Source organism: Pseudoduganella sp. jia 12 (assembly GCF_055502675.1).
In genome coordinates this window covers 111730-169400 of record NZ_JBUXKP010000006.1, presented here as the reverse complement: position 1 = coordinate 169400, position 57671 = coordinate 111730, and the positions used below count along the sequence as shown (strand labels likewise).

47 protein-coding genes (2 of these 47 only partly in view) are annotated in these 57671 nt (G+C 66.3%); 17 read left to right on the top strand and 30 right to left on the bottom strand.

The window, feature by feature from the left end; genetic code table 11:
* Positions 1 to 1781 carry the 3' portion of an NHL repeat-containing protein gene (locus tag ACY65G_RS15070; protein ID WP_464998137.1) on the top strand. The gene continues 307 nt to the left of window position 1, outside the view, so only the last 1781 of its 2088 coding nucleotides appear in the window; the start codon falls outside the window, past its left edge; it ends in the stop codon at positions 1779 to 1781.
* Positions 1782 to 1815: 34 nt separating this feature from the next.
* Here ACY65G_RS15070 and ACY65G_RS15065 read toward each other — a convergent pair whose 3' ends face one another.
* On the bottom strand, positions 1816 to 2835 hold the full coding sequence (locus ACY65G_RS15065; RefSeq protein WP_464998136.1) for a M48 family metallopeptidase: 1020 nt from the start codon (positions 2833 to 2835) through the stop codon (positions 1816 to 1818).
* 3 nt (positions 2836 to 2838) lie between these two features.
* Complete coding sequence (locus ACY65G_RS15060) at positions 2839 to 3159, bottom strand: DUF898 family protein (protein ID WP_464998135.1); 321 nt, start codon at positions 3157 to 3159, stop codon at positions 2839 to 2841.
* A 217-nt stretch (positions 3160 to 3376) separates the two neighbouring features.
* On the opposite strand from ACY65G_RS15060, the gene ffh reads away from it, so the two are divergent.
* Both ffh and ACY65G_RS15050 read left to right on the top strand, forming a co-directional pair.
* Positions 3377 to 4744, top strand: coding sequence for a signal recognition particle protein (gene ffh / locus ACY65G_RS15055; protein WP_464998134.1), 1368 nt, complete (start codon positions 3377 to 3379; stop codon positions 4742 to 4744).
* Positions 4745 to 4966: 222 nt separating this feature from the next.
* On the top strand, positions 4967 to 5350 hold the full coding sequence (locus tag ACY65G_RS15050; protein WP_464998133.1) for an SWIB/MDM2 domain-containing protein: 384 nt from the start codon (positions 4967 to 4969) through the stop codon (positions 5348 to 5350).
* A 246-nt stretch (positions 5351 to 5596) separates the two neighbouring features.
* Here the strand turns inward: ACY65G_RS15050 and ACY65G_RS15045 are convergent, their stop codons facing one another.
* Together ACY65G_RS15045 and ACY65G_RS15040 are read right to left on the bottom strand one after the other, a co-directional pair.
* The gene (locus tag ACY65G_RS15045) at positions 5597 to 6232 is read right to left on the bottom strand and encodes a lytic transglycosylase domain-containing protein (RefSeq protein WP_464998132.1); all 636 of its coding nucleotides are present in this window, start codon (positions 6230 to 6232) and stop codon (positions 5597 to 5599) included.
* 2 nt (positions 6233 to 6234) lie between these two features.
* The gene (locus ACY65G_RS15040; protein ID WP_464998131.1) at positions 6235 to 7971 is read right to left on the bottom strand and encodes a proline--tRNA ligase; all 1737 of its coding nucleotides are present in this window, start codon (positions 7969 to 7971) and stop codon (positions 6235 to 6237) included.
* A gap of 267 nt (positions 7972 to 8238) precedes the next feature.
* Between ACY65G_RS15040 and ACY65G_RS15035 the strand changes: the two genes are divergently transcribed.
* Together ACY65G_RS15035 and ACY65G_RS15030 are read left to right on the top strand one after the other, a co-directional pair.
* A complete protein-coding gene (locus ACY65G_RS15035; protein ID WP_464998130.1) occupies positions 8239 to 8868 on the top strand; it encodes an RNA pyrophosphohydrolase in 630 nt (209 codons plus the stop codon).
* 159 nt (positions 8869 to 9027) lie between these two features.
* Complete coding sequence (locus ACY65G_RS15030) at positions 9028 to 9459, top strand: DUF1841 family protein (protein ID WP_464998129.1); 432 nt, start codon at positions 9028 to 9030, stop codon at positions 9457 to 9459.
* An 85-nt stretch (positions 9460 to 9544) separates the two neighbouring features.
* Here the strand turns inward: ACY65G_RS15030 and ACY65G_RS15025 are convergent, their stop codons facing one another.
* Together ACY65G_RS15025 and ACY65G_RS15020 are read right to left on the bottom strand one after the other, a co-directional pair.
* Entirely contained in the window at positions 9545 to 9889 is a 345-nt protein-coding gene (locus tag ACY65G_RS15025) for a c-type cytochrome (protein WP_464998128.1), read from the bottom strand.
* Between the two features lie 11 nt (positions 9890 to 9900).
* Positions 9901 to 10233, bottom strand: a complete 333-nt coding sequence (locus ACY65G_RS15020) for a c-type cytochrome (protein WP_464998127.1) — start codon at positions 10231 to 10233, stop codon at positions 9901 to 9903.
* Positions 10234 to 10451: 218 nt separating this feature from the next.
* On the opposite strand from ACY65G_RS15020, the gene ACY65G_RS15015 reads away from it, so the two are divergent.
* Genes ACY65G_RS15015 through ACY65G_RS15005 form a run of 3 tightly spaced genes read left to right on the top strand, consistent with a single transcriptional unit; the run spans position 10452 to position 13080 of the window.
* Positions 10452 to 11315 (top strand): AAA family ATPase, encoded by an 864-nt coding sequence (locus ACY65G_RS15015; RefSeq protein ID WP_130187551.1) that lies wholly within the window; start codon positions 10452 to 10454, stop codon positions 11313 to 11315.
* Positions 11312 to 11905, top strand: a complete 594-nt coding sequence (locus ACY65G_RS15010; protein ID WP_464998126.1) for a GNAT family N-acetyltransferase — start codon at positions 11312 to 11314, stop codon at positions 11903 to 11905. The genes ACY65G_RS15015 and ACY65G_RS15010 overlap by 4 nt, the downstream gene beginning before the upstream one ends.
* Positions 11899 to 13080, top strand: a complete 1182-nt coding sequence (locus tag ACY65G_RS15005; RefSeq protein WP_464998125.1) for a vWA domain-containing protein — start codon at positions 11899 to 11901, stop codon at positions 13078 to 13080. Before ACY65G_RS15010 ends, ACY65G_RS15005 begins: the two co-directional genes overlap by 7 nt.
* Positions 13081 to 13312: 232 nt before the next feature.
* On the opposite strand, the gene ACY65G_RS15000 is transcribed toward ACY65G_RS15005, so the two are convergent.
* From ACY65G_RS15000 to ACY65G_RS14970, 7 genes are all read right to left on the bottom strand, one after another.
* Entirely contained in the window at positions 13313 to 14014 is a 702-nt protein-coding gene (locus ACY65G_RS15000; protein ID WP_464998124.1) for a TorF family putative porin, read from the bottom strand.
* A 91-nt stretch (positions 14015 to 14105) separates the two neighbouring features.
* Positions 14106 to 14810 carry a two-component system response regulator KdpE gene (kdpE, locus tag ACY65G_RS14995; RefSeq protein WP_464998123.1) on the bottom strand — a complete coding sequence of 235 codons (705 nt, stop codon included), beginning with the start codon at positions 14808 to 14810 and terminating at the stop codon, positions 14106 to 14108.
* Entirely contained in the window at positions 14807 to 17560 is a 2754-nt protein-coding gene (locus ACY65G_RS14990; RefSeq protein ID WP_464998122.1) for a DUF4118 domain-containing protein, read from the bottom strand. Before ACY65G_RS14990 ends, kdpE begins: the two co-directional genes overlap by 4 nt.
* Positions 17561 to 17601: 41 nt before the next feature.
* Positions 17602 to 18177, bottom strand: coding sequence for a potassium-transporting ATPase subunit KdpC (kdpC, locus tag ACY65G_RS14985; protein WP_464998121.1), 576 nt, complete (start codon positions 18175 to 18177; stop codon positions 17602 to 17604).
* 10 nt (positions 18178 to 18187) lie between these two features.
* Positions 18188 to 20344 carry a potassium-transporting ATPase subunit KdpB gene (kdpB, locus tag ACY65G_RS14980; RefSeq protein WP_464998120.1) on the bottom strand — a complete coding sequence of 719 codons (2157 nt, stop codon included), beginning with the start codon at positions 20342 to 20344 and terminating at the stop codon, positions 18188 to 18190.
* An 8-nt stretch (positions 20345 to 20352) separates the two neighbouring features.
* Positions 20353 to 22071: a potassium-transporting ATPase subunit KdpA gene (gene kdpA, locus ACY65G_RS14975; RefSeq protein WP_464998119.1), complete on the bottom strand. Its 1719-nt coding sequence runs from the start codon at positions 22069 to 22071 to the stop codon at positions 20353 to 20355.
* Complete coding sequence (locus ACY65G_RS14970; RefSeq protein WP_464998118.1) at positions 22068 to 22181, bottom strand: potassium-transporting ATPase subunit F; 114 nt, start codon at positions 22179 to 22181, stop codon at positions 22068 to 22070. The genes kdpA and ACY65G_RS14970 overlap by 4 nt, the downstream gene beginning before the upstream one ends.
* Before the next feature lie 394 nt (positions 22182 to 22575).
* Here ACY65G_RS14970 and ACY65G_RS14965 point away from each other — a divergent pair, with 394 nt between their 5' ends.
* Together ACY65G_RS14965 and parC are read left to right on the top strand one after the other, a co-directional pair.
* The gene (locus tag ACY65G_RS14965) at positions 22576 to 24573 is read left to right on the top strand and encodes a DNA topoisomerase IV subunit B (protein WP_464998117.1); all 1998 of its coding nucleotides are present in this window, start codon (positions 22576 to 22578) and stop codon (positions 24571 to 24573) included.
* A gap of 15 nt (positions 24574 to 24588) precedes the next feature.
* Positions 24589 to 26934, top strand: a complete 2346-nt coding sequence (gene parC / locus ACY65G_RS14960; RefSeq protein WP_464998116.1) for a DNA topoisomerase IV subunit A — start codon at positions 24589 to 24591, stop codon at positions 26932 to 26934.
* Between the two features lie 385 nt (positions 26935 to 27319).
* On the opposite strand, the gene ACY65G_RS14955 is transcribed toward parC, so the two are convergent.
* Together ACY65G_RS14955 and ACY65G_RS14950 are read right to left on the bottom strand one after the other, a co-directional pair.
* Positions 27320 to 27838 (bottom strand): hypothetical protein, encoded by a 519-nt coding sequence (locus tag ACY65G_RS14955; RefSeq protein ID WP_464998115.1) that lies wholly within the window; start codon positions 27836 to 27838, stop codon positions 27320 to 27322.
* A gap of 79 nt (positions 27839 to 27917) precedes the next feature.
* Positions 27918 to 29375: an IgA Peptidase M64 gene (locus tag ACY65G_RS14950; protein WP_464998114.1), complete on the bottom strand. Its 1458-nt coding sequence runs from the start codon at positions 29373 to 29375 to the stop codon at positions 27918 to 27920.
* A 125-nt stretch (positions 29376 to 29500) separates the two neighbouring features.
* Between ACY65G_RS14950 and ACY65G_RS14945 the strand changes: the two genes are divergently transcribed.
* Both ACY65G_RS14945 and ACY65G_RS14940 read left to right on the top strand, forming a co-directional pair.
* On the top strand, positions 29501 to 30094 hold the full coding sequence (locus tag ACY65G_RS14945) for a sigma-70 family RNA polymerase sigma factor (RefSeq protein ID WP_464998113.1): 594 nt from the start codon (positions 29501 to 29503) through the stop codon (positions 30092 to 30094).
* Positions 30091 to 30780, top strand: a complete 690-nt coding sequence (locus ACY65G_RS14940) for an anti-sigma factor (protein ID WP_464998112.1) — start codon at positions 30091 to 30093, stop codon at positions 30778 to 30780. The genes ACY65G_RS14945 and ACY65G_RS14940 overlap by 4 nt, the downstream gene beginning before the upstream one ends.
* 52 nt (positions 30781 to 30832) lie before the next feature.
* On the opposite strand, the gene ACY65G_RS14935 is transcribed toward ACY65G_RS14940, so the two are convergent.
* The 7 genes from ACY65G_RS14935 to ACY65G_RS14905 all read right to left on the bottom strand — a co-directional run bounded on the left by ACY65G_RS14935 (position 30833) and on the right by ACY65G_RS14905 (position 41550).
* Positions 30833 to 32812, bottom strand: coding sequence for a TonB-dependent receptor (locus ACY65G_RS14935; RefSeq protein WP_464998111.1), 1980 nt, complete (start codon positions 32810 to 32812; stop codon positions 30833 to 30835).
* 2 nt (positions 32813 to 32814) lie between these two features.
* Complete coding sequence (locus tag ACY65G_RS14930; protein ID WP_464998110.1) at positions 32815 to 33969, bottom strand: HupE/UreJ family protein; 1155 nt, start codon at positions 33967 to 33969, stop codon at positions 32815 to 32817.
* Positions 33966 to 35126 carry a tetratricopeptide repeat protein gene (locus ACY65G_RS14925; RefSeq protein ID WP_464998109.1) on the bottom strand — a complete coding sequence of 387 codons (1161 nt, stop codon included), beginning with the start codon at positions 35124 to 35126 and terminating at the stop codon, positions 33966 to 33968. Before ACY65G_RS14925 ends, ACY65G_RS14930 begins: the two co-directional genes overlap by 4 nt.
* A gap of 15 nt (positions 35127 to 35141) precedes the next feature.
* Positions 35142 to 36581 carry a DUF4331 domain-containing protein gene (locus ACY65G_RS14920; RefSeq protein WP_464998373.1) on the bottom strand — a complete coding sequence of 480 codons (1440 nt, stop codon included), beginning with the start codon at positions 36579 to 36581 and terminating at the stop codon, positions 35142 to 35144.
* A gap of 227 nt (positions 36582 to 36808) precedes the next feature.
* Positions 36809 to 38086, bottom strand: a complete 1278-nt coding sequence (locus tag ACY65G_RS14915; protein WP_464998108.1) for a cyanophycinase — start codon at positions 38084 to 38086, stop codon at positions 36809 to 36811.
* Positions 38087 to 38094: 8 nt separating this feature from the next.
* The gene (locus ACY65G_RS14910; RefSeq protein ID WP_464998107.1) at positions 38095 to 40857 is read right to left on the bottom strand and encodes a TonB-dependent receptor; all 2763 of its coding nucleotides are present in this window, start codon (positions 40855 to 40857) and stop codon (positions 38095 to 38097) included.
* A 165-nt stretch (positions 40858 to 41022) separates the two neighbouring features.
* Complete coding sequence (locus ACY65G_RS14905) at positions 41023 to 41550, bottom strand: hypothetical protein (protein ID WP_464998106.1); 528 nt, start codon at positions 41548 to 41550, stop codon at positions 41023 to 41025.
* 125 nt (positions 41551 to 41675) lie between these two features.
* Between ACY65G_RS14905 and argH the strand changes: the two genes are divergently transcribed.
* The 3 genes from argH (at position 41676) to ACY65G_RS14890 (ending at position 45613) form a co-directional block, all read left to right on the top strand.
* Positions 41676 to 43076, top strand: a complete 1401-nt coding sequence (argH, locus tag ACY65G_RS14900) for an argininosuccinate lyase (protein ID WP_464998105.1) — start codon at positions 41676 to 41678, stop codon at positions 43074 to 43076.
* Positions 43077 to 43368: 292 nt separating this feature from the next.
* Positions 43369 to 43941 (top strand): TRAP transporter small permease subunit, encoded by a 573-nt coding sequence (locus ACY65G_RS14895; protein ID WP_464998372.1) that lies wholly within the window; start codon positions 43369 to 43371, stop codon positions 43939 to 43941.
* 13 nt (positions 43942 to 43954) lie between these two features.
* Complete coding sequence (locus tag ACY65G_RS14890; protein ID WP_464998104.1) at positions 43955 to 45613, top strand: TRAP transporter large permease; 1659 nt, start codon at positions 43955 to 43957, stop codon at positions 45611 to 45613.
* 11 nt (positions 45614 to 45624) lie between these two features.
* Here ACY65G_RS14890 and ACY65G_RS14885 read toward each other — a convergent pair whose 3' ends face one another.
* Positions 45625 to 46254 carry a hypothetical protein gene (locus ACY65G_RS14885; protein ID WP_464998103.1) on the bottom strand — a complete coding sequence of 210 codons (630 nt, stop codon included), beginning with the start codon at positions 46252 to 46254 and terminating at the stop codon, positions 45625 to 45627.
* A 550-nt stretch (positions 46255 to 46804) separates the two neighbouring features.
* Between ACY65G_RS14885 and ACY65G_RS14880 the strand changes: the two genes are divergently transcribed.
* On the top strand, positions 46805 to 49354 hold the full coding sequence (locus ACY65G_RS14880; RefSeq protein ID WP_464998102.1) for a M4 family metallopeptidase: 2550 nt from the start codon (positions 46805 to 46807) through the stop codon (positions 49352 to 49354).
* 266 nt (positions 49355 to 49620) lie between these two features.
* A complete protein-coding gene (locus ACY65G_RS14875; protein WP_464998101.1) occupies positions 49621 to 50859 on the top strand; it encodes a M24 family metallopeptidase in 1239 nt (412 codons plus the stop codon).
* On the opposite strand, the gene ACY65G_RS14870 is transcribed toward ACY65G_RS14875, so the two are convergent.
* The 7 genes in view from ACY65G_RS14870 to paaH are tightly spaced (at most 51 nt apart) and all read right to left on the bottom strand, a layout consistent with a single transcriptional unit that may run on beyond the window.
* Complete coding sequence (locus ACY65G_RS14870) at positions 50848 to 51324, bottom strand: hypothetical protein (protein ID WP_464998100.1); 477 nt, start codon at positions 51322 to 51324, stop codon at positions 50848 to 50850. The genes ACY65G_RS14875 and ACY65G_RS14870 overlap by 12 nt on opposite strands.
* A 51-nt stretch (positions 51325 to 51375) precedes the next feature.
* Positions 51376 to 53412: a phenylacetic acid degradation bifunctional protein PaaZ gene (paaZ, locus tag ACY65G_RS14865; protein ID WP_464998099.1), complete on the bottom strand. Its 2037-nt coding sequence runs from the start codon at positions 53410 to 53412 to the stop codon at positions 51376 to 51378.
* Between the two features lie 12 nt (positions 53413 to 53424).
* Complete coding sequence (locus ACY65G_RS14860; RefSeq protein WP_464998371.1) at positions 53425 to 54033, bottom strand: phenylacetic acid degradation protein PaaY; 609 nt, start codon at positions 54031 to 54033, stop codon at positions 53425 to 53427.
* Between the two features lie 5 nt (positions 54034 to 54038).
* Positions 54039 to 55244, bottom strand: a complete 1206-nt coding sequence (gene pcaF, locus ACY65G_RS14855) for a 3-oxoadipyl-CoA thiolase (RefSeq protein ID WP_464998098.1) — start codon at positions 55242 to 55244, stop codon at positions 54039 to 54041.
* Between the two features lie 12 nt (positions 55245 to 55256).
* Positions 55257 to 56567 carry a phenylacetate--CoA ligase PaaK gene (gene paaK / locus ACY65G_RS14850; RefSeq protein ID WP_464998097.1) on the bottom strand — a complete coding sequence of 437 codons (1311 nt, stop codon included), beginning with the start codon at positions 56565 to 56567 and terminating at the stop codon, positions 55257 to 55259.
* Positions 56554 to 57066 carry a hydroxyphenylacetyl-CoA thioesterase PaaI gene (gene paaI, locus ACY65G_RS14845; protein ID WP_464998096.1) on the bottom strand — a complete coding sequence of 171 codons (513 nt, stop codon included), beginning with the start codon at positions 57064 to 57066 and terminating at the stop codon, positions 56554 to 56556. Before paaI ends, paaK begins: the two co-directional genes overlap by 14 nt.
* 7 nt (positions 57067 to 57073) lie before the next feature.
* A protein-coding gene (gene paaH / locus ACY65G_RS14840) for a 3-hydroxyacyl-CoA dehydrogenase PaaH (RefSeq protein ID WP_464998370.1) crosses the window boundary here: on the bottom strand, positions 57074 to 57671 show its final stretch. 959 nt of this gene lie beyond the right edge of the window; the window shows 598 of its 1557 coding nt (coding positions 960–1557); the start codon falls outside the window, past its right edge; the stop codon is at positions 57074 to 57076.

The window sequence follows — 57671 nt, the reverse complement described above, 5'->3', positions numbered from 1 at the left end:
CAGCCACGCTGGTCACGATCAATGCCACGGCGGGCGGCGTCACGAAGGCCGTCAACCTCACGCTTTATCCGGATCCGGGCGCGGCGCGCCTGGAAATCATTGCCGGCGACGATGGCAGCAGCGGTGTGATGGATGGCCAGGGCACGCTCGCACGCTTTGAAAGCATTCGCGAACTGGCGATCGATGCGCAAGGCGGCCTGCTGGTGGCCGAGGATTCGGCGCTGCGTCGTGTCACGGCCAAAGGCACGGTCACCACATTGGCACAGACCGGACTGGCGCAAACCGTGGCGCCGTCGGCATCCGGCACGTTCACGTTCGCCGAGGTCGACCATGCCGCGGGCACCGTCGCGATCCGCCGGCTGAACAGCGACAAGCAGTCCACCACCTTCGCCACGCTGACGCTGGCGCCGGCCGACGACTTCCACCTGCATGGCACGGTGGGCGGCAAGCTCCATGGCATCCAGAACGAACGCATCGTCACGATCGGCGAGAACGGCAGTGTGGTTGCACTGGCCGGCACCATTACCGGCGCCGCCCAGCCCGTGCCGGTGGACGGCCCGGCCGCCACGGCGCGCTTCCGCGCGCTCAAGGCAGCCGCCAGTGACCAGCAAGGCAACCTGTATGTCATCGACGATACGCTGATCCGCAAGATCACGCCGGCCGGCGTGGTCACGACGCTGGCCGGCAGCCTGGGTGCTGCCCTGCCAGCGGACGGTACCGGTAGCCAGGCGCGCTTCCTCGCCCCGTTCAGCCTGGCCGTCGACAGCCAGGACAATGTGCTGGTGCTCGACCCGTTGAGCGGCAATGCCGGCATCTCGCTGCGCAAGGTGACCCAGGCAGGCGTGGTGACCAGTATCAGGCAACTGAACGGCGCACGCCAGATCGTTGGCAACGGCGGTGCGCGCGTGCTGGTCTCGTACACCGCGCAAGTCGACGCGCTGAACGCAGACGGCACCACGACACCGTTTGCCGGCGATGCGCCGGATGGCGGTGACCGGGTCGATGGCACGGGTACCGCCGCACGCTTCAGCGTTGCCACCTACCTGATGACGGGTGACAACCAGGGCAACCTGTTCGTCGTCCACAGGGAAGTGGTCGGCAACCACAGCAATGACATACCGGGCCTGGTGCTGCGCAAGGTGACGCCTTCCGGCGTGGTGACCCCGTTCCTCGATTCCCCGATCGTGAACGTGCCGACCGGGATCGTCACGGATGCGAGCGGCAATATGTACGTGTCGGACCGCCAGGTATCCGGCTGGAGCATGCCACAGACGGGCGGCGGCGCGATCTACAAGGTCACGCCGCAGGGCGCGGTCACCCTGCTGGCCGGGTCCCACGACAAGACCGACACGAAGGTGGACGGCACCGGCGCCGCGGCACGCTTCATCGTGCCGACGCTGGCCGGCATCGATGCGGAAGGCAACCTGTATGCCACCGACCGCGTATCGGTCAACGGTACCGGCGTCGGCGTGCCTGTGCCGGTGCGCAAGATCACGCCGGCCGGTGTGGTGACGACCGTCGCGGAACTGCCTGCGGGTCTCGGCGCCGTCAAGGATGCGAACGGCAACGTCTACACAGCCGACTACGGACAGTCCGTCATCTACCGCACCACGCCGGGCGGCGAAAAGTCGGTGGTTGCGGGCGTCGCCGGCCAGACGTTCAATTACGTGGGTACCCTGCCGGGCTCCCTCGACGGTCCTTCCTCGCTGGTGGCTACCGGGCCGTTCAGCTTCGCGGTGCTGTCGAAGGGCACGGTACTGCGGCTGGTCGTGCAGCACTGATGTTCCGGGGGCCTGAAGGCCCCCGGCCCCGGTCTTACTCGGCGCTCCGCCGCAGCCGCACCACCTTGTCCAGCCGTTCCGCCGTGGCGGGGTGGCTGGACAGGTAGGCCGGCACATGGGGGCCGTCCTGCTCCAGGCGCTGGAACGCCTGGAACACCCGTTCCAGGTACACCAGCGGCAAGCCGTTCCGCTCCAGCAGCGCGACGGCGTAATCGTCGGCCTCGCGTTCCGCGTCGCGCGAATGGTGCAGGTCCAGCGCCAGCGCCGGCAGCCCGGCCACCAGCGAGCTGGCGTCGCCGGAGATCAGCAGGCCGGCCGCCGCGACGACGGAGCCCTGGACCAGCCGCCGCGTCAGGTGGCGGCCGTGCAGGTGGCCCAGCTCGTGCGCCAGCGTGGCCATCACGGCGCCGTCGTCATTAAGCAGTTCCACCATCTCGTCGGTCAGCACGATGTGGCCGGATGGCAGCGCAAACGCATTCGGGCCGATGCGGCTCTTGCGGAACACCAAGTGCCATTCGGGAGCCGGCCCGTCGACCGTTTCGGGCGGCACCAGCCGTGCAAAGCGTGCCGCCAGTTCGCCGCGCCGCGCCTCGGGCAGGCGGCTGGGGGAGAATACATGCCGGTCCAGCAGGGCCAGCGTGCCCTGCCCGATCTGGCGCTCGACCGACACGGGCAGGTTCTGCGCCACCAGGTCGGCGCCGGCCGGCAGCACGAACAGGTAGCCCACCGCCACCAGGCCGACCGTCACGCCGATCGCGGCCAGCGCGCTGCGCCAGCTTTGCTGGGCCCGCACGACGATGCTGTCGCGGTGGCCGGTGGCGTGCAGCAGCGCGTCGAGCGCCGCCTGGTCGTCCGCCTCGAACGTGGCTTCGTCGGGAAATGTGAGCTTGCGCGGCGCGCGGGCGATGCGCTCGGCCACGCGCATCTGCGCCAGCGGCGTGCTGCGTTCCACGTCACCCGCCAGGTGCACCTCACCATCGCGCACCGCCAGCGTGACGCGGTGCGCGCGCGATGTGACACCGTCGAAGTAGCTGCCGGTCAGGCCTGTCTCCATGGCTTACAGCGCCAGGTCGAAGTCGGCCAGGTCGGCAGCGCTGTCGCCGAGGGCGCTGACGTGGCTCCGCTCGCCGGCCACGATGTCGTCCAGGCTGCCGTCGACCACCAGCGACGCAGAGTCCAGCCGATATTTCATCAGGCGCACGGTGGCGAACGGAATGAACAGGCCCAGCGTGCAGACGATGGCGAGCGTGTTGGTGATGTAGATGCCGGCAATGTCCCGGAAATACTCGCCGCCCGTCGCGGTGAATGCAAAGCCTTCTTCCCGGCGTTCCGGTTCCACCTGGTGTACCGCTGCACCGCCGCTATGATTGCTGCTCATGCCGCTCCCCATGATCGTGATGTTGAAAGTGAACGAGCACGATGCAGGCGGCTTGAAACGTTGTCAATCAGTAATGACATTCATCGCCATGAAGTGTGCACGGCTGTGGCAATTGGAGAGCATCGGCGCCCGGCGCGATGGAACCGTCCCCCGCCGCACTCATGTAAAATGGCACGGTTCCGGGCACGTGCCCGCCCTCTTCCATTCTGAACCCGACATGCTAGACAATCTGACTCAACGCCTTGCCAAGGTCGTCAAGACCATGCGCGGCGAGGCCCGCCTGACCGAAGCCAATACCGCCGAGATGCTGCGCGAAGTGCGCCTTGCCCTGCTCGAGGCCGACGTGGCGCTGCCCGCGGTGCGCGAATTCATCGGCAAGGTCAAGGAAAAGGCGCTCGGCGAAGAAGTCGTCGGCTCGCTGTCGCCGGGCCAGGCGCTGGTGGGCGTGGTGCAGCGCGAGCTGGGCGCGCTGATGGGCGCCGACCTCGGCCCCGAAGCCACGCAACTGAGCTTTGCGCAGCAGCCGCCGGCGATCATCCTGATGGCCGGCCTGCAGGGTGTCGGTAAAACCACCACGGTCGGCAAGCTGGCCAAGTACCTGCGCGAGCAGAAGAAGAAAAAAGTGCTGACCGTGTCGGCCGACGTGTACCGCCCCGCCGCAATCGCGCAGCTGCAGTCCGTGACGGGCCAGGCCGGCGCCGACTTCTTCCCGTCCACCGCGCAGGACAAGCCGGTGGACATCGCGCTGTCCGCGCTGGACTGGGCGAAGAAGCATTACCACGACGTGCTGATCATCGACACGGCCGGCCGCCTGGGCATCGACGAAGAAATGATGAAGGAAATCGCCGCCGTGCACGGCGCGGTCAAGCCCATCGAAACGCTGTTCGTCGTCGACGCGATGCTGGGCCAGGATGCGATCAACACCGCGAAGGCCTTCAACGACGCGCTGCCGCTGACCGGCATCGTGCTGACCAAGCTCGATGGCGATTCGCGCGGCGGTGCGGCGCTGTCCGTGCGCCACATTACCGGCAAGCCGATCAAGTTCGCCGGCGTGTCGGAAAAGCTCGATGGCCTGGAAGCATTCGACCCGGCCCGCATGGCCAACCGCGTGCTCGGCATGGGCGACATCTTCGCGCTCGTCGAGGAAGCGCGCAAGGGCGTCGATGCGAAGGCGGCGGCGGACCTGGCCGCGAAGGTCAAGGCCGGCGGCAAGTTCGACATGAACGACTTCAAGGCGCAACTGGGCCAGATGAAGAAGATGGGCGGCATGGCCGGCCTGGTCGACAAGCTGCCGGCGCAATTCCAGCAGGCGGCCGGCAACGCGAACATGGACCAGGCGGAAAAACAGGTGCGCCGCATGGTCGGCATCATCGATTCGATGACCCCGGCCGAACGTGCGAAACCCGACCTGATCAAGGCTGCCCGCAAGCGCCGCATCGCGACCGGCGCCGGCGTGCAGGTGCAGGAAGTCAACCGCATGCTGAACCAGTTCGAACAGATGCAGACCATGATGAAAAAACTGCAGGGCGGCGGCCTGATGAAGATGATGCGCTCGATGAAAGGCATGATGCCGGGCATGCGCTGACCTTCGAAGAAAGCCAGCATTGGCGCGGCTTTCCGCCCGCTGCGCCTTTGAAACCGCCCTGCGTGCAAGCGCAGCGGCGGTTTTTTGATTATTAACCTTTCTTTACGTGCCGTTTCCCACAAAAAAGGCGAAAAACGCTTGCATCCTTGTAAAAAGCCCACCAATATTAGCCGTGCGATTGTAATGCGCAATTTTCCATGTGTTCGTTAAGGAGGCTCGAATATGGCAACAGCCAAGAAATCCACGGCAGCACCTGCCAAGAAAGCCGCAACCAAAGCGGCTCCGGCAACAAAGGCCGCCGCTCCAGCGAAAGCTGCAGCCAAGCCGGCAGCGAAAAAGGCAGAACCCGCAGCACGCAAGCCCAATGCAGCATTCATGAAAGAGATGACTCCGTCGGCCCAGTTGTCCCCGGTAGTAGGCGCCTCCCCGCTGCCACGCACGGAAGTCACGAAGAAAGTCTGGGAATACATCAAGAAGCACAACCTGCAGGATGCCGCCAACCGCCGCATGATCAACGCGGACGACAAGCTGAAAGCTGTCTTCGGCGGCAAGGCCCAGGTTTCCATGTTTGAAATGACGAAGCTGATTTCCGACCACCTGAGCTGACCATGTACCGGCCTGCCCGGTACAAAAAAAATCCCCGGCCTGCACTGCACCCGGGGATTTTTTATTGCCAGAAAACCGGTGACAGACACCAGTTTTTCAGTTGGCCGACGAGCACCGGTGTCTGACACCTTTTCTGGGAGATTCATCCAGAAAAGGTGTCAGAAAGGAGCGATGGTTTGCAAACCATCTCCGCTACGCCGGCAAGGAGCAGTGCTCCTCGAAACCCCGGCTTCGCCACCGGTTTTGCTATTTCCAGTTATTCCAGGCCTTCAGCACGGCGTTCGGATAGGCCGGCTTGCCGCGGCTGCCGTTGTAGCGCCCGAGTGCGAGGAACAGGTCGCCGCGCTCCATGTCGATGTACATGCGCAGGATGGCGCAGCCGTAGCGCAAATTGGTCTGCATGTTGAACAGCTTGCGGCGGTCCCGGTCGCCGATCACGTTGGTCCAGAACGGCATCACCTGCATGTAGCCGCGCGCGCCGACGATCGACACGGCGTACTTGCGGTACGCCGACTCCACCTGGATCAGCCCCAGCACGAGCGACGGCTCGAGGCCGGCGCGGCGTGCCTCGTACCACACGGTTTCCAGGAATTCGCGGCGGTGCTGTTCATCCGGCAGCTTGCGCGCGAGGCGCCCGGACATATCGGCCAACCACGCGTCGTAGCGCGCCTGGTCGGCCGGGTTGGTGAACACGGGTTTCGGCGGCCGGGCATCGAGGATCGCGTTGGACAGCGCCACCCGCACGGAGTCGGCCAGCGATTCCTCTTTCTGGTTGCCGGCAAAGCCGAACGGTGCGCACAGCACGCCGGTGGCGAAGGCCACCGTGTGCCACCAGCGCAAGGGGCGCGCCCACCAGCGGCGCCGTTCCCGTCCGTCCGCCATGGTTACGGCTGCACTTTGGCCTTGATGAAGGCCACGATGTCGGCGACCGGCACGTTGGTCGCTTCGGTGTCGCGGCGGCCCTGGTATTCCAGGTTGCCGTCCTTCAGGCCACGGTCGCCGATGACGACGCGGTGCGGCACGCCGATCAGTTCCCAGTCCGCGAACATCGCACCCGGACGCAGGCCGCGGTCGTCGACGATCACGTCGATGCCGGCCGCCAGCGCCGCCGCGTACAGCTTGTCGGTCTCCTCCTTCACCAGCTCGCTGCGGTCGTAGCCCATCGGGCACAGCACCAGTTCGAACGGCGCGATCGACGTCGGCCAGATGATGCCCTTGTCGTCGAAGTTCTGCTCGATCGCCGCGCCCAGGATGCGCGTGACACCGATACCGTAGCACCCCATCTGCAGCGGTGCCGGCTTGCCGTTTTCATCCAGGTAGGTGGCGTTCATCGCCGCCGAGTATGCGGTTCCCAGCTGGAACACGTGGCCCACCTCGATGCCGCGCTCGATCGCCAGCACGCCCTTGCCGTCCGGCGAAGGATCGCCTTCGACCACGTTACGCAGGTCGGCCGTCACGTGCGGCTCGGCCACGTCGCGGCCCCAGTTCGCGCCCGTGAAGTGGAAGTCTTCCTCGTTCGCGCCGGTCACGAAGTCGGCCATGTTGGCCACGGTGCGGTCGGCCACGACGGTGACCGGCGCCTTCGTGCCGATCGGGCCCAGGTAGCCCGGCTTGCAGCCGTAGACTTCCTCGATCTCCGCTTCGGTGGAGAAGCGGTACGTGCCCTGCAGGCCCGGCACCTTCGATGCCTTGATTTCGTTCAGTTCATGGTCGCCGCGCAGCAGCAGCATGAAATACTGTTTATCCAGTTTGCCGTCCGTTTCCGTTTCGGCGGTCAGCGCGATCGTCTTCACCGTCTTCGACAGGTCGATGCCCAGCAGCTTCGCCACGTCCTCGCACTTGGCGGCTTTCGGCGTGGCCGTTTTCACCAGTTCGGCGGACGGGGCCGCGCGGGTGCCGGTCGGCACCGCTTCGGCCGCTTCCATATTGGCCGCGTAGTCGGACGTGGGGCAGTACACCAGCGCATCCTCGCCGGTGCTGGCGATCACGTGGAATTCATGCGAACCGGTGCCGCCGATGGCGCCGTTGTCCGCCGCCACGGCGCGGAACTTCAGGCCGAAGCGCGTGAAGATCTTGGTGTAGGCATCGAACATCACCTGGTAGGACTTCTGCATGCCTTCCAGGTCGCGGTCGAACGAGTACGCATCCTTCATCGTGAATTCGCGGCCGCGCATCAGGCCGAAACGCGGGCGGCGCTCGTCGCGGAATTTCGTCTGGATGTGGTAAAAATTCAACGGCAGCTGGCGGTAGGACTTGATCTCGCTGCGCACCACGTCGGTGATGACTTCCTCGGACGTGGGCTGGATGGCGAATTCGCGGCCATGCCGGTCCTTTACGCGCATCAGTTCCGGCCCCATCTTGTCCCAGCGGCCCGTTTCCTGCCACAGCTCGGCCGGCTGGACCAGCGGCATCAGCAGTTCGATGGCGCCAGCGCGGTTCATCTCCTCGCGCACGATCGCCTCGACCTTGCGGATCACCTTCAGGCCCATCGGCATGTACGTGTAGATGCCCGAGCCCAGCCGCTTGATCATGCCGGCCCGCATCATCAGTTTGTGGCTGACGATTTCGGCGTCGGAAGGCGCCTCTTTAAGTGTGGAAATAAAAAACCGTGACGCACGCATATCTGTGAATTCTTTTCAAAAAGAGAGGGTTATAATCAACCTAATTTTAAAGGATTAGCTGGCTGATGCATCCATCATTTATAAATTCGTACAAGTGCAGCATGCAACTGCAGCGTTCACCGCGGCGTCCAGCCGCGGCGATCACTGCGGGCTTGCCGCCACCCTCCGTACCTCGGAGGCGGTGCCGGCAAACGGACTTGTAGGCAAAAATGTAAGAAGATAGATGCTTGAGGGCTGCATCGGCACGCAGAAAGTTTGAGGTGCACTATGCTCGATCGGGAAGGGTTCCGCCCCAACGTCGGCATCATCCTGCTCAACTCGCATAACGAGGTTTGGTGGGGCAAGCGGGTGCGCGAGCACTCATGGCAATTTCCGCAAGGAGGAATCAAGTACGGCGAAACACCCGAGCAGGCCATGTACCGGGAGTTGCAGGAGGAAATCGGCCTGCGTCCGGAACACGTGAAAATCGTGGGTCGCACACGCGACTGGCTGCGTTACGAGGTGCCGGACCATTTCATCAAGCGCGAGATCCGCGGCCACTACCGCGGCCAGAAGCAGATCTGGTTCCTGCTGCGCATGTGCGCGCGCGACAATGAAGTCAACCTGCGCCTGACGGACCACCCCGAGTTCGACGCCTGGCGCTGGCATGAATACTGGGTGCCGCTGGACGTGGTGATCGAGTTCAAGCGCGAGGTCTACCAGCGCGCGCTGCAGGAACTGTCGCGGTTCCTCTCGTGGCCTGCGCACGGCGAACGCCGGCATTCGTCGCGCTATTTGCGCCAGCCGCATGGCCGCGGCCAGCAAGGGCAGCGCCCGCAGCAGGCGGTGGCGGCGCCACCGCAGGAACTGGTCGGCTGCGATGGCGCGGCACTGGTGGCCAGCTCCGGCAAGCGCTAGCGTTTCGCCAACGCTCGATGCATCGGTGTCGGACATCCTGCCCAGAGGCAGGGTGTCGGACCGCTGCGGCGGACCGACCGGTTTTCTCTCGCGCAATCTGCGCCGGCGGGCATTTCTTTGTACAATGTCCGGCTCATTCCCCGCAGCCGCCGCCAGCCCATGTTCACCCCCTCTTCCCACGACGTACGCCGCTTCTTCTGCGAAGTGTTCCGCAAGGACCGCGCCCATGAAATCCTCACGCCGCTCGAAGCCATGGCGCTCGACTGGGTGCGCCTGCACCCCGAGTACAACGAGGCGCTGACCGACGCGGAAGCGGCCCTGGCGCGCGACTATTCCGTCGAAGGCGGCCAGGCCAATCCCTTCCTGCACCTGGCGATGCACCTTTCGATTTCCGAGCAGGTCTCGATCGACTCGCCGCGCGGCATCCGCGCCGCCTACGAAGCACTGTCGAAAAAGCTCGACTCCACGCACGATGCGCAGCATGAAATCATGGAATGCCTGGGGGAGATGATCTGGAAGTCGCAGCGCAGCGGGCTGCCGCCGGACGGCGAAGCGTACATCGACGCCGTGAAGCGCCGCGTGCAGCAATAGCCCTGGAGAAAAACAGGGGACGTACCCCTGTTTAGAAGAAATTTCCTCTAAACAGGGGTACGTCCCCTGTTTTGCTGTCTGGCGATTACCGCTTGACGACCATGTTGCCCGGCAGGCTGTGGAAGTAGGCCGCCAGGTCGGCGATGTCCTTGTTCGACAGCGGCTTCACGAGCCCGCCCATGATCGGGTTGTTGCGGCCGTTCGGGCCGTCGCCGCGCTTGTAGGCGACCAGCGCGTGGGCCAGGTAATCCTTGTGCTGGCCGGCGAGCTTCGGATAGCTCGGGTCGATCGGCGAGTTGTAGTCCTTGCCATGGCAGGTGGCGCAGGCATATTTTTCGGCCAGCGCCTTGCCGTTGTTGATGTTGCCGCCGACGGCGGATGCGGCGGCGGATGCGATCAGGCAGGCCACGGCGAACAGGGTTTTCTTCATCGTGGTCTTCCTCATTTCTGCTTGGCGTAATAGGCGGCGAGGTCGGCGATTTCCTGGTCGGAAAGGCTGACCGCGATGCCTTTCATCGACGGGTGCTTGCGATCGCCCTTCTGGTAGGCCTTCAGCGCCGCTTCGATGTACTTGGCGTTCTGGCCGCCGATCTTCGGCACCTGGAACACTTCGGGGAAGGTTGCCTTGTAGCCGGGAATGGCGTGGCAGCCGATGCACATTTCAAGCTTGTTCGCGGATACGTTGGCGGGGTTGCCGACGATGTCCGCGGCGAAGGCGGCCGGGGCGGCTTGCATGGCGCCGGCAAGCAGGAACACTGCTGTGAGTCTGGTCATGGGTGGCTAGTCGAGTCCAAAAGAGTAATTGGAGGGGACTCATTCTTCATCGCGGTCTCCGTGTCCCCCTTGCTGCTTGCATAAATACTTGTTTTTCGTGCTACCAGCGGCCGATTCTAGCGCAGGTATTTCCGGTCGTCCACCACGTTTCCAGTACGTACTAACCTGCGTAGAACTACCGTATACTGGCTTTTTTTCCCGCCACCGGAAGTTCGTCCATGACCGTTGACCACAAGAATAAACGTTTTGAAGGCTCCGCCCAATACGTTGCCACCAATGACCTGAAACTGGCCGTCAACGCGGCGCTCACCTTGCAGCGGCCGCTGCTCGTGAAGGGCGAACCGGGCACCGGCAAGACAATGCTGGCCGAGGAAGTGGCCGCCGCGCTGGACCGCCCGCTGTTGCAATGGCACATCAAATCCACCACCAAGGCGCAGCAGGGCCTGTATGAATACGACGCCGTCTCGCGCCTGCGCGACTCCCAGCTGGGCGACGAGCGCGTGCGCGACATCCACAACTACATCGTCAAGGGCGTGCTGTGGCAGGCCTTCACGGCGCCCGAACCCGTGGTGCTGCTGATCGACGAGATCGACAAGGCCGACATCGAATTCCCGAACGACCTGCTGCGCGAACTGGACCGGATGGAGTTCTACGTCTACGAAACGCGCGAAATGGTGGTGGCGAAGCACCGCCCGCTCGTCATCATCACGTCGAACAACGAAAAGGAATTGCCGGACGCCTTCCTGCGCCGCTGCTTCTTCCACTACATCGCCTTCCCCGACAAGGATACGATGGAAGCCATCGTGAAGGTGCACTTCCCGCACCTGAAACAGGAATTGCTGGCACAGGCGCTGCAGACGTTCTACGAAGTGCGCGACGTGTCGGGCCTGAAGAAGAAGCCCTCCACGTCCGAATTCCTCGACTGGATGAAGCTGCTGCTGGCGGAGGACATTTCGCCGGAAGCGCTGCGCAGCAAGGACGCCAAGGCCATCGTGCCGCCGCTGCACGGTGCGCTGCTGAAGAACGAACAGGACGTGCACCTGTTCGAGCGCCTCGTGTTCATGTCGAGGACGAACCGGTGATCGACGTGCAGCCCGTCACGCTGGCATTGAACGGCGTGCGCCTGGAGCCGCTGGGCCACCAGCATGCCGACGGCCTGCGCGCGGCCGCCCGCGACGGCGAACTGTGGAAACTGCGCATCACGTCCGTGCCGGAACCTGACAACGTGGAGGCCTACATCGCCACCGCGCTCGAGATGCGCCCTGCCCGGCTGGCCTTCGCGGTGATCGACACCGCCAGCGGCGAAATCTTGGGCAGCACCAGCTACCACGACATCGTGCCCGCCATCGACCGCGTGGAAATCGGCTACACGTGGTATGCGAAAAGCCGCCAGCGCAGCCACGTGAACACGAGCTGCAAGCGCATGCTGCTGGCGCACGCGTTCGACACGCTGGGCTGCGCCGTCGTGGGCCTGCGCACGGACAATTTCAACCACGCTTCGCAGGCGGCGATCGAGCGGCTCGGCGCGAAGAAGGATGGCGTGATCCGCCACCACGGGGTGCGGCGCGACGGCACGGTGCGCGACACCGTCATGTACAGCATCGTGCGCGGCGAGTGGCCGGAAATCCGCGCCCACATCGACTATCTATTGCAGCGTCCACGCCCATGCTGATCGACTTCTTCTTCACGCTGAAGGACGCGAAAATCCCCGTCTCCATCAAGGAGTTCCTCACCTTGCTGGAGGCGATGGAGAAAAACGTCGTCACGCAATCGCTCGACGATTTCTATTACCTCGCTCGCATCGTCCTCGTGAAGGACGAAGCCCACTACGACCGTTTCGACCGCGCCTTCGCCCAGTACTTCAAGGGCATCGACGGCGCGTTCGACGCGAAGGCGTCGATCCCGCTGGACTGGCTGCTGCAGCGGATGAAGCGCGAGCTGACGGACGAGCAGATCGCCGCGCTGGAGAAATTCGGCTACGACAAGCTGATGGACCGCCTGCAGGAGCTGCTGAAGGAACAGAAGGAGCGCCACGAAGGCGGCGGCAAGTGGATCGGCACCGGGGGCACATCGCCGTTCGGGAACGGCGGCACGAACCCGGAAGGCGTTCGCATCGGCGGCAACGGGTCTGCAAAACCTGGCAACCGCACCGCCGTGAAAGTGTGGGACCAGCGCACCTACAAGGATTACGACGCCGACAAGGAACTGGGCACCCGCAACATCAAGGTGGCCTTGCGCCGCCTGCGCCGCTTCGCCCGCGATGGCGCCCAGGAAGAACTGGCGCTGGACCAGACGATCCGCGCCACCGCCAACAACGCCGGCTGGCTCGATATCCGCATGCAGCCGGAACGCCGCAACAACGTCAAGGTGCTGATGCTGTTCGACGTGGGCGGCACGATGGACGACCACGTCGAGCGCACGGAGGAACTGTTTTCCGCGGCCAGTTCGGAATTCAAGAACATGGAGTTCTTCTACTTCCACAACTGCGTTTACGACTACCTTTGGAAGAACAACCGGCGCCGCAACGCCGAGCGCTTTTCCACCTGGGACGTGCTGCGCAAGTACACGCCCGATACGAAACTGATCTTCGTCGGCGATGCCACGATGAGCCCCTATGAAATCCTGCAGGCCGGCGGCTCGGTCGAATACAACAACCAGGAAGCGGGCGCCGAGTGGCTGGCCCGGTTCACGCACGCGTTCCCGAAATTCGTGTGGCTGAACCCGGAGCCGGAACAGTACTGGCAGTACCGGCAGTCGATCGCCATCGTCCGGCAGATCATGAACAACCGCATGTTCCCCACCACGCTCGAGGGCCTGGAGCGGGCGATGCGCACGCTGTCGAAATAGCACTGACGCTTTTTACACGGCCGTTACAACAACGGCCGTCTTCTTCGAGAACCTGCATGGCGACGGCGCCCGCGCCGCCCGCCTGGCCGAGCTGCCGGGGCCGTGTCCACCCTGGAGCCAGGCTTGAAAGTGGACACGAGCTGAACCGTATCACGGCAGAGTTCGTGTCCCCATTTGTGCCTGACCCCAGGGTGGACACGAGCTCATCGGGCATAAGCTAGCGCGGCGATGGTCAGAACACCTTCGACACCGTCACCACCACCGCATCACGGCCGGTGAACTTGCCGTTCACCGGCGACGAATAGGTTGCCCGCACGGCATTGGTGCCGACATACGCCAGCGCCACGGCAACGATGCCGAAGTCCTTCGTCACGCCCGCCTTCCAGTCCGTGTAGCTGGCGCTGTCGTGGTGGCGCACCGTCTGCCGGCCGGCATGGAGGTTGACGGTCCAGCCGCCGCCCACGTCATGGTTGACGGAAGCGTCCAGGTAGCCGCTGTGCCGGCTGTCGGCAAAGCCGAACAGGTTCGTGGCCGCGTGCGAGTATTTCAGCGTGGCCGGCCCGTATCCCAGCTGGCCGTACAGTTCCAGCGTGTCGGCATCGGGATGCAGGCTGTTCGACGGGTAGGCGTAGCCCAGCACGCCCACGTCGTAGGTGAAACCGTTCGCGAACCCGCCGCGCTTGCCGGCGTAGGCGTCGATCTCCACGCCGCCATCGCCGCCGGCATCCTTCACCCATTTGATCGTCGACGCCCAGGCGCTCACATAGAAGCCACCGGCGGTCCAGTCGGCGCCGCCCTGCAGCGCCGGCTGCAGCCGCGTCTGCGAAATGCCGCGGTAGCGGTAGTCCGATACCACCGCCGCGTTGTACGTGACCTGCGCCGACGCCGTTGCAAAGGCGACGGCCAGGGTGATGCCTGAAATCAGTCGTTTCATGGTGTTCTTTCAAATAGTGGGATGAACAGGGCCTTCGCCGTCGCGCATGACACGCGTCGGCGCAGCTGGCCTGGTGCTGCGAGTGGAGGTTCTAGCCGGGTGCCAGCAGCAGCCGGTAGCCGACCGCCGTTTCGGTCAGCAGGTGCGCGGGCTGGGCGGGGTCGCGTTCCAGCTTTTGCCGCAGGTGCCCCATGTAGATGCGCAGGTAGTGGCCGTTTTCCGTGTTCGACGGCCCCCATACCTCGCGCAGCAGTTGCGGATTGGTGACGACGCGCCCGGCGTGGCTGACGAGCACCGCCAGCAGCCGGTACTCCGTCGGCGTCAGGTGCACCATCTGGCCGCCGCGGGTGACCATGCGCGCCTGCAGGTCCACCTTCACGTCGCCGAACTGCACCACGCCGCCTGCATCCTGCTCCGGCGCGCGGCGCCGCCGCTGCAGCGCCCGCACCCGGGCCAGCAGTTCGCCCACGCCGAACGGTTTCGTCAGGTAGTCGTCGGCCCCCGCATCGAGGGCGCGGATCTTGTCCTCCTCGCCCACGCGTGCGGACAGCACGATGACCGGCACCGGCGACCATTTGCGCAGGTCGTCGATCAGGTCCACGCCATCGCCGTCGGGCAGGCCCAGGTCGAGGATCACCAGGTCCGGGCGGCGCGTACCGGCATCGATCAGGCCGCGCTGCATCGTCGCCGATTCCTGTACGTTCCAGCCTTCCTCTTCCAGCGCCAGCCGCACGAAGCGTCGGATCTGCGGTTCGTCCTCGACCAGCAGCGCGGTCGGCATCAACTTGTCGGTCATTCGTTTTCCTCCGGCAGCGGGGGCGGGTCGCCCAGCGGCAGCATGAAGACGAGGGCGGCGCCCCCTTCCTCCGCGCGTCGCGCCACGATCGTGCCGCCATGCGCTTCGACGATAGCGCGGCAGATCGCCAGCCCGAGCCCGACACCCGGCTTGGCCGACTCGCGTTCCCCGCGCGTGAATTTCTCGAAAATCGCCTGTTCCTGGCCGGCGGGCAGGCCCGGGCCATCATCGGCGACCGTCACTTCCAGCATGTCGACGGCACAGCGGGCCGACAGCGTGATCGTGCTGCCGGGCGGCGTGTACTTGACGGCATTCTCCAGCAGGTTGGCCAGCACGCGTTCGACGAGCACCGCGTCGTACCGCACCAGCGGCAGGTCGGACGGCAGGCGCGTGGCGACGCGGTGCGCGGCCAGCAGCACGCGGCACGCCCGCAGCGCGCTGCCCACCGTTTCCTCGATCGCCTGCCATTGCAGGTTCAGGTGCACGGCACCGCTCTCGATGCGCGCCATGTCGAGCAGGTTCGTCACGAGGGTGCCCATGCGCACGCTCTCCTCCTGCAGCGCCCGCGCCAGTTCCAGCTGCACCGGGGACAATGGCGACCGGGCCAGCGATTCCGCCATGCCCACCAGCGACGTCAATGGCGTGCGCAGGTCGTGCGACAGCGCCGCCAGCAGCGAGTTGCGCAGCCGTTCCGATTCCATCTGCACCAGCGCGCCCTGGGCCACGTCGATGTAATGCACGCGCTCCAGCGTGATCGCCGCCAGTGCCGCGAAGGTGTCGAGCTGGCGGCGCTGCTCGGGAATGAGCAGCCAGCGCGGCTCGGCCGGCGCGATCGCCAGCACGCCGCGCGTGCGCATCGGCGCCTTCAGCGGCAGGTAGAACAGCGGCGACGACGGTAGCGTGCCGGTGCCCGTGCCGGCCGCCTCGGCATGGTCGAACGCCCATTGCGCGATCGCCAGTTCGGATGCGCCAATGCCGGACGTGTTGTCCGCCTCGGCGAGGCGGCCGTCCGCATCGGGCAGCAGCAGCGTCACGTCGGCGCGGAACGCGCCGGCCAGCGTGCGGCGCGTGATGTCCACCACCTGCTCCGTCTGCAGCACACCGGTCAGGTCGCGCGCATATTCATACAGCGCCTGCGACCGCTCGGCGCGATGCGATGCCACCCGCGCCTGGAACCGCAGGTGCGACGTGAGGTGGCTGGTGACGAGGCCCACCAGCAGCATCACGGCAAACGTGACGAGGTACTGGAAATCGCTGACGGCAAACGAGAACGTGGGCTGCACGAACAGATAGTCGAACGCCGCCACGCCGATGAAGCTGGACAGCAGCGCCGGCCCCCTGCCCAGCCGGAACGCCACCAGCAGCACCGCCAGCAGGAACAGCATCGCGATGTTGGTGATGTCCAGCACGCCCGCCAGCGGCAGGCCGACGGCGGCCACCGCGCCGGTGGCGAGCGCCGCAAGCACATACCGCCACCAGTCCAGCTGCCCGGAAAAGTTTCCTGAAAAATGGGGTACGGAAGGAATGCAGGCTTGCAAGCCTGCATCGCTGCGCCGGCAAGAAGCCAAGCTTCTTGAAACCCCGGCTACGCCCCCATTTTTCAGGAAACTTTCTCCAGCGGCAGCGACTTCGACGATGTCCAGCGCCGGGGCGCGGACGGCGAGCCGGCGCAGCAGGGGTTGCCGCCACGGCCAGCGGCCGGATGCGCGGCCCAGCACGGCCTTGGGGATGTTGCGCTCGAGCGCATGGCGGGCGATGGCGGCACCGATGTCGTCGCCGGCCAGCACGGCCGTGGCCGCGCCCAGGTCCTGCGCCAGCTTCAGGGTTTGCAGGATGCGCTCGCGGTGGCCGGCCGGCAGCCGTTGCAGCGCCGAGGTTTCGACATAGACGGCGTGCCAGCTCGCGTTGAGCTGCGCGGCCAGGCGGGCCGTGCTGCGTACCACCGCTTCGCCGCCGACGGGGCCCACGCAGGCCAGCAGAGCAACGCCACTTTTCCACAACGGGCTGATCGACTGCTCGACGCGGTAGTCGCGCACGTCGCCGCCCACGCGGTCGGCCGTGCGTCGCAGCGCCAGTTCGCGCAGCGCGATCAGGTTGCCCTTCCTGAAGAAATGCCGGGCGGCGCGGCCGGCCTGCTCGCCCGCATACACCTTGCCATCCTTCAGCCGGTCCAGCAGCACGTCGGCCGGCACGTCCACCAGCACCACCTCGGCGGCGCGGTCGAACACGGTGTCCGGCAACGTTTCCGCCACGCGGATGCCGGTAATGCCGCCGACGACGTCGTTCAGGCTTTCCAGGTGCTGCACGTTGACGGTGGTGAAGACATCGATGCCCGCGTCGAGCAGCTCTTCCACGTCCTGCCACCGCTTCGGGTGGCGCGCGCCCGGCGCGTTCGAGTGCGCCAGTTCATCGACGAGGATGAGCGCCGGGCGCCGCGCCAGCGCCGCATCGAGGTCGAACTCGGTCAGCGACTTGCCGCGCCAGGCGACCGTCTTCAGCGGCAGCACGTCCAGCCCGTCGAGCAGCGCCCCCGTGTCGGCGCGGCCGTGCGTTTCCACGATGCCCACGAGTGGTCGTTCGCCTTCGGCCTGCAGCTGGCGGGCAGCAGCGAGCATCGCGTACGTCTTGCCGGCACCGGCCGAGGCGCCGAAATAGATGCGCAGCCGGCCGCGCGCGGCTTGCCGTTCACCTGCCTGCACCCGCGCCAGCAGGGCGTCGGGATCGGGGCGTTCGCTGTCGATGGGGAGCATGGGGCGCAGTGTAGTCGATTCAGGAAATGGTCACAGCGCGGTCACGGCGCGACGCCATCGAGAGCCAGGTTCAAGGCCAGCACGTTGACCTTGGGTTCGCCGAGGAAGCCGAGCGCCGGCCGCTCGGCATGGCGCTCGACCAGCGCCTGCACCGCGGCAGGCGAGATGCCGCGCACGCGCGCGACACGGCCGGCCTGGTAGGCGGCCGCCGCCAGGCTGATGTCCGGATCGAGCCCGGAAGCCGATGCTGTCACCAGGTCCACCGGCACCGCGGCCGTGTTGCCGGGATCGGCGCTCTGCAGGGCGGCGATCCGCGCCTTCACCGCGTCGACCAGCGCGGGATTCGTCGGCCCCTGGTTCGAGCCGCCCGAACCGGCACCGTTGTACGGCGCCGGCGCGGTGGCCGACGGCCGGCCCCAGAAATAGCGGGGCGACGTGAACTGCTGGCCGATGAGCCGTGCGCCGACGACCTTGCCGTCGCGTGAAACGAAGCCGCCGGCAGCCCGGTCGGCATACGCGACGCGGCCGAAACCCGTCACGACATAGGGATAGACGATGCCGCACACGAGGGTCAGCGTGGTGAAGATCACGGCAGCGGGGCGAAGATGGGAAATCATGGTGAACCTTTCAGATCATGTGGAGCGTGGCCAGCGCAGTGTCGATCAGCTTGATGCCGATGAACGGCAGCACGAGGCCGCCCAGGCCATAGACGAGCAGGTTACGGCGCAGCAGCACGCTCGCGCCCAGCGCCCGGTACTTCACGCCCTTCAGCGCCAGCGGAATGAGGAACACGATGATCAGCGCATTGAAGATCACGGCGGACATGATCGCGGAATCGGGGCTCGTCAGCCGCATCACGTCTAGCGCCGCCAGCTGCGGATAGGTGCCCACGAACGCCGCGGGAATGATGGCGAAATACTTGGCCACGTCGTTGGCGATCGAGAACGTGGTCAGCGAGCCCCGCGTCATCAGCATCTGCTTGCCGATCTCCACGATCTCCAGCAGCTTGGTCGGGTTCGAATCCAGGTCGACCATGTTGCCGGCTTCCTTCGCCGCCTGGGTCCCCGTGTTCATCGCCACCGCCACGTCGGCCTGGGCCAGCGCCGGCGCGTCGTTCGTGCCGTCGCCCGTCATCGCCACCAGCCGGCCCTCGGCCTGCTGGGTACGGATCAGTCTCAGCTTGTCTTCCGGCGTGGCCTCGGCCAGGAAATCGTCCACGCCCGCCTCGGCGGCGATGGCCGCGGCGGTAAGCTTGTTGTCGCCGGTGATCATCACGGTGCGAATGCCCATCTTGCGCAGCTGGGCGAAACGTTCGCGGATGCCGGCCTTGACGATGTCCTTCAGCTCCACCACGCCCATCACCCTGGCGCCGTCGACGACGACCAGTGGCGTGCTGCCGCGCCGCGCCACGTCGTCGGCCAGGCGCGCCACCTCGGCCGGCCAGCGCCCGCCCTGCCCTTCCACGTAGCGGCGTACCGTGTCCATGGCACCCTTGCGCAGCTGGCGCTCGCCGATGTCGGCGCCGCTCATGCGCGTCTGCGCCGTAAAGGCCACGAACGTCATCTCGTCGCCGCCGCCTGCCGTGACGAGTTCCCGTTCGCCGCCGGCCGCGGCGACTTCCCGTTCGCCGCCGGCCGCGGCGAGTTCCCGTTCGCCGCCGGCCGCGGCGAGTTCCCCCTCTTCGATCGTGAATTTTTGCCTGGCCAGGACGACGATGCTTCTCCCTTCCGGCGTTTCGTCGGCCAGCGACGCCAGCCGCGCCGAGCGGGCCAGCTGCTCCTCCGTCACGCCCGGCGCGGGCAGGAAGGCCGCGGCCTGGCGGTTGCCGTGCGTGATCGTGCCCGTCTTGTCGAGCAGCAGCACGTCGACGTCGCCGGCCGCCTCCACGGCCCGGCCGGACGTGGCGATCACGTTCGCACCCATCATGCGGCTCATGCCGGCCACGCCGATGGCCGACAGCAGGCCGCCGATCGTCGTCGGGATCAGGCATACGAGCAGCGCGATCAGCACCGTCACCGTCACCGGCGTGCCGCTGCCGGCCGCGCCCACGGCGAACAGCGAGAACGGCAGCAAGGTCACCGTCACCACGAGGAACACGATCGTCAGCGCCACGAGCAGGATGGTCAGCGCGATCTCGTTCGGCGTCTTCTGCCGCTTCGCGCCCTCCACCATCGAGATCATGCGGTCGATGAAGGCCTCGCCCGGGTTGACGGCGATGCGCACCACGAGCCAGTCCGACAGCACGCGGGTGCCGCCCGTGACGGACGAAAAATCGCCGCCCGATTCGCGGATCACCGGCGCCGATTCGCCGGTGATGGCGCTTTCGTCAACGGAAGCGACGCCTTCGATCACTTCGCCATCGGCCGGGACCACGTCGCCCGCTTCGACCAGCACGGCCATGCCCTTGCGCAGGTCGCTCGCCGGCACCGGCAGCCACGCGGTGCCGTAGACTGGCGTGGCCAGCTTCTTCGCCGTGACCGTGGTCTTCAGCGCCCGCAGCGATGCGGCCTGCGCCTTGCTGCGCCCTTCGGCCAGCGCCTCGGCGAAGTTGGCGAACAGCACGGTGAACCACAGCCAGGTGGTGATCGCCGCGGTGAAGCCGGCCTTGCCCTCGCCCCCGATGGCCGCGGCCACGGCCAGCAGGGTCGTGATGATGCTGCCCACGTAGACAACGAACATGACGGGGCTGCGCAGCTGCACGCGCGGGTGCAGCTTGCGGAAAGCGTCGCCCAGCGCGGGAACGGCCAGCCGCGCATCGAAAAGTGCCAGCGGTGTGCGTGACATGAAAACTCCTAGTTGAAAAGCTGCAGGTGTTCGACGACGGGGCCGAGCGCCAGGGCCGGCACGTAGTTCAGCACCCCGACCAGCACGACGGTGCCGATCAGCAGGAACACGAACAGCGGCCCGTGGGTCGGCATCGTGCCGCCGGTGACAGGCAATCGCGCCTTGGCCGCCAGCGAACCGGCGATGGCCAGCACCGGCACGATCACGGCGAAGCGGCCGAACCACATGGCGACCGCCAGCATCGAGTTGTAGAACGGCGTGTTGGCGGACAGTCCGGCAAACGCGCTGCCGTTGTTGTTGGCGGCCGAGGTGAAGGCATACAGGATCTCGGAGAAGCCGTGCGCGCCCGGATTGGCGATGCCCGCCGTGCCGGCCCCCGCCACCACGGTGATCGCCGTGCCGCCCAGCACCAGCAGCGGCGTGGCGAGGATCGCCAGCGACGTCATCTTCATTTCGTAGGGGCCGATCTTCTTGCCCAGGTATTCCGGCGTGCGGCCGATCATCAGGCCAGCCACGAACACGGCCAGGATCGCGAACACGAGCATGCCGTACAGCCCGGAGCCCACGCCGCCGAAGATCACTTCGCCGAACTGCATCAGCAGCAGCGGCACGGCACCGCCCAGCGGCATCAGGGAATCGTGCATCGCGTTGACGGCGCCGCACGAGGCGGCCGTGGTCACGGCCGCGAACAGCGCCGAGCCTTTGACACCGAAGCGGGTTTCCTTGCCTTCCATGTTGCCGCCCGATTGCAGCGCGCCCGCCGCCTGGTCCACGCCCAGCGCCTGCAATGCCGGGTGGGCCTGCTGCTCGGCGGCGAAGATGGCGAGCGTCGCCAGGCAGAACACGATCGTCATCGCCGCCAGCACGGCCCAGCCCTGGCGGATGTCGCCCACCATGCGGCCGAACGCGAAGCACAGCGCGGCCGGGATCAGGAAGATCGCGATCATCTGCATGAAATTGGCCAGCGCCGTCGGGTTCTCGAACGGGTGCGCGGAATTGGCATTGAAGAAGCCGCCGCCATTCGTGCCCAGCAGCTTGATCGCTTCCTGCGAGGCGACCGGGCCCATGGCGATCGTCTGCACGCCGCCTTCCAGGGTGGCGACGTCGCGGTAGGCGTCGAAGTTCTGGATCACGCCCTGCCCCATGAGCAGTACCGCCAGCAGCAGCGACAGCGGCAGCAGCACGTACAGCGTGGCGCGGGTGACGTCGACCCAGAAATTGCCGACCGATGCGCTCGAACGGGTGGCAAAGGCGCGCACCAGCGCGAACACGACGGCGATGCCCGTGGCCGCCGACAGGAAATTCTGGCCGGCCAGCGCCACCATCTGCGTCAGGTAGCTCATCGTCTGCTCGCCGGCATAGCCCTGCCAGTTCGTGTTGGCGACAAAGCTGACCGCCGTGTTGAACGACGAATCCGGGCCCACGTTCGGCAGGTGCTGCGGGTTCAAAGGCAGCCAGGCCTGCAGCCGCTGCATGGCGTAGACGAACAGTGTGCCGAGCGCGTTGAAGACAATCAGCGCGAGCGCATAGGCTTTCCAGCCCATCGCGCGGTCCTGGGGCAGGCCAGCGGCGCGGTACAGGAATGCCTCGGGCTTGCGCAGCCAGCCCAGGCCGGGAACGGGCATGTCGCCCGCGCCCACTTTTGCCAGGAAGGCGCCGAGCGGCCAGGCCAGGGCCAGCAGCACGAACAGGAAGGCGGCCAGCAGCGTCAGGGATTGGGCGGTCACAGGTCCTCCGCCTTCAGCAGGGCCACGACCAGGTATGCAAATAACAACGCGAGCAGCCCGGCCGCGACCAGCGCCCCGCCCAGGTAGACGAGATTGCCGGCGGCGCTCATGGCTTGTTCCCCAGGCGGTCGCACCCGGCCGCCATGCCGCATGCGAGCGCCGCGAAGGCGCCGATCGCGGCCAAAAATACGATATCCATCGCTACCCTTTCCAGGTGTTGTGATGGAAAACAGGTTATCGACGGGGACCTAAAAACAGGGTAAAGACTGGCCGGTCGGCTGTAAACAAGGTGTAAAAACGACTGTTTTACTGTATATTTATACAGATGTTTTCAGTGATGCTTGCTACCTTGCCCGGCGCCTCGGCTAGAATGCCGGACTAACATGCTGGACCAACCCATTCAGCCGTCGCATCAACCAGGCGCACTTACTCAGCAACGCACTCAGCAACTACTCAGCAACTACTCAGCAACGTACTCAGCAAAATACTCAGCAATATTCACGTATGGCCACCAAAAAACCAGTTTCCGACTACAGCGAATCATCGATCCGCGTTCTGAAGGGCCTCGAGCCCGTCAAGCAGCGCCCCGGCATGTATACCCGCACGGAGAACCCGCTGCACATCATCCAGGAGGTGATCGACAACGCGTCGGACGAGGCGCTGGGCGGCCATTGCCGGAACATCGTCGTCATCCAGAACGCCGATGGCAGCATCACCGTCGAGGATGACGGCCGCGGCATCCCTGTCGGCCTGCACCCGGAAGAAAACGTGCCCACCGTGGAAATCGTGTTCACGCGGCTGCACGCGGGCGGCAAGTTCGACAAGGGCTCGGGCGGCGCCTACGCGTTCTCGGGCGGCCTGCACGGCGTGGGCGTGTCCGTCACCAACGCGCTGTCGAAGCGCCTGGAAATCAACGTCTGGCGCAAGGACGACAAGGGCAACGGCTACCACACGATCGCGTTCGAGAACGGCGACCTGGTGCAGCCGCTCACGTCGGGCCCCGCGCCGAAGGACGGCAAGAAATCCGGTACCCGTGTCACCGCGTGGCCGGACGCGAAATATTTCGACTCGCCGCTGATCTCGCAGGTCGAACTGCAGCGCCTGCTGCGCTCGAAGGCCGTGCTGCTGCCGGGCGTCACCGTCACGCTGAAGAACGGCAAGACGGGCGACGTGCAGACGTGGCAATACAACGACGGGCTGCGCGGCTACCTGACCGAAGCGCTGGCGCAAACGGGCAACGGCGAAACCTTCGTGCCGCTGTTCGAGGGCGAGCAGTTCGCCGGCCCCGATGCGGAAGGTTTCGCGGAAGGCGAAGGCGCCTCGTGGGTGGTGGCCTGGACGGAGGAAGGCGCGATCATGCGCGAATCCTACGTGAACCTGATTCCCACGCCGAATGGCGGCACCCACGAATCGGGCCTGCGCGAAGGCCTGTTCGGGGCGATGAAGAACTTCGTCGAACTGCATTCATTGTTGCCGAAAGGCGTGAAACTGCTGCCGGAAGACGTATTTGCGCGCGCTTCGTTCGTCTTGTCCGCGAAAGTGCTGGATCCGCAGTTCCAGGGCCAGATCAAGGAGCGCCTGAATTCGCGCGACGCGGTGCGCCTCGTCTCCACCTACAGCAAGCCGGCGCTGGAACTGTGGCTGAACCAGCACATCGACTGGGGCAAGAAGCTGGCCGAGCTGGTCATCAAGCAGGCCCAGTCCCGCCTGCGCTCCGCGCAGAAGGTGGAAAAGAAAAAATCGTCCGGCGTGGCCGTGTTGCCGGGCAAGCTGACCGATTGCGAATCGAACGACGTCTCGCGCACGGAACTGTTCCTCGTCGAGGGCGACTCGGCGGGCGGCTCGGCGAAGATGGGCCGCGACAAGGAATTCCAGGCGATCCTGCCGCTGCGCGGCAAGGTGCTCAATTCCTGGGAGACGGACCGCGACCGCCTGTTCGCCAACAACGAGATCCACGACATCGCGGTGGCGATCGGCGTCGACCCGCACGGCTTCGGCGACACGCCCGACCTGTCGAACCTGCGCTACGGGAAAATCTGCATCCTGTCCGACGCGGACGTGGACGGCTCGCACATCCAGGTGCTGCTGCTCACGCTGTTCTTCCGCCACTTCCCGGCGCTGATCCAGAACGGCAATATCTGCGTGGCGCGCCCGCCGCTGTACCGCGTGGATGCGCCGGCGCGCGGCAAGAAGCCGATCCAGAAGCTGTATGCGCTGGACGACGGCGAGCTGACCGCCATCGAGGACAAGCTGCGCAAGGATGGCCTGAAGGAAGGCAGCTGGAGCATTTCCCGCTTCAAGGGCCTGGGCGAGATGAATGCCGAACAGCTGTGGGAAACCACGATGAACCCCGATACGCGGCGCCTGCTGCCGGTGGCGCTGGGCGACTTCGCCCACACGGAAGCCGCGGCCCGCTTCAACATGCTGATGGGCAAAGGCGAAGCCGCCGCCCGCCGCGCATGGATCGAGGAACACGGCAACGAAGTCGAAGCCGATATCTGATAAGAATCAAGCACAATGAGCCAAGCAAACCTTTTTGACGCCCCGCCGCCGGATGGCGCGGACAACAACAACGGCAACGGCGGCGACGGCGGCGAATCGCTGACCCTGTCCACCTTTGCCGAACGCGCCTACCTCGACTACGCGATTTCCGTGGTCAAGGGCCGCGCCCTGCCCGACGTGTGCGACGGCCAGAAGCCGGTGCAGCGCCGCATCCTGTATTCGATGAACGAACTGGGGCTGAACGCCACCGCGAAGCCGCGCAAGAGCGCCACCGTGGTCGGCGACGTGCTGGGCAAGCTGCACCCGCACGGCGACCAGTCCGTGTACGACGCATTGGTGCGCATGGCGCAGGACTTTTCGCTGCGCTACCCGCTGATCGACGGCCAGGGCAACTTCGGCTCGCGCGACGGCGACGGCGCCGCGGCGATGCGCTATACCGAGGCGCGCCTGACGCCGATCGCCAAGCTGCTGCTCGACGAGATCGGCCACGGCACCGTGGACTTCATCCCGAACTACGACGGCTCGACGGAAGAACCGGCGCTGCTGCCGGCCCGCCTGCCGATGACGCTGCTGAACGGCGCGTCCGGCATCGCCGTGGGCATGGCCACCGAGATCCCGTCGCACAATTTGCGCGAAGTCGCCGCCGCCACCGTGGCGCTGATCCGCAACCCGAAGATCACGCACGCCGAGCTGATGGAACTGGTGCCGGGCCCGGACTTCCCGGGCGGCGGACAGCTGATCACGCCGCAGGCGCAGATCGCCGACATGTATGCATCCGGCCGCGGCAGCATGAAGGTGCGGGCACGCTGGAAGATCGAGGAGCTGGCACGCGGCCAGTGGCAGGCGGTCGTGCATGAACTGCCGCCGGGCACGTCGTCGCAGAAGGTGCTGGAAGAAATCGAGGAACTGACGAACCCGAAGGTCAAGCTGGGCAAGAAGGCGCTGTCGCCGGAACAGCTGGCACTGAAGCAGCAGATCCTCGGCGCGCTGGACACGATCCGCGACGAATCGGGCCGCGCCGCGCCCGTGCGCCTCGTGTTCGAGCCGAAGTCGAAGAACCAGGACCAGAACGAGTTCATGCTGATGCTGCTGGCGCATACGTCGCTGGAAACGTCGGTGCCGATGAACCTCGTGATGATCGGCGGCGACGGCCGGCCGCGCCAGAAGGGCCTGGGCGACATCCTCGGCGAGTGGATCGCCTTCCGCTTCGCCACCGTGACGCGCCGCACGCAGCACCGCCTGGCCAAGGTCGACGACCGCATCCATATCCTGGAAGGCCGCGAAACGATCCTGCTGAACATCGACGAGGTGATCCACATCATCCGCAACTCGGACGAGCCGAAGGCGGCGCTGATCGCGCGCTTCAACCTCTCCGACCGGCAGGCCGAGGATATCCTCGAGATCAGGCTGCGCCAGCTGGCGCGGCTGGAAGCGATCAAGATCCAGCAGGAACTGGCCGAGCTGCGCAAGGAAAAGCAGACCTTGCAGGACCTGCTCGACAATCCATCGTCGATGAAGCGGCTGATCATCCGCGAGATCGAGGCCGACGCCAAGCAGTATGGCGATGCGCGCCGCACGCTGATCGAGGAAGCGCAGCGCGCCACGATCGAACAGAAGATCGTCGACGAACCGGTCACCGTGATCATCTCGCAGAAAGGCTGGGTGCGCGCGCGCACCGGCATCGGCCACGACCGCGGCCAGTTCACCTTCAAGGCGGGCGACGCGCTGCACGATGCGATCGAATGCCGCACCGTCGACACGCTGCTCGGCTTCGGCGACAACGGCCGCGTGTACTCGGTGCCGGTGGCCGCACTGCCCAACGCGCGCGGCGATGGCGTGCCGATCACCACGCTGGTGGACCTGTCCGGCGGCGCGCGCCTGCTGCACTACTTCGCCGGCCCCGCCTCGACGCAGCTGCTGATGGCGTCCGACGCCGGCTTCGGCTTCATCACGAAGGCGGGCGACATGGTCAGCCGCCAGAAGAGCGGCAAGTCGTTCCTCACACTGGACGACGGCGCGAAACCGCTGGCGCCCTCGGTGGTGCTGCCCGATGCCAGCGCGGTGGCCGTCGTCTCCGAAAAGGCGCGCCTGCTCGTATTCGGCATGGACGAGATGAAGGTGCTGTCGAACGGCGGCCGCGGCGTGATCCTGATGGAGCTGGAACCGAAGGAAAAGCTGGTGGCGGCCTGCGCGATCACGCAGAAGGGCGTGACCGTGCAGGGCATCGGCAATGCGCAGAAGGCCAAGGAAGAACGCATGACGCCGAACGCGCTGGCCGAAGGCGAACACTTCGGCAAGCGCGCCAAGAAGGGCAAGCCGATGCCGACGCGCATCAAGCCGACGGGGCTCGTGCCGAACTGATTCACCGTCGCCGCGCTGGCGATGCCGATGGTCAAAGCCCGGGTCGATGCCCGGGCTTTTTTCATTGCGGCAGCGCTAGCGTGCCTGGTGTCGGACATTTTTTCCGGGCGCTTCATCCGGAAAATGTGTCGGACACCGGTTTTCTACTCAGGAAATCAGCAAGATCACGTGAAAACCGGTCGGTCCACCGCAGCGGTCCGACACTAACACGCTAGCGTCGCGAACTGCATCGAACTCCGTTAACTGAACGGCATTAGGGCCGATGCCCGAGCTTTTTTCATTGCGACGGCGCCTGCCCGCAGCCAAAACGGCCGAGCCCGTGTCCACTTCCGGGGTTGACCCCAGGGTGGACACGGGCTCGGCCGTTTAACGACCAGCTGTCAGCTTAGTGCTTGGCAGCTTCCTTCTTCACGTCGGCGTTGGCCTTGGCGATGGCTTCCTGGGTTTTCGCGGCGGCCAGGGCTTTTTCCTTGTCGGCTTCAGCCACTTTCTCGGCTACCTTGGCATCGGCTTTCGCCACGGATTTGGCGGCCTTGGCATCGGCGCCGGCGATTTTCTTGTCGGCCTTGGCTTCAGCCTTCAGGCGGTCTTCCGGATCGGCGTCGGCCACTTTTTCACCGGCCTTCAGGTGTTCCTTGTTGGCCTTGGCCTGGGCTTTGGCGACTTTTTCGTTGGCCTTGGATTGCGCTTTCGCGACGTCTTCGTTTGCGTTGGCCACTTTCTTCGCTTCTTTTTCCTGTGCCTTGGCGATGTCGTGCTGGGCGTCGGCGCGGGCCTCGGCAACATCGTTGGACTGGGCGTAAGCGGAAGTAGCAAAGACGCCGGCGATCAGGGTTGCGAGCAGTTTGTTCATGGTTGACACCTTTCCAGTGGTTTTATATTTGAATGCGTTCTGTCTTGTCACGGATCCAGAATAAAGTTTCCAGGCGATATCCACTGTGCGGTACCGAACGTAGTAACATTTTGTTATCTTTCTTACGATCTTACCGGGGCGAGCCTGGGCGCGAATACAGGTCGATCGTCTGCTCGACCGCCTCCGCGCATACCGCACAGAATGCCTCGCTGCGGTCGAACATCAGGCACTGCTGCTGCGAGCGGTAATACCCTTGCGCTTCGTAGTTCGCGCCCTCGAATGCACCGACAGTCCGGGCATGCGGTGCCTTCGAGAACAGGCGGCCGGTCCAGGCCAGGTCGTCCGCGAACAGCTTGCTCATCTCGCTTTCGGGACGGTTGTCCTTGCGCAGTTGCGCGCGCACCTTCTGGTATTGCCGCGAATGCGCCTCGTATTCGGCCTTCGGCCATGGTGTCGGCAGCGGCGTGCCGGCCTTCACGAAATGCTTCCACTTGATGTTGGCCGGGTCGTGCAGCGCCGTCACGTTGGGTTCCCACGGCTCGGGCCGGCCGGGGGGGGCCTGGTAGGCGACGGGCGACGTGTAGTACTCGTCCGCCAGGCCGGCGAAGTGGTGGCCGAATTCGTGCACGAACAGGTAATTCGCCCAGTCGTTGTTCGCCGCGGCGGTGCTGAACTGGCCGTAGATGCCGCCACCGCCATACGTATCGTTGTTGACGAGGATTTCGATGAACTCGTACGGCGCATGCTGGGCGATGTCGCGCAGCGCGCGGTTGTCGGTCGTGAGCACGTAGCGTTCGCTGCCGAAGATGTCGTAGCGCGTGTTCAGTGCGGAAGCATGGTGCGTGCCCGTCGACGGCCGGCTCACGCCCGACGCTTCCGTGGGCACGGCCAGGCCCCACACATTGAAATCCTGCGCCCGCTCCTTGAACGGCGACACGGTGAACAGGTAATCGGCCAGCTTCTTCGCCGTTTGCTCGAATTTCCCCAGTTCCGCGCGCGTGTAGCCGTCGCCGAGGATCAGCAGGTCCACCTTGCCCGGCGAAGGCCCGCTGACGCGGATCGGAATCGGCTTCGCCGGCACCGGCGGCTGCTTGCGCACGACGTCGAGCGCATCGGGGTCGATCTCCGCCGTCCACACGATCGAGAACTGGTTGCGCTCGTCCCGCTTCAGGATGCGCACCCTGACCGGCGCATCGGGCTTGGGAAAGCGCACCGATTCGCCGAACGCGCGCGTGGCCTTCGCCGCCTCGTCCGTGGTCTTCCATTCGCCGAACACGGTCGAAAACCCGCGCGAATACAGCAGCCTGCCCGTCTTCGCATCCACCACTTCGACCTTGTTGATGCCCCGGTCCGTGTCGTCCAGCGTGCGTGTCATGTCGCCAGGCCACGGCAGCGGCTCGATCACCACGCGGTCCAGCGCATACCCTTCCGACAGCGCATTGCCGCTGTGGATGTAGTCGACGCGCACGGTGGCGGGCTGGGTGGCCGGTTGGGCCACGGGTTGGGCCACGGGTTGGGCCACGGGTTGAGCCAAAAGAGCGCCCGGGGAGGCGAGACAGGCCAGGGCGGCGAGGGAAAAGAGGCGCATGCGGGCTCCGGTCGGAATGAGAGGGGGCCATTGTAAGGCGTGCCAGTGCTTGCCGGGCCGGGCGATCCGCGCTACCCTGAACTTACAAGAATGTCATTACCGTCCATCACCAGCACAAGGCCCCCGTGCCCTACGACGCCCACCCCGATCCCGACCAGCTGCGCACACTGCTGCGCGACACCGCCCGCCACGACGCCCGCGCGTTTCGCGCACTGTACGACGCGACGTCGCCGAAACTGTTCGGCTTCGCGCTGCGCGTATTGCACAAGCACGAGCTGGCCGAAGAGGCGTTGCAGGATGGCTTCGTGGCCATCTGGCACGCGGCCGCCACTTACCAGCCCGGCATGGCCGCGCCGATGACGTGGATGGCCACGATCGTGCGCAACAAGGCGCTCGACGTGCGCCGCCGCCAGGGCGGGGAAGGCATGGTGGAAATCGATGCGGATGCCTTCGACCGCGACATCGTGGAAGCACTGGCGTCGCCCGGCCAGGGTCCGGCCGAGGCGCTGCAATGCTCGGCGGAAGCGCAGGCACTGGCGCGCTGCATGGCCGCGCTGGAGCGCAGCCACCAGCAAGCCATCGGCCTGGCCTTCTTCCATGACTTGACCCACGGCGAAGTGGCGCAGCAACTGGCGCTGCCGCTGGGCACCGTCAAGACATGGATCCGCCGCGGCCTGGAGAAGCTCAAGACGTGCCTCACGCGCGGGGAGGCTGCATGAACCACCGCGACCATCCCGACCTGTGCGACCGCCTGGCGGCCGAATACGTGCTCGGCACCCTGCGCGGCGGTGCACGGCGCCGTTTCGAAGGCTGGCTGCATGGCGACGCGGCGTTGCGCCGCACCGTGGCGGAGTGGCAGGGCCGGCTCGTGCCGCTGGCCGAATTCGCGCCATCGCAGCAGCCGCCGGCCCGCGTCTGGCAAGGCATCGCCCGGCGGCTGCATCTGCGGGATGCCGGGCAGCCCTGGTACCGCGAGCCGCTGCAATGGTGGCGCATGGTCGCGGGTGCCGCCACGACGGCGGCCGTGGCCCTGGCGGTGGTGCTCGCGGTGCAGGAGCCGGCACCGCGCATCGACACCTTCGCCGCGCTGACGGACGACAGCGCCCGGGCCGCGGTCGTGGTGACGGCGGACCGCCGCAACAACACGATTGCCATTCGCGCCGTGAGCGGTACGCCGGTGCCAAGCGACCGCACGCTGCAGCTGTGGGCCATCACGCAGGCCGGCACGCCGCGCTCGCTGGGCATCCTCGATGAACGGGGCACCGCCGCCATCGCGCTGACCGACCGGGCGCTGGGGCCGGATGTCGCGGTGCTGGCCGTCAGCCTGGAGCCGAAGGGCGGCTCGCCGAACCCGAACGCGCCCACCGGGCCGGTGCTGTACAAGGGTGCCTGGGTGCGGCTGTGATCGAAAGGCGTGACCGAAAGGCGTGACCCAAAGGTGTGATCGAAAGGTGTGATCAGAAGGCGTAGCTGAATGTCAGCCGCACGGCGCGCGGTTCGACGGGGTGGAAGTGCACGTCGTCCTGCGCCTGGCTTTCGCCCCGCAGCCGCGACGCATAGGAATACTCGATGTCGCTGGCAAGGCGGTCGAACAGGTTGAACACGTCGAGCGTGAGCTGCGCATGCTTGTCGAACCGGTAGCCGATCCGCGCGCCAGCCAGCGTCGACGCCCGCGAACGCACGCTGTCGTCTTCCACCAGCGGGCGCGGCCCCAGGTGCCGCACGTTGAACCCGCCGGACCAGCGCCCGCCGGCAGGCGCATAGCTCACGTCCAGCGCCGCCATCCGTTCCAGCGCACCCGGCACGCGGTCGCCCTCTTCCGCCGGCTGCGTGTAGCGAGCCCGTGACGCGGCCAGGTCCAGGTCGGCCCGCCACGGTCCTTTCGCATAATGCACATTCCATTCGATGCCGTGCCGCCGGCTCGCGCGGCTCGGTTCCGTGGTGCCGGCGTCGCCGACGTACACCAGCTCGGAACCGTTGGCCAGGCGCCATGCCGTCAACGATGTTTCCAATCCCCACGCCAGTTCGCTGCGCACGCCGGCCTCCACGCCGCGCGTGCGCACCAGCGGCGTCACGCCATCGACCACGCCGCGCGCATCGTTGCTGTGGAAGCCGTGGCCGGCATTGAAGAACAGTTCCGTGCCGTGCCATGGCCCGGCAACGATGGACAGCTTCGGTGCGGCGATCGTGGCCTCCTCGCGGCGCCCGTTGACATTGAACCGGTACGCGTCGCCACGCAGCCCGGCCACCGTGCGCAGCCATGGCGTCCACTGCGCCGAGGTGTCGGCGAACACGCCCGCGCTGGTTTCGCGCACGCGGTCCTCGCGCACCGTGCCCGTGGTGCGCCGCGTCACCGTCGTGTACAGCCCGACGGGCGACAGCCGGTCGCCGCGCACCTGCACCCCGGCGCGGTTGGCCAGGTCCAGCCCGGCCAGCGTGGCGCGCCAGGACCATGTCGCGTCCAGCCCCACGGTCGTGCGCCGCTCGCTCTGGCGGAACTGGTCGCCCGCCTCCGGCCGGTCCAGCGCGTAGGTAAAATTGCTGTACAGGTCGAGCGCCGAGCGCACCACGTAGGCGTTCAGTTCGACACGGCCGCCGCCCCACGGGCCATGCCGGCCGGCGGACAGGCTGTAGCGCGAGGCGCGGCCGCCATCGCTGGCGTCGAGGCTGCCGAAACGGCCCACCTGCGCCACGGCACGCAGCGGTATCTGGTCCGTGGCCCGCCAGCGGTTGCGGTAGGCCATCGCCGTCACGTGCCAGGCGTCGTCACGGTCGCCGCCACTCCAGCGCAGCACGCCCGACATCCGGCGTACGTCTTCCGGCACGGTCCACGGCCCGTCGTTGCGCTGCACGTCGAGGCCATACAGCAGCCGGCCGGTATCGCTTTCCCGCATCGTCCCCGCCAGCAGCGCGCGCCGGTAGCCATGCCGGCCGGCGGTGACGCTGGCGGCATCCGGCACCGTATCGGCCAGCCCGATGCGCGCGCTGCCGGCCGAGACGAAATCGCCGTCAGCGGCGGCATACGGCCCCTTGCGATAGTCGATGCGCCGCACCAGCTCCGGGATCACGAAGTTCAGGTCCGAATAGCCCTGGCCATGCGCATGGCTGCGCATGTTGACGGGCATGCCGTCGACGAAGGTGGCGAAATCCGTGCCGTGATCGAGGTTGAAGCCACGCAGGAAGTACTGATTGGCCTTGCCGTCGCCACTGTGCTGGGTGACGGCGAGCCCTGGCACGAATTCCAGCAGTTCGCCGGTGCGCAGCAGCGGCCGGGCCGCGATCTCCACCGCCCCCACGCTGCCGGCGCTGGCGCTGTCGATACCGCCGATGCGCTGGCCGACGACCTCCACGACGGGCACGAAGGCCATGCCGGGTTCCGTGGCGGCGCAGCAGGCCGTCGCGAGCACGCCGCCCGCGGTGAAAATGGTTCGCAACATGATCAGGCTCCCGGCAATGTCACATCGAAGGCGCGTTCGCCGAGCCAGACCATGGCGACCAGGGCGATCGCCAGCGAGCCGGCCGGCAGCAGCACCCGGCGGTAGACGCGCGTATCGCGCAGCAGCCAGGCTGCCGGCAGCACCGCGGCCACGATGGCCAGCTGGCCCAGCTCCACACCCAGGTTGAATCCCAGCAGCGACACGGCCAGCGCACCGCGCGGCAGGCCCAGGTCGGCCAGCACGCCGGCAAAGCCGAAGCCGTGGACGAGACCGAACACGAACGCGGCGGCCCAGCGCGGCCCCGGGACCAGGGGCCGGACATTGTTCAGCGCAGCCACGACCACGGAAGCGGCGATCGCCGATTCGACCCAGCGCGATGGCGGCGCCAGCACGCCCAGCGCGGCAAGCGCCAGGGTCACCGAGTGGGCCACGGTGAAGGCAGTGACGGTCTTGAGCACGTCGGTGGCGGCGCCACGGAAGGCGGGCACGGGCTGCCAGGCGCCATCGCGCCGCACCAGCACGGCGGGCAGCAGCAGCGAGACGAGGAAGAGCACGTGGTCATAGCCGATCCAGATATGCCAGGCGCCATGGCGCAGGTAGTCCACGAATTGGCTTATTGCGTGGCTCCCCGCGTGGCCGTCCGCACCGGGCTGCGACAGCGGCACCGTCTGCACCGGCCTTTCGCCACCGAGGATCGCCGTGCGCGGATTGTCGCCATCGCCGAGCCGCAGCAGGCCGCGATGCTGCGCATCGGTGTCGCCGAACAGCCGGTAGGCGATGGTCAGCTCGCGGGGTGCCACGGCACAGGTGCCACGCAGCGGCAGCACCGTGTAGGCACCGTCCGTATGCTCGTCGACCAGCTGCGGCCCGGCGGCCAGCGTGCACGGCGCCCCGCCCGCGGCAATGCTCAGCCGCGACAGCGCATAGGCGGCGATCGCCGCGTGGCGGTCCTGGACTTCCCGCCATGTGAGCCGGCCGTCGCCATCGCCGTCCAGCCCCAGCGCCACGTCGAGGTCGCGCAGCGCGATATCCCAGCGGCCCTCGATGTGGCGGCCGTCCACAGCCAGCGCCAGGTAGCTGTCGCTGGGCTTGTGCGCGGCCGCCGGCAGTGCCCACAGCATGAGCAGCGTGGCCACGAAAGTCGTGAAGGCCTTCACGATGCCTGCCCGACCAGGCGCGTCACGACGACATCCTGCAGGCCCTGCGCCCGGATCCAGCGCAGCACCGGTTGCAGCGCCGCCCGGTCATTCGAGGCCAGGCCCGCCTCGAGCAGGATGCGGGTATCGGCCAGTTCCTTCTGCACGCGCCAGTTGCGCTGCGCCAGCGCCAGCGCCCCCCTGGCATCGCCCAGCAGGTGCAGCGTGAAGCGGGCCTGTTCGCGCAGGTGCACCGCATCGCCGCGCCGCGCCGCGGCATCGAAGCGCGCCTGCAGTTCGGCCCGTGCCGGGGCCAGCGCCCCTTGCCGGCCCATTGCGCGCAGCGCCAGCGCATGCCGCAGCAGCAGGGCATCGTTGCGATGGTGCGCGCGCAGCAATGCCGGCACCTCCGCCGCCCTGCCCTGGTTGAGCAGGAAGTCGGCGTAGGCGCCCAGCAGGTAGCTGTCCGTTGGTGCGACGCGCAGCGCGGCCTGGAAACGCTGTTGCGCGGCCGCCTTGTCGCCGCGCCGTGCCGCCAGTTCCGCCAGCATCGTCAAAGCCCACGTGCGCGTTTCCAGCGCCGTGTCGCCGGCCCGTTCCAGACCCAGTTCCAGCAACTGTTCGCTGCCCCGCATGCGGCCGGTGTTGGCGCCGGCGGCGGCCAGGCAGGCGAACGTTTCCAGCTGCGCCGCCAGCGACGACAGGCGCCCGCAACTGGCGATCGCGCCAGGCACGTCGCCCTGCACCGACTGGATCGTCGCCAGCGTCAGCCACGCCTGGGCATTGCGCGGATCGGTGCCGACGATGTGACGCAGCTCGGCCTGCGCTTCATCGAACTGGTGGCCGTTCTGCAACAGCGTCGCACGCAGCAGGCGCACCTCGTTCGGCGCATCGGGCCGGCCCCACCATGGCGCCAGCACGGCCTGCGCCTGCCCGTAGTAGCGCGGATCGGCGCTGCCGCGGCCCAGCGCCACATAGCGCCGGGCCAGCGCCAGCGCCGGCAGCGGGTCGGCCGGCGCGGCCGCCACGGCGGCCCGCAGCGTGCGCAGGCCGTCGTCCTGCCGCGGCAGCATGGCGACCACCTCGTTGCCGGAAGCCGGCGTGCGCGGCACCGCCACCGCCTGCATGGAAGAAAGCCATGCCAGCAGCGCCAGCACCACCGCGATCTTGCGTGTCATCGCCGGCTCCCTCGCTTATCGCCTGGCGACCGATTGCGGCGACCCGGGGATCGGCGTGGCCAGGTACGGGAAGGCGGCCGTGAACGGACTGTCGTCCAGGAACGCGCCATCGGTGAAGCGGATCGCTCCCGATGGCGCGCTGGCCGGCGCGCAGCCCAGGTTCAGCGTGCACAGCTTGCCCATCGCCACGCGCAGTTCGATGTCCACCACGTCGTCGCCGGGCCGGCGGCCGTTCGGGAAGCCGGCATTGTCGCCATCGATCACACCGAGGCGTTTTTGCGATCCTTTCGGCACCGGCGCGATGGCGGTGTTCAGCCGCAGCATTTCCGATGGCGTCACCTTCGCCGGCTGGTTCAGGCCCGGCACGCCGGTCAGGAACACGGTCACCAGGTCGTTGCGGGGGAAGTTCGTGGGTGCCTTCACGCCGGCGCCGGCAAACAGCGTTTCCACCAGGGCCGGCAGCGTGGGATTGGTCACGTAGGTCAGGAATTGCGTATCGTTGCCGGGGCGGCTGCCGTTGAAACGGTCCTTGTCCTTCAGCCCGATCACCACCTCATTCACCAGCGGCATGCCCAGGCGCGACACCTGCGTCCATGTGTCGCCCTCTTTCGACACTTCGCCGGCATCTCCCTGCACCGTACCGGCCGGCCGGCCGCGGGGCACGCTGGCCGTCGTCCAGCCGCCGATCACCGGGTCGGCGCCGCCCGGCGCCACCAGGCAGCTCGCCGCCACTTCCAGCGCGATCGTGGTCACGTTCTTGTCGGCCAGGTCGTCGCGCGCGCTGCTCTCGGCATTCGGATCGAATTCCACGGCGGGCGACTTGTAGTTGACGAGGTCGAACGTTTCGCCCAGGTTGACGGCGAACGAATCCTTGCGCTGGCCCACGAACACGCGCGCGGGCACGGCGCACCCGGGCAGCATCATGTCGTGGATGTGCCGCGCCGCATAGCCGGCGTAGTCGGGAATGGCCTTGTTGCCGATATTGTCGACGGGCTTGTCGAAACCCGGCGCCCCGCGAGGCGCGGCAACGCGCTCGCGCGTGCCGGTGCGGCGGTCGCCCCGCACCATCGTCACCGTGTAGGTCTCGCGCACGTTCAGGCCGGGCGGATTGACATCGTCGATGGCGCCGCCGTTGATAATCAGCGGAATCGGTACTTTCTTGCCTCCCACGACGAACGCATCGTTCATGTTCGCATTGGCGAAGCGGAACTGGAACGTGATGTCTTCCCTGGCGTCGCCATTGTTGTCGAGGTGGATTTCGTACAGCGCGTGCTGGTCCAGCTGGAAGTAGTTCGGCCCACCGTAGGCATCCTGCAGCGGCAGGTAGTTGGCCACCAGCGTCACGAATTTCTCGCGGCCGGGCTCGTAGCTGCGGAACATGTAGAAATCCGTCGCATCGGCGCGCGGCATGCCGGCGATGAACGGCGCTTCGCGGTGGCTCGACGCCGCCGCCATGGATGCCGCCAGTGACAAGGCAACGGCCAGCACGGCGGGCAATGCCGCCGGCAAGACATGTTGAAAGTGAGGCTGAATCAGTTTGACCACGATATCCCCCTGGTTGAAATGGAGTGCAGCGTGGCCTTATACGCACCGGCGCGCCGGGCGGATTCAATTATTTTAAAGTCATCGTTAAATGTTTGGGCGGCAACGGTTTTCGCAGCGTGTCCCCGGCGGTGTCGACCTCAGCGGTAACGGTACAGCGGCCGCGGAATATCGATCGGCCGGATGTCGAGCCGGATGTTGAGCACCGAATACGCATCCACCGTGTTGGAGATGTAGCCCACGCTTTCCGGCGTTTTCGTGAAGCGGAACTCGAAGCCCACCTCCGGCGTGGTCGAGCGCGGGTTGCCGCTGGCGATGCCGATCGCCTCTTCCTGGTCGCTGTCGATCAGCCGTTCCATGATGTTCACCACGGCGCTGTTGCCGAGGATGTCGTTGCTGAACACGGGGCCCCGCAGGGCGGTGCGGGCCGGGTCCATGCGTCCGCCCGCCTTGTCCGGCGACGGGGTGAAGCTTTGCGTGATGATGTTGAACTTGTCGCCGCGGTCCAGGTAGCTGATGCGAACATTGCTGACGTTGAAATCGGGCTTGCTGGTATCCGTGACCGCCAGCGACAGGTCCATCAGCAGTGCGCCCGTGTAGCCGATGACTTCCACTTCGCGCTGGGCATTGATGACCATGGCGCTGTCCTCGTCCACGCCCAGGCCGAGCTTGTAGTTCTTGGCCAGCATGACGGGGATCATCCGCGCGAAGCGCCCGCGCACCAGCAGGTGCTGGTCCACGAACACGTCGTCGCCGATGAAGCCCAGGCCGGGAGCGATCTCCTGCCCGTCCTTGACGCCGCCGCGCAGCATCGCCAGGATCGCGTCGGGCCGGTAGAACATGGTGCTGCTCATGATGGCCGCACCGGCGCTGGTGCCGGCCACCACGCCGCCGCGGCGGTACAGGTCCCAGATCGCTTCGAGCGCCCGCGTGCGGGTGCCGTTCTCGCGGATCAGCGCCTGCGTGATGCGGGCCTGGTCGCCGCCGGCGAAGTACACGCCGTCGGCCTTGCGGATCTTTTCCGCCAGCGCGGCATCGTCCGCCGCCTTGCGGTAATCGCTGTTGGCCAGCCGCTGCGCCACCGGCACCGCGAACGGCTCGGCGCCGTACTTCTTCAGGTAGCCGATACTGGCCGCGGCCGCGCGCTCGGGATTGCCGGATGCCGAAGGAAAGACGGCGATCCGGGCGCCCTTGCCGCCCGCCAGGCTGACGATCTTTTGCCACACGTCGGCATTGTCGGCCCGCAGGCCGCCGCCGATGATCACGAGCGAACCCTTGGCCGCGGGCAGCGGCAAACGCGCCTCCGCGGGTTCTTCGGGGACTTTCTCAAGCGTCTGCGCGGTGGCCGCCGGACCGGTGAAGGCTAACAGCATGGCGAAAGTCGTTGCGAAGGCTGGCTTGAGCATCGGCTTGAACATTGGCCCTCCTATTTGAAAGCGTAATTCACACTGGCATAGAAACGGCGGCCGCGCGGGTCCGTGTAGGTGGGGTCGTATCCCGACAGGAAGTGGTACGCCTGGTTCGAATACGGCGGACTGCGGTCGAACATATTCTGCACCCCGGCGCGCACCTTCAGCGCACGGCTCGCCTGCCAGGCGGCGGACATGTCCCACAGCGAATACGATGTCACATGGTTCGGTGCCACCACGCTGCCGTCATCCGTGTTGATGGCCGAATTCTGGTCTTCGTACGACGACGAGAACGTGTTCGACAGGCTGGCCGAGAACGGCCCTTTCTCCCAGTCGAACGTGATGGTATGGCGCCAGCGCTGCACCACGCCGTCGGTCACGAAGCGGCCAAGGTTGCTGATGAACGGATCGCCCTGCGATGTCTGGATCTTCGAATCGATCACGTAGGTGCCCGACAGCCGGCCGCCCAGGCGCCCGGCCGGGGTGTCCACACCGTGCACGTCGACTACCAGGTCGATGCCGCTGGCCACCTGCGCGCCGCGGTTTTCCTTGAACAGGTCGATCCACTCGATTTCATTGTCTTCGTCGCGGTGCACCAGGTCGCCGTACTTGTCCAGGTTGGACAGGATCACGTCGTCGCCGATTTCGCTGATCAGGTTGGTGCGCTTGATCTTCCAGTAATCGATGCTGGTGGTGATGTTGGGGGTCGGTTCCAGCACGGCGCCGATCGAGTACTGGCGGCTGCGTTCCGGCTTCAGGTTCGGGTTGCTGTAGCGGCGCGTATCCCAGTTGAACGCGCAGTCGGCGTAGTTGTTGTCCAGCTCCTCACACAGCACCGGATCGGGCAGCGTGGCCGTGGCGCTGTAGACGGTGGGACGGTGCAGGTCATTCATCGACGGCGCGCGGAAGCCGCGGCCCGCCGAGGCGCGCAGCATCGCCCATTTCACCGGCGTGTACGACAGGCCCGCCTTCGGGCTGAACGCGCGGCCCACCGCCTCGTAATGGTCATAGCGCGCCGAGAGCTGCGCCTGCCAGTCCTTCGCGAACGGCGCCTGCAGTTCGCCGAACAGGGCGGCCACCTTGCGGCTGTCGTGCGTGGCGCGGCCGCCTTCCGGCGCGAAATCGTCGTTGATGTTGTCCGTCAGGAGCAGTTCGGATGGCGTGAAGTCGGTTTTCTCGCGGCGCCATTCGCCGCCCACCGCCACCGCCAGATCGCCGCCGGGCAGCGCCATCAGCGTGCGCGTGGCCTTGAAGTCGACCGAGTCCATCACGCCTTTCGCGTAGCGCACCACGTCGTTGACCTGGATGCTTTCGAGGTAGGCGCGCCCTTCGGCGTTCGACGGGCCGAACGGATTGATCAGCCCCGCCGTGATGCCTTCGATCAGTTCGTTGTACAGCACGTAGCCGTGCGTGTCCCGGTCCTTCACCGTGTTCACGCTGTGGTTGTACGCCACGTCGTAGTCCCACGCGCCGAACGTGCCGTTGACGCCCACCACGTAGCGCTGGCCGATGCTTGTGAGCTCGCTGGTGCGGTTGCCGGCCTCCAGCAGGCGCATGCGCAATTGCAGCATGCGGTCGCCATCCTCCGAGTTTTCCAGGCCCGTGCCGGCCAGCGCCGGTACCAGGCTGTAGTCGATGTCGCCGGTGACGCGGGTCGACGAGCCCACGTAGTTGGTGCGCGCGCGGCTCAGTACCACCTCGCCATACAGCTGGTGGCCGCCCCCCAGGTCCAGCACGCCGCGCGACAGGAACGTCTGCTTGTTCGATTTCGGGAACAGCTCGGTGTCGCGCATGTAGTCGTACGTGCACGCGTCGATGCCGCCGGTGCCGGCCGGCAGGTACAGGTTGGCCGGCGGATTGCAGTTCGGGATCGACAGGTTGATCGTCTGGTTCGTCAGTTCGCGGCCGTTCAGCGTGAAGCCGATCGAATTGAGGTAGTCGCGCTGGTCGCCCGACAGGCGGATGTTCGCCGGGCTGGTATAGCTGGACAGCAGGTGGCCCAGCCGCTCCGGAATGCGCAGGTCGCCGATGAATTCGCGCTGCGACGAGCGCAGCGCCTGGGTTTCCTGCGCATCGAACGTGGCGAACACGTTATAGCCATCCTTCTGCAGGTTGCCGATGCCGCCGCTGATCGTGGCCTGCCGCTTGGCCGCGCCGCCTTCGTCGGTGCCGCCGGCATAGGCATTGAGTTCGAGGCCCTGGAAATCCTTGCGCGTGATGAAGTTGATCACGCCGCCGATGGCATCGGTTCCATACAGCGCCGACGCGCCGTCGAGCAGCACTTCGACACGGGCGATGGCCGCGGCGGGAATGTTGTTCAGGTCCACGCCGGTATCGTCGCCGGGGGACGCGAAGTTGGCCATGCGGCGGCCGTTCAGCAGGACCAGCGTGGACGAGGTGCCGATGCCGCGCAGGTTGGCGCTGTTCATGCCGCGCTGGTCGACACCGCCCACGTTGATCGATACGCCGTCCGTCAGCCCGCCCACGTTGGCGGAAATGCGCGTCATCAGTTCGGCCGCCGTGGTCACGCCGGCCTTGTCGATTTCCGCGCGGGTGATCACCTGCACGGGCAGCGGCGTTTCCGATTCGATCTGCTTGATGGCCGAACCCGTGATTTCCACGCGCGGGACGACTTTCGCGATGGCGGTATCCTGCGCCCAGGCGCAATGCACCGCGAAGGCCAGCACGGCACCGGCGGCGAGCCGTGGCCCCACACGATGCAACGCGCTGTCCCGATACTGAACTTTATTTTGTGTTTTGTTTTTTTGATGCTTGCCCATGATTCCCGCGCTCCGCTTCATAGCTGATATCCGATGATTATTTGCCAAAATTTCATTTGGCCCTAATGTACGCAGGTCAGCAGTAAAACTCAAACGAACGCGCGCCGGGCGTGGCGTCCAAACGTCGTTTATGCCGCAGGTGCTGTTTTCAACGGTATTCGAGCGTTATTTGAGGTAGTGCTGCGGCAGGGGGTTGTGGTCCGTTTCCGCCTGCCATACGAGCGACTGCACCCACCAGCGCCTGCCGTCGTTGACCAGCTGAATGCTGTTGATCCCGCGCTGGAATGGCTTTGCCTCTTTCGCGTGACGCGACTCGTAGGTGGAAAACACGTGGGCGATCTGGCCGAACTGCTCGCTCTTGCGCGCAAGCTCCGACTCGAAGAACCCCTTCTTGACGAACAGCGGCGTGACACGGGCGATATAGTCGTCCACCGACAGCACGCGGGTGTGGAAGACGCCAGCCTTGTCGCGGGTGTGGACGATCATCTTGCCATCGGCCCGGAACAGCCCCCGCAGGCGATCCCAGTCGCGTGCCTTGCCGGCCGGGCCGGAAATCGTGTCGTACAAGGCGGCGATCACGGCATCGACGGTGGCGACGTCCGTCGCGGCGGCTGGCCTGACCGCGGCAGGCTTCGCAAACAGGCCGCCCGCGATCCCGGCGAGCAGCGCGAACATGGCGATCGATTTCCGCATCGGAGCCTCCTGTCGTCAAAAACACAACAATATCACCGGCATCCGGGCGACCCGGCGCAGGCAGGGATCGCTCTTGCGCATACTTACCCGTTTATAATCATTGGATTACCCGCACCCATCTCATCATGACTGAACAACTCTCCAAAAAAGGCGAGGCCTGGTCGGCCCGCTTCTCCGAACCCGTTTCCGATCTCGTCAAGCGCTATACGGCCTCCGTGTTTTTCGACAAGCGCATGTGGAAAGCCGACATCGAAGGCTCGCTGGCGCACGCTGAAATGCTGGCCGCGCAAGGCATCATTCCCACCGCCGACCTGGATGCGATCCGCAGCGGCATGGCGCAGATCACCAGCGAAATCGAAGGCGGCCAGTTCGAATGGCTGCTCGACCTGGAAGACGTGCACCTGAATATCGAAAAGCGCCTGACCGAGCTGGCGGGCGATGCGGGCAAGCGGCTGCACACGGGCCGTTCGCGCAACGACCAGGTGGCCACCGACATCCGCCTGTACGTGCGCTCGGCCATCGACGACATCACCGGCCTGCTGAACCAGCTGCGCACGGCGCTGGTCGACCTGGCCGAACAGCACGCGGACACGATCCTGCCCGGCTTCACCCACATGCAGGTGGCGCAGCCGATCACGTTCGGCCACCACATGCTGGCTTACGTCGAGATGTTCGGCCGCGATGCCGAGCGCATGGCCGACTGCCGCAAGCGCGTGAACCGCCTGCCGCTGGGTTCGGCCGCGCTGGCCGGCACCACGTTCCCGATCGACCGCCTGCGCGTGGCGCAGACGCTGGGCTTCGACGACGTGTGCCACAACTCGCTGGACGCCGTCTCGGACCGCGACTTCGCGATCGAATTCACGGCCGCCGCCTCGCTGATCATGACGCACGTGTCGCGCATGTCCGAAGAGCTGGTGATCTGGATGAGCCCGCGCGTTGGCTTCATCGACATCGCCGACCGCTTCTGCACCGGCTCGTCGATCATGCCGCAAAAGAAAAATCCCGACGTGCCGGAACTGGCGCGCGGCAAGACGGGCCGCGTGTATGGCCACCTGCTGGGCCTGCTCACGCTGATGAAGGGCCAGCCGCTGGCCTACAACAAGGACAACCAGGAAGACAAGGAACCGCTGTTCGACACGGTGGACACCGTGGTCGACACCCTGCGCATCTTCGCCGACATGGCCGGCGGCATCACCGTGAAGCCGGAAGCCATGCGCGCCGCCGCGCTGCAGGGCTATGCCACCGCCACCGACCTGGCCGACTACCTCGTGAAGAAGGGCCTGCCGTTCCGCGACGCGCACGAAGCCGTGGCCCATGCCGTGCGCACCTGCGTGGATGCGAACTGCGACCTGGCCGACCTGTCGCTGGACCAGCTGCGCGCCTTCTCGCCGCTGGTGGGCGACGACGTGTTCGAGGTGCTGACGCTGGAAGGCTCCGTGGCCGCGCGCGACCACGTGGGCGGCACGGCGCCGAACCAGGTGCGCGCCGCGATCGCCCGCGTGCGCACGCAGCTCGGCGGCAACTAAGCCCGTCTCGGACCGGAGCAACCCAAGGAGAACCGCCATGTAAGCCATCGCCCTCGTCACCGCATCACCTGAGCAATGCGGGTGCTAGTGGGTCACTTGGCAACGGCGTGGAGGTAAAAGCGATGGATTTTCGTGTCAGGCTAGGCGTAAATGCCCCGAGATAGCCACCTATCTCGGGGCATTTACAACGACGCATGGCGCGGAAAGCCACGCTTTTAACCCACGATCAGTTGCCAAGTGACCCACTTATACAGCGCCCATTAAAAGAAAAGCATGGGAGACAACGATGTTGATGGCAATTTCAAGGGCGATCGATGGACTGAACGACCGGATCGCGGCAGTGGTGGCCTGGGGCCTGCTGGCCGCGGTGCTGATCTGCGCGGTCAATGCGCTGATCCGGTATTCGTTCAACCTCAGTTCCAACGCCTGGTTGGAGATCCAGTGGTACCTGTTTGCCGCGGTCTTCATGCTGGCGGCTCCGCATACCCTGCGGCGCGACGAGCACGTTCGCATCGACGTGATCGTCGGCCGCTTTTCCCGCCGCACCCAGGTCTGGATCGACCTGTTCTGCTTCCTCTTCTTCCTGATGCCGGTCTGCTGGGTGATCCTGTATTACGGGATCCCGTTCGGCCTGGAATCCCTGCGCAGCGCCGAGATGTCCAGCAATGCCGGGGGCCTGATCGTCTGGCCGGCGAAAATCCTCGTGCCGGTCGGCTTCGCACTGATGATCCTGCAAGGCTTCTCCGAAATCATCAAGCGCATCGAATACCTGCGCGGGCGGCTGCATGAAAGCGCGTTCCTGAAGCAGGCGCACGGGCCGCGGCAGGAGATCGAGGCGATCAAGCAAGCCAACCGGATCGATTGAGGAGCAGCGGCACATGGAAGCATTCATCATCGCCAACCTCGCGCCGATCATGTTCGGCACCCTCGTGCTGTTCCTGCTGTGCGGCTTTCCGGTGGCGTTCGCGCTGGCGGCCAACGGCCTGTTCTTCGGCCTCGTCGGCATCGAACTGGGCCTGCTGCGGCCCGAACTGCTGCAGGCGCTGCCGAACCGGATCTTCGGCATCATGGCCAACGACACCTTGCTGGCCATCCCGTTCTTCACGCTGATGGGCCTGATCCTGGAGCGCTCCGGCATGGCCGAGGACCTGCTCGACACGATCGGCCAGCTGTTCGGCCCGATCCGCGGCGGCGTGGCGTATGCCGTGATCTTCGTGGGTGCGCTGCTGGCGGCCACCACGGGCGTGGTCGCCGCTTCCGTCATCTCGATGGGGCTCATTTCACTGCCCGTGATGCTGCGCTACGGCTACGACAAGCGGCTCGCTTCCGGCGTGATCGCCGCTTCCGGCACGCTGGCGCAGATCATTCCACCGTCGCTGGTGCTGATCGTGATGGCCGACCAGCTGGGCCGCTCGGTGGGCGACATGTACAAGGCCGCTTTCATCCCCGGCCTGCTGCTGACGGCGATGTATGCCGGCTACGTGCTGGCCGTGTCGATCTTCCAGCCGCACAAGGCGCCCGCGCTGCCCCTCGAAGCGCGCAACCTGCGCGAGCCGAACGGCGACTCCGGCGTGCGCTCGCTGCTGGTGCTGCTGGTGGCGACGGCGGCCGCCGCGTATGCGTTCGCGCACTGGTACGACGCCGCGCATCCGGAAGCCCATAGCGACGAAGTGGGCATCTTCTCCGCCGCGCTGGGCATCGCCGGCGCGTTCCTGTTCGCGCTGGCCAACCGCCAGATGAAACTGGGACTGCTGTCGCGCATGGCCGAGAAGGTGGTGTTTGTGCTGATTCCGCCGCTGGCGCTGATCTTCCTCGTGCTGGGCACCATCTTCATCGGCCTGGCCACGCCCACGGAGGGCGGCGGCATGGGCGCCGTGGGCGCGATCGTGCTGGCACTGCTGAACCGGCGGCTCTCGTGGCCGCTCCTGAGCCAGGCGATGATGTCCACCACGCGGCTGTCGTGCTTCGTGATCTTCATCCTGATCGGCTCCACCGTGTTCGCGCTCGTGTTCCGCGCCGTGAACGGCGACCTGTGGGTGGAACACCTGCTGACCAGCCTGCCCGGCGGGTCGACGGGTTTCCTGATCGCCGTGAACATCCTGTTCTTCGTGCTGGCGTTCTTCCTCGACTTCTTCGAACTGGCCTTCATCCTCGTGCCGCTGGTGGGGCCGGTGGCGGAAAAACTCGGCATCGACCTGATCTGGTTCGGCGTGCTGCTGGGCGTGAACATGCAGACCTCGTTCATGCACCCGCCATTCGGCTTCGCCCTGTTCTACCTGCGCTCGGTCGCGCCGAAGGCCGTGAAGACGTCCGACATCTATTGGGGCGCGATCCCGTTCGTCTGCATCCAGGTGCTGATGGTGACGCTGATCATCGCGTTCCCCAACCTGGTATCGGTGGAAACGCGCACCGACATGACCGAGAACGTGGAGCTCAGGATCGACGCGCCCGCCGATTACGGCGCGCCGGCCGAGGAGCCCAGGGAAGGCGATGCCCCGCAGCTGAACTTCTCGACGGACGAGCCGGAGAAAAAGTAGGTATTCCGCGTTCAGTGCTGCACCAGGCCGGCCAGCACGGCGAACGCCGCGCCAGTGTGCTGGCGTTCCAGGACCAGTGTGAGTTCCGTGTGCGTTGAGATCAGGTTGACGAGGTTGACCTTGTCCCACGCCAGCTTCTTCAGGATCGCGTGGTAGATGCCGGGTGTGCGGTGCGAGTCGGCCGCCAGTTGCAGCGTGACCGCGTTCAGGTTTTCCAGCCGCGCCAGCAGGCATTCGCCGTCGAACACGGTTTCCACCAGCGGGATCAGCGGCCGGCTGCAGATCACCATCGCTTCGTTGACGCCGCGCGTCGCGGACAGGAACATGTTGCCGCGCCGATCGGCCTGCGCGAGCAGTTCGCGGTGGCAGGCATCGGTGCGAGCCGACTCGCGCCACGTCAGTTCGACGAGATCGGTGCGCGCCGTCAGCTGGCCGTTCTTGTGTGCCAGCGCGATGTCCTGCGCGCTGTCGCCCCCCTGCCCCGGCAGGCGCTCGGCCAGGCGCCGCAGCGCCATCACGACGGCTGCCTGGCCCACGGGTTTCCACAGGTCGTTTTCCAGTTGCGGCTGCAACTGGCGCGCCAGTTCCGAAAGATTGATGAGACCACGTCGCAAGCCTTCGCTGAGGAAGGGCGACTCCATGACGATATGTTCAACTCTGGTTGCGATGGACAGCATGGCTCCTCGCCCGCGAGGGCGCTCCTTGAAATGTCATGCGTCTTGCTGCCGGCCGGGATGGCGGCTGGAACGGACGCGCGGAAAGGCGAAGGAAGGGGCGGCCTACGCTGGAGGAGGACGGTGCGGAGCGAGGGTAAAGCGGCGGCGTGCTTGCTGGTTCATGGTTGCGTCCCTGAATGTGCTCAGCGCTTGTCTATGAATGTCGTACCGTCCCGGTGCGCTGTTATCGTTGGCCCGGCAAGCATGCGTGGCTCGTCGGTGCCGTTGTAGTGTAAGCGGAATTGTTGCGCAGGCGTGAAAAAGCACGCCACAATTCGCGACCGTTGCACGGTGCCGACAGGCGCCCCAATCGTGCGCCATAGCACGGTCGTTCGTGTTCCAGGGAATGTCTCATTCTTAACAAACGCGAGCTCAGCGACTCATTTCGGAAGATTTTTGACAGGCGATATCCCGGTTGCATAGTGTCGCGTTCACCCGCGGTCACAGCGGGCCTGTCATTTACATTGGAGATGAAATGAACCTTCGTTTGAGCATCCTGGCGGCTGCGATCGCCATCCTTCCGTTTGGCGGCGCCTCGGCGCAATCGCGCGACATCCTGCCGGACACCCTGATGGCCGCGCCGGCCCAGGAAATGACGGCCGCCGCCAGGGCCGGCCTCGAAAGCCGGCTGGCATCGCGCCGCGTAGCGGCGGGCCTGGACGAAGACCATGGCTTCAAGGTCGGCCGGCAGCAGCCCGGCGCCCAGGGCCTGCGCATCGTGCGCGCGCAGCACACATGGAAAGGCTTGCGGGTGTTCGGTTCCGAATCGGTGATCGCCACGGACGACGATGGCGAGATCGTCAGCGAATCCGCGTCGAATCGCCGCGATGGGCTCGACGGTTCGCGCGCCGGCGCGGCCAGCGCCAGGCCGGCGCCGGACGTGACGCCCACGATCTCGAAGGAAGACGCCGTCGCCGGCGTGGTGCGCCGCGTCGCACCGGTGGGCAAGCACCGCTGGAAGCCGGAAGCGGAGCTGCTGATCTACCCGGTGATGAAGACAGTACGCGTGCCTGGCGCCGAAAACAAGGCGGAAAGCGCGCTGAACGCGCTGGACGTGGAAGAAGTGGTCGACCGTTACGCGCTGGCCTACCTGGTGCAGACGCGCATGGCCGTCAACAAGAAACTGGTCTACCGCGACAGCATCGTCGACGCGCACACGGGGGAGCTGATCGCCGAATGGGATGCGCTGCAGACGGTGGCCGGCACCGGCAAGAGCCAGTACAACGGCACGGTACCGATCAATACCACGCTCTCGGGCAGCACGTACCAGATGCTGGACGGTTCGCGCGGCACCGGCGGCCGTTACGGCGGCATGGCGATCACCAATGCGAACCACAGCCCGGAAACAAACCCGAATCCCGGCAGCATCTACACCAGCACCACGAACACGTGGGGCGACGGCCAGCAGTACATCAACGGCGGCAGCACGACGAACGCCAACGGCCAGACCGCAGCCGTGAACGCGCTGTGGGGCCTGATGAACACCTACGACGCGATGAAGAACGTGCTGGGCTGGCAAAGCCTGGACGGCAACAACACGTCGACGTATATCGCCGTCCACGTCGACAACCAGTACGACAACGCGTTCTTCGAACCGGGCTGCAAGTGCATGTACATCGGCGACGGCGGCAGCGCGTTCTACAACCTGGGCTCGATCGACGTGATCGGCCACGAGATGCACCACGGCGTGACGGATGCGACGTCGAACCTGATCTACTCGGGCGAGTCGGGCGGCTTGAACGAATCGTCGTCCGACATCGGCGGCGAGATGACGGAGGCCTACGCGCGCGCCGGCGGCACCGGCAGCGTGATCCCCGCCTCCGGCAACGACTGGGTGATGGGGCGCGAGATCAGCCGCACCGGCCAGCCGCTGCGCTACATGTACAAGCCGAGCAAGGACGGCAGCAGCCCGAACGCGTGGACGTCGACGCTGAAGAACCTGAACGTGCACTACAGCTCCGGGCCGAACAACCGCATGTTCTACTTCCTGTCGCAGGGATCGAACGCCACCAGCAGCAGCGAGTACCACAGCACCTACCTCACGCAGCAGCCGCTGGCGATGACGGGCATCGGCAACGACAAGGCGTTCCGCATCTGGTTCAAGGCGAATACGACGAAGCTCACGTCATCGTCCAACTATGCCGATGCCCGCGCCAAGATGATCGCCTCGGCCGAGGAACTGTATGGCGCCGGCAGCCGCGAGGCCATTGCCGTCAAGCGCGCCTATGCCGCCATCAACGTGGGCACGGACGTGGCCGAAAGCGGCACCGGCGGCGCTGCGCTGGCGATTGCCACGCAGCCGGCGGGCATGACCGTTTCCGCCGGCGGCACCGCGCGCTTCACGGTCGCCGCGACCGGCGGCACGGCGCCCTACAGCTACCGGTGGTACCGCAACAATGCGCTGGTCAGCGGCGCCACGTCGGCCACCTATTCGTTCACCGCGCAGGCGGCCGACAATGGCGCCGTGTTCAAGGCCACCGTGACCGACTCGGCGTCCACGCGCGCCACCGTCACATCGGGCAACGCCACGCTGACCGTCAGCGGCACCGGCGGCGGCACGGGCAGCGAGCGCGTGACAAACGGCGGCTTCGAATCGGGCGCCACCGGCTGGGCCGGCAGCACCGGCGCCATCGGCACCTTCTCCGGGCAAACGGCCTACGAAGGCAGCCGCTTCGCCTGGCTGGGCGGCAACGGCAAGACGTCGACCGAAACGCTGACGCAGGACGTGTCGATCCCTGCGACGGCCACCAGCGCCTCGCTGACGTTCGCCCTGCACATCGACACCGCCGAAACGGACTCCACCGCCTACGACAGGCTGGCCGTCACGGTGAAGAACACATCCGGCACCACGCTCGGCACGCTGGCCACATACTCGAACGCCAACGCCGCCGCCGGCTACCAGGTACGCAGCTTCAGCCTGGCCGCCTACAAGGGCCAGACCGTGCGGCTGTCGTTCGCGATGACCGAGGACGCCTCGCTGCAAACGTCGTTCGTGGTCGACAAGGTGAGTGTGGTAGCCCAGTAACACCCCCAGTCGGGACAGTCCCTCTTCTCTGGAAATATTTCCAGAAAACGGGGACTGTCCCCGCGTCTCTTTTGCGCATCACACGTGGACGTCGTGGGGCATCCGCGTAGGCGGTGCGGTAACAAGCAACGTTATTTGGACCAATACGGCTGGGGACTGTCCCCGATTTTCAGCAACATTCCTGGAAAAAGGGACAGTCCCCGTTTTTGAGGAATGTTTCGCACTAGCACTGATATCATGCCCGCTTCGAATCGGAAGGAGCAAGCATGGGCATCGGCGGAAAGACCATCGAACAGGCACTGGCGACGCTGTCGGACATGACGGCGGGGGCGGTGCCGATCGGGCGCGAGGAACACGTGGCGCGCATCGGCAAGGCGCAGGCGTTCATGCGGGCGCAGGGGATCGCGGCGGTGTGGCTGAACGCGGGCACGAACCTGCTGTATTTCACCGGCATGAAGTGGCACGCGAGCGAGCGGATGGTCGGGGCGATCCTGCCGGCCGAGGGTGAGCTGGCTTACCTGGCGCCGGCGTTCGAGGAACCCACGCTGAACGACTTCATGGTGGTCGACGGCCCGGTCCGCACCTGGCACGAGCATGAGAACCCGTGCGCCCTCTTCGTCGACACGCTGAAGGCGCTGGGCATCCAGCCAGGAGCGCGCATCGGCATCGACGAGAGCACGCCGTTCTTCACGGCCGACGGCATTCGCCAGCAGGCGGATGGCTACACGCTGGAAAACGCGAAGAGCGTGACGGCGTTCTGCCGCACCCGCAAATCCCCGTGGGAGATCGCGTTGATGCAGCGCGCCAAGGACATGACGATGGCCGTGCATGTCGCCACGGCCGGCATCCTCAGGGAAGGCATCACCACGAAGGAAGTGGCCGACTTCATCGATCGCGCGCACCGCAAGGTCGGCGCGCCGGCCGGGTCGTACTTCGTCATCGTGCTGTTCGGCGAGGCGACCGCGTTCCCGCACGGCGTGTCGTACGTGCAAACGCTGAAAGATGGCGACACGGTGCTGATCGACACCGGCTGCAAGCTGCACGACTACATCTCCGATATCACGCGCACCTACGTGTTCGGCACGCCGACGGAACGCCAGCGGGCGGTGTGGAACGCGGAAAAGGCGGCGCAGCAGGCGGCGTTCGATGCGGCGCAGCTGGGCGTGCCCTGCGAGGAAGTGGATGCCGCGGCGCGCAGGTCGCTGGAGGCGAATGGCTTCGGCCCCGGCTATGAATTGCCCGGCCTGCCGCACCGCACGGGCCACGGCATCGGCCTGGATATCCACGAGTGGCCGTACCTGGTGGGCGGCGACAGGACGCCGCTCGACGTGGGCATGTGCTTCTCGAACGAACCGATGATCTGCGTGCCGGGCGAATTCGGCATCCGCCATGAGGATCACTTCTACATGACGGAAAACGGGCCGCGCTGGTTCACCCAGCCGGCCCGCTCAGTTGACAACCCTTTCGACGACCCGTTCGGCGATCCATCCGGCTTACAGGCCTAGCGCCGGCACCGAGCGGCGCTTCACCCTGGCATGGACATGCCGGGGGATCGTCGCATCGAATCCGCCGTCCTGCCGGCGGCGCAATATCGCACCGCCCGAGGACCATGCCGTCCAGCGCGATTTCCTGCTCACGAAACGCTCTTCGTCCGCGGCGCCGTCCGCAGGGACCAGCCCCGAGTCGGCCAATTGCGCCAGCAGGACGGCACGCCCGTGGGCCGGGACCACGCCATGGATGGGCCGCCATTGCCAGTACGTGACGGTCATGCCTGTCGCCGTTCCGGTAATGATGGGCAGCGGGCTGAACATTAAACCAAGCCATGAGCCCACCCACCACACGCCCGTTGAGATGACGGCAAGCCCCACGGCCAGGATGACCATGTGGCGGCCCACGGCGGGAGACCAGAATCCGGTCGAAGTCCTGCGGAAGACGGGTTCGGCCACCCGTTTGGAAATCGTCGTGATCATCCTCGCATCGTACAACCCCGCCCGGCCCTGGAATCTCTCCAACCCTCACACTCACGTCTTTTTCGACACCAGCGTGAGGATGTCGTAACTGGCCACCAGCTCATCATTCTGGTTCGTCACCTGCACGTCCCACGCGACGACACCCTGCCCCACGCCCTTGTCGTCGGTGCGGTTGCGGTCGACCTTGCGCTTGCACGTGAGCCGGGCGCGGATCGTGTCGCCGATGCCGACGGGCGTGATGAAGCGCAGGTTGTCCAGCCCGTAGTTGGCCAGTACGGGGCCCGGTGCGGGCGAGACGAACAGCCCTGCCGCCGCCGACAGCACGAAGTAGCCGTGCGCGATGCGCTTGCCGAACTGCGTGTCCTTCGCGGCGATGTCGTCGAAGTGCATGTAGAAGTAGTCGCCCGAGACGCCGCCGAAGTTCACGATGTCCGCCTCGCTGACGGTGCGCCGGTGCGTCAGCAGTGAGTCGCCCACCTGCAGGTCTTCGAAATGGCGGCGGAACGGGTGCACTTCCGATTCGCGCACGGCGCCACCGCGCACATACTCGCCCGTGATCGCGGACAGCACCGTCGGCGAACCCTGCACGGCCGTGCGCTGCAGGAAATGCTTGACGGCGCGGATGCCGCCCAGCTCCTCGCCACCGCCGGCGCGGCCCGGGCCGCCGTGCTTCAGTTGCGGCAGCGGCGAGCCGTGGCCGGTCGAATCGACGGACGCCTCGCGCTCCAGCACCAGCACGCGGCCGTGGTGCGATGCCGCCACCGGCACCGCATACGCCGCCGTGCGGGGATCCTTCGTCACCAGCGTGGACACGAGGCTGCCCTTGCCCTTCGCAGCCAGCGCCAGGGCCTCGTCGATGCCTTCATACGTCATCAGGGTGCTCACCGGGCCGAACGCCTCCACATCGTGCACGGCGTCGTTGTCCATCGCGTTGCGGCACATGACCAGCGTGGGGGCGAAGAACGCGCCTTCGTGCACGCCATCGCCCACGAGTTTCAGTTCGCCCCCGTGCAGCAGTTCGTTCCCGGCCAGCAGGCGCTCGACCTGCGCGGCCACGTCGCGCTGCTGGTCTTTCGACGCCAGTGAGCCCATGCGCACGCCCTCGACCGACGGATCGCCGATCGTGACTTTCGCCAGCCGGTCGCGCAGCCGCTCCGCCACCGCTTCGGCCTGCGTGCGCGGCACGATGATGCGGCGGATCGCCGTGCATTTCTGGCCCGCCTTGCCCGTCATCTCGCGCGCCACTTCCTTCACGAACAGGTCGAATTCCGGATCGTCCGGCGTCACGTCCGGCGCCAGAATCGCGCAGTTCAGCGAATCGGCTTCCGCCGTGAACGGCACGGACTGGGCGATGAGGTTCCTGTTGGACCGCAGCTTCTGCGCCGTGTCCGCGGAACCGGTGAACGTGACGGCATCGAAGCCCGTCAGCCGGTCCAGCAGGTCGCCGGTGCTGCCGATCACCAGTTGCAGCGCGCCGTCGGGCAGCAGGCCCGAGTCGTGCATCATGCGCACCAGCGCCTCCGTCAGGTAGCTCGTGGCGGTGGCCGGCTTGCCGATGCACGGCATCGCAGCGAGGAAGCTGGGCGCGAACTTTTCCAGCAAGCCCCAGATCGGGAAGTTGAACGCATTGATGTGCACGGCCACGCCGCCGCGCGGTACGAGGATGTGCGTGCCGGAGAAGCCGCCCCGCTTGCCCAGCGCCATGGCAGGCCCTTCGTGGAGCACGTTTGACGACGGCAGCTCGCGGCTGCCGATGCCGGCGTAGGCGAACAGCGTGCCGATACCGCCTTCCACGTCCACCCAGCTGTCGGGGCGCGTCGCGCCCGTGAAGCGCGAGATTTCATACAGCTGCTCTTTCCGCTCCATCAAGTACAGGGCCAGCGCCTTCAGCCGCGCGGCGCGCTGCTGGAAGTCCAGCGCCATCAGCGCCGGGATGCCCGTCTTGCGGCCATAGTCCAGCACTTCGCCGAAATCGATCGATTCCGCGTGCGTGTGATAGATCAGGCTGTTGTTCAATGCGCTGTGCAGCGGCTGGTGCGCTTCCTTGCCATGCCAGCGGCCACCGATGAAGCTTTGCAGTGTTCCCATGTCCGTCTCCGTTCAGGTTGTTTTCTTGTGCACGTGCAGCGGTACCGAACTGTCCCAAGCGATGCGCGGCCGGCCCGGTTCCACTTCCGTGAAGGCATCGACTTCGCGCATGGTTTCGCGCGAACGCACCGCAAGCTCGTGGTACTGCGCGGTACCCACGTTTTTCCATGCGATCTCCGCATCCGTGACGTCGCGAACGATCCTTGCGGGCGTGCCCATCACCATGCTGCGCGGCGGGATCGCCATGTTCGCCTTCACGAAGCTCATCGCCGCCACGATGCTTTCGCTGCCCACCACCGCGTTGTCCATCACCACGGCGTTCATGCCGACGAGCGCATTGCGCCCGATGCGGCAGCCGTGCAGCACGGCGCCGTGACCGATATGCCCATCGGCTTCGACGACGGTATCCGTGTTCTCGAACCCGTGCATCACGCAGCTGTCCTGCACGTTCGAGCCTTCCTCCAGCACGATGCGGCCGAAGTCGCCCCGCAGCGCTGCCAGCGGGCCGACATAGCAGCGCGGGCCCACGATCACGTCGCCGATCAGCACCGCGGTCGGGTGCACATAGGCCGTAGGATGCACCACCGGCCGCACGCCATTGATCTCGAATACCTTGACCATGGCCGTCATACCCGCTCGATGACCAGCGCGATGCCCTGCCCCACGCCGATGCACATCGTGCACAGCGCATACCGCCCGCCGGCGCGCTCGAGCTGGTTGACGGCCGCCGTGACGAGCCGCGCGCCGGAAGCGCCCAGCGGATGGCCGATGGCGATCGCGCCCCCGTTCGGATTCACGTGCGGCGCATCGTCGGCCAGTCCCAGGTCGCGCGTCACGGCCAGGCCCTGCGCCGCGAACGCTTCGTTCAGCTCGATGACATCCATCTGTTCGACGGTCAGCCCCAGCTGCGCCAGCACCTTCTTCGAGGCCGGCGACGGGCCGAAGCCCATGATGCGCGGCGCCAGCCCGGCCACGGCCATGCCCAGCACCTTCGCTCGCGGTGTCAACCCATACTGCTCGACCGCGTCGCGCGATGCCAGCAGCAGCGCGCACGCGCCGTCGTTGACGCCGGACGCATTGCCCGCGGTGACGGTACCGTCCGGCCGCACCACGCCTTTCAGCCTGGCCAGCTGCTCGAGCGTGGTACCGGGGCGCGGATGCTCGTCCGTGTCGAACACGGTCGATTCGCCCTTTTTCGAATGCAGCGTGACGGGCACGATCTCGTCGTTGAACAGGCCCGCGGCATGGGCCGCGGCCCAGCGCTGCTGGCTGCGCAGCGCGAACGCATCCTGGTCGGCACGGTTCACGCCGAATTCCTGCGCCACGTTTTCCGCCGTTTCCGGCATGCTGTCGATGCCGTGCAGTTCCTTCATCTTCGGGTTCACGAAGCGCCAGCCGATCGTCGTGTCCTCGATCTTCGCGGTGCGGGAAAACGCGCTGTCGGCCTTGCCCATCACGAACGGCGCACGCGTCATGCTCTCCACGCCGCCCGCAATGACGAGGTGTGCCTCGCCGGCGCGGATCGCCCGCGCAGCGGTGCCGACGGCGTCCAGGCTGGAGCCGCAGAGGCGGTTGATCGTGTTGCCCGGCACGTCGGGCGGCAGGCCGGCCAGCAGCGCGGCCATGCGGCCCACGTTGCGGTTGTCCTCGCCGGCCTGGTTGGCGCAGCCGTACAGCACGTCGTCGACCTTGCTCCAGTCCACGCCGGGATTGCGTTCGACCAGCGAGCGGATCGGGACCGCCGCCAGGTCGTCCGCGCGCATGGTGGCCAGCGCCCCGCCGAAGCGGCCGAACGGCGTGCGGATGGCATCGATGATGTAAGCCTCGTTCATGTCGGTTCCTGTTCAGTTCCTTGGTCGTTTGTCCACCACGCGGCGGGCCTTGCCCGTCAGCGTGCGTTCGATACCGTTGGCGGCCACCACGCTGACGCGGGTGGAAACGCCCACATGGGTCTTGATGCAGTGTTCCAGCTCGCGCGCCAGGCCGAAGCTCTCGGCCTCCGGCACGTCCGGCCGCAGCTCGGCAATCACTTCCAGCTTGTCGAGGTGCCCGTCGCGCATGACGACCAGCTGGTACTGCGGCGCCAGGTTCGGCATCTTCAGAATCAGTTCCTCGATCTGCGTGGGAAACACGTTCACGCCGCGGATGATCAGCATGTCGTCCGACCGCCCCGTGATCTTGCCGATGCGGCGCATCGCGCGCGACGTGGGCGGCAACAGCCGCGTGAGGTCTTTCGTGCGGTAGCGGATCACCGGCATGGCTTCCTTGGTCAGCGACGTGAATACCAGCTCGCCTTCGGAACCGTCCGGCAGCACTTCGCCCGTCTCCGGGTCGATGATCTCCGGGTAGAAATGGTCTTCCCAGATCACCGGGCCATCCTTGCTCTCGATGCATTCGCTGGCCACGCCCGGCCCCATCACTTCGGACAGGCCGTAGATGTCCACCGCATCGATGCCGGCCCGCTGTTCGATCTCGCCGCGCATCGCATCGGTCCACGGTTCGGCGCCGAAGATGCCCACCTTCAGCGACGATTCGGCGGGGTCGATGCCCTGCTTCTGGAACTCTTCGATGATGTTGAGCATGTACGACGGCGTGACCATGATGATCGAGGGCTCGAAGTCGCGGATCAGCTGCACCTGCTTTTCGGTCTGCCCGCCGGACATGGGGATGACCGTGCAGCCAAGCCGTTCGGCACCGTAATGGGCACCGAGGCCGCCCGTGAACAGGCCGTAGCCATACGAGATGTGCACCATGTCGCCGGGACGGCCGCCGGCGGCGCGGATCGAGCGGGCGACGACATTGGCCCATGTGTCGATGTCGGCCTGCGTGTAGCCGACGACGGTGGCCTTGCCGGTGGTGCCGCTCGATGCATGGATGCGCACCACTTTCTCGCGCGGCACGGCGAACAGGCCGAACGGGTAATTGTCGCGCAGCGTTTTCTTGTCCGTGAACGGGAATTTCGCCAGGTCGGCCAGCGTGCGCAGGTCTTCCGGGTGCACGCCCTTCGCATCGAAGGCGGCGCGGTAGTGCGGCACGTTCTCGTACGCGTGCCGCAGCGTTTTCTTCAGGCGTTCCAGTTGCAGGGCCTGCAGTTCGTCGCGGCTGGCGCGCTCGATCGGCTCCAGGTCTCCGGGCGCCGGATTACGTTGGACCATTTCTATCTCCTCCAGTTTCAGGCTGTAACCCCTGGACAACCGTGCCGGCCACCCGGTGCGACTTGCCCCGGAACGTGGCGAGCAGCAGGCCATCCTGGTTGACGACGTCGACGTCGTAGATGCCGGTCCTGCCGGCGAGCGCCCGCTCGACCGCGGTGGCGGTGAGCAGGTCATCCTGGCGCCCCGGCGCCAGGTAATCGATGGTGCAGCCGGCGCCCACCGTGTTGTGGTTATGGCTGTTGCAGGCAAAGGCGAATGCGCTGTCCGCCAGGGTGAAGATGAAGCCGCCGTGGCAGGTGCGGTGGCCGTTCAGCATGTCCTCGCGCACGCGCATCGACATGCGGGCATAGCCGGGACGGATCTCGTCCAGCGTCATGCCCAGGCCCCGGCTGGCGGGATCGCGGTCGAACATCGCCGCGCCGGCCGCCTCGGCCAGCGCCTGTGCGCTCATCTGCGCGCTCATCTGCGCGCTCATCTGCATGCGCATCTGCGTATTCATGTGGCGATCATTCGGCATGGAGCGCCTTTCCGCCGGCCTGGCGGCGGCGCAGCAGCGGCGACACGCGGTAGCGGCCATCGCCATAGGTGGCCGCCAGGTTGTCGAGCACCCGGACGACATGGCCGGCGCCGACCGCCTCCGCCCATGCGAGCGGCCCCTTTGGATAGTTGACGCCTTTCTGCATCGCCATGTCCACGGCCTGCGCGCTGCACACGCCGTGGTATACCGTGTCCGCCGCTTCGTTGGCGAGCATCGCCACGGTGCGCATCACGGCCAGGCCGGGCACGTCGTCCAGCCGCGTCACCGTGAAACCGGCGGACTGGAACAGCGCCACGGCGGACTGGTAGGCCGCTTCGCCGCACTGGTCCGCGCGGGCGACGGCGATACGGGTGGCATGGGCGGCATCGAGCACCAGGTCGAACACCACGGTGTCGTCATGCCGGTTGGCGCGGGCGCGGGCCGTGGCGGTGCGGCCATCCGTCAGGTAGATGGCGGCGCCGTTGCAGTGGAATGCCGGCGCTTCGCCGTGCTGGTGTCCTTCCGCCGACGTGCGCCGCGTGACCTGCAGGCCGTGCGCTTCCAATCTTGCCAGCATCGGCGCCGTC

Excerpts from the sequence above, each read along its gene's own strand:
- ACY65G_RS15065 (WP_464998136.1), bottom strand. The coding sequence starts at position 2,835 with ATGGAGACAGGCCTGACCGGCAGCTACTTCGACGGTGTCACATCGCGC.
- ACY65G_RS15060 (WP_464998135.1), bottom strand. The coding sequence starts at position 3,159 with ATGAGCAGCAATCATAGCGGCGGTGCAGCGGTACACCAGGTGGAACCG.
- ffh (WP_464998134.1), top strand. The coding sequence starts at position 3,377 with ATGCTAGACAATCTGACTCAACGCCTTGCCAAGGTCGTCAAGACCATG.
- ACY65G_RS15050 (WP_464998133.1), top strand. The coding sequence starts at position 4,967 with ATGGCAACAGCCAAGAAATCCACGGCAGCACCTGCCAAGAAAGCCGCA.
- ACY65G_RS15045 (WP_464998132.1), bottom strand. The coding sequence starts at position 6,232 with ATGGCGGACGGACGGGAACGGCGCCGCTGGTGGGCGCGCCCCTTGCGC.
- ACY65G_RS15040 (WP_464998131.1), bottom strand. The coding sequence starts at position 7,971 with ATGCGTGCGTCACGGTTTTTTATTTCCACACTTAAAGAGGCGCCTTCC.
- ACY65G_RS15035 (WP_464998130.1), top strand. The coding sequence starts at position 8,239 with ATGCTCGATCGGGAAGGGTTCCGCCCCAACGTCGGCATCATCCTGCTC.
- ACY65G_RS15030 (WP_464998129.1), top strand. The coding sequence starts at position 9,028 with ATGTTCACCCCCTCTTCCCACGACGTACGCCGCTTCTTCTGCGAAGTG.
- ACY65G_RS15025 (WP_464998128.1), bottom strand. The coding sequence starts at position 9,889 with ATGAAGAAAACCCTGTTCGCCGTGGCCTGCCTGATCGCATCCGCCGCC.
- ACY65G_RS15020 (WP_464998127.1), bottom strand. The coding sequence starts at position 10,233 with ATGACCAGACTCACAGCAGTGTTCCTGCTTGCCGGCGCCATGCAAGCC.
- ACY65G_RS15015 (WP_130187551.1), top strand. The coding sequence starts at position 10,452 with ATGACCGTTGACCACAAGAATAAACGTTTTGAAGGCTCCGCCCAATAC.
- ACY65G_RS15005 (WP_464998125.1), top strand. The coding sequence starts at position 11,899 with ATGCTGATCGACTTCTTCTTCACGCTGAAGGACGCGAAAATCCCCGTC.
- ACY65G_RS15000 (WP_464998124.1), bottom strand. The coding sequence starts at position 14,014 with ATGAAACGACTGATTTCAGGCATCACCCTGGCCGTCGCCTTTGCAACG.
- kdpE (WP_464998123.1), bottom strand. The coding sequence starts at position 14,810 with ATGACCGACAAGTTGATGCCGACCGCGCTGCTGGTCGAGGACGAACCG.
- ACY65G_RS14990 (WP_464998122.1), bottom strand. The coding sequence starts at position 17,560 with ATGCTCCCCATCGACAGCGAACGCCCCGATCCCGACGCCCTGCTGGCG.
- kdpC (WP_464998121.1), bottom strand. The coding sequence starts at position 18,177 with ATGATTTCCCATCTTCGCCCCGCTGCCGTGATCTTCACCACGCTGACC.
- kdpB (WP_464998120.1), bottom strand. The coding sequence starts at position 20,344 with ATGTCACGCACACCGCTGGCACTTTTCGATGCGCGGCTGGCCGTTCCC.
- ACY65G_RS14970 (WP_464998118.1), bottom strand. The coding sequence starts at position 22,181 with ATGAGCGCCGCCGGCAATCTCGTCTACCTGGGCGGGGCGCTGGTCGCG.
- ACY65G_RS14965 (WP_464998117.1), top strand. The coding sequence starts at position 22,576 with ATGGCCACCAAAAAACCAGTTTCCGACTACAGCGAATCATCGATCCGC.
- parC (WP_464998116.1), top strand. The coding sequence starts at position 24,589 with ATGAGCCAAGCAAACCTTTTTGACGCCCCGCCGCCGGATGGCGCGGAC.
- ACY65G_RS14950 (WP_464998114.1), bottom strand. The coding sequence starts at position 29,375 with ATGCGCCTCTTTTCCCTCGCCGCCCTGGCCTGTCTCGCCTCCCCGGGC.
- ACY65G_RS14940 (WP_464998112.1), top strand. The coding sequence starts at position 30,091 with ATGAACCACCGCGACCATCCCGACCTGTGCGACCGCCTGGCGGCCGAA.
- ACY65G_RS14935 (WP_464998111.1), bottom strand. The coding sequence starts at position 32,812 with ATGTTGCGAACCATTTTCACCGCGGGCGGCGTGCTCGCGACGGCCTGC.
- ACY65G_RS14925 (WP_464998109.1), bottom strand. The coding sequence starts at position 35,126 with ATGACACGCAAGATCGCGGTGGTGCTGGCGCTGCTGGCATGGCTTTCT.
- ACY65G_RS14920 (WP_464998373.1), bottom strand. The coding sequence starts at position 36,581 with ATGGCGGCGGCGTCGAGCCACCGCGAAGCGCCGTTCATCGCCGGCATG.
- ACY65G_RS14915 (WP_464998108.1), bottom strand. The coding sequence starts at position 38,086 with ATGTTCAAGCCGATGCTCAAGCCAGCCTTCGCAACGACTTTCGCCATG.
- ACY65G_RS14910 (WP_464998107.1), bottom strand. The coding sequence starts at position 40,857 with ATGGGCAAGCATCAAAAAAACAAAACACAAAATAAAGTTCAGTATCGG.
- ACY65G_RS14905 (WP_464998106.1), bottom strand. The coding sequence starts at position 41,550 with ATGCGGAAATCGATCGCCATGTTCGCGCTGCTCGCCGGGATCGCGGGC.
- argH (WP_464998105.1), top strand. The coding sequence starts at position 41,676 with ATGACTGAACAACTCTCCAAAAAAGGCGAGGCCTGGTCGGCCCGCTTC.
- ACY65G_RS14895 (WP_464998372.1), top strand. The coding sequence starts at position 43,369 with ATGGCAATTTCAAGGGCGATCGATGGACTGAACGACCGGATCGCGGCA.
- ACY65G_RS14890 (WP_464998104.1), top strand. The coding sequence starts at position 43,955 with ATGGAAGCATTCATCATCGCCAACCTCGCGCCGATCATGTTCGGCACC.
- ACY65G_RS14885 (WP_464998103.1), bottom strand. The coding sequence starts at position 46,254 with ATGGAGTCGCCCTTCCTCAGCGAAGGCTTGCGACGTGGTCTCATCAAT.
- ACY65G_RS14880 (WP_464998102.1), top strand. The coding sequence starts at position 46,805 with ATGAACCTTCGTTTGAGCATCCTGGCGGCTGCGATCGCCATCCTTCCG.
- ACY65G_RS14875 (WP_464998101.1), top strand. The coding sequence starts at position 49,621 with ATGGGCATCGGCGGAAAGACCATCGAACAGGCACTGGCGACGCTGTCG.
- ACY65G_RS14870 (WP_464998100.1), bottom strand. The coding sequence starts at position 51,324 with ATGATCACGACGATTTCCAAACGGGTGGCCGAACCCGTCTTCCGCAGG.
- paaZ (WP_464998099.1), bottom strand. The coding sequence starts at position 53,412 with ATGGGAACACTGCAAAGCTTCATCGGTGGCCGCTGGCATGGCAAGGAA.
- ACY65G_RS14860 (WP_464998371.1), bottom strand. The coding sequence starts at position 54,033 with ATGGTCAAGGTATTCGAGATCAATGGCGTGCGGCCGGTGGTGCATCCT.
- pcaF (WP_464998098.1), bottom strand. The coding sequence starts at position 55,244 with ATGAACGAGGCTTACATCATCGATGCCATCCGCACGCCGTTCGGCCGC.
- paaK (WP_464998097.1), bottom strand. The coding sequence starts at position 56,567 with ATGGTCCAACGTAATCCGGCGCCCGGAGACCTGGAGCCGATCGAGCGC.
- paaI (WP_464998096.1), bottom strand. The coding sequence starts at position 57,066 with ATGAATACGCAGATGCGCATGCAGATGAGCGCGCAGATGAGCGCGCAG.